This window comes from Flavobacterium poyangense, from assembly GCF_011751075.1.
Lineage (GTDB): Bacteria > Bacteroidota > Bacteroidia > Flavobacteriales > Flavobacteriaceae > Flavobacterium > Flavobacterium poyangense.
Map to the genome: position 1 here is coordinate 230,687 of NZ_JAALLN010000006.1, position 40,672 is coordinate 271,358.

The 40,672-nt window shown below is 34.7% G+C and carries 34 protein-coding genes and 1 pseudogene (1 of these 35 only partly in view); 13 read left to right on the forward strand and 22 right to left on the reverse strand.

All coding sequences use genetic code 11. The features are described from left to right. From mrdA to purH, 5 genes are all read right to left on the reverse strand, one after another. A protein-coding gene (gene mrdA / locus G3A47_RS12750; protein ID WP_166922870.1) for a penicillin-binding protein 2 crosses the window boundary here: on the reverse strand, positions 1 to 383 show its 5' end (the start). The gene continues 1,585 nt to the left of window position 1, outside the view; the window shows 383 of its 1,968 coding nt (coding positions 1–383); it begins with the start codon at positions 381 to 383; the stop codon falls past the left edge of the window. Next, positions 380 to 886, reverse strand: coding sequence for a rod shape-determining protein MreD (locus tag G3A47_RS12755; protein ID WP_166922872.1), 507 nt, complete (start codon positions 884 to 886; stop codon positions 380 to 382). Before G3A47_RS12755 ends, mrdA begins: the two co-directional genes overlap by 4 nt. Further along, positions 879 to 1,703 carry a rod shape-determining protein MreC gene (mreC, locus tag G3A47_RS12760; protein ID WP_166922874.1) on the reverse strand — a complete coding sequence of 275 codons (825 nt, stop codon included), beginning with the start codon at positions 1,701 to 1,703 and terminating at the stop codon, positions 879 to 881. The genes G3A47_RS12755 and mreC overlap by 8 nt, the downstream gene beginning before the upstream one ends. A gap of 108 nt (positions 1,704 to 1,811) precedes the next feature. After that, entirely contained in the window at positions 1,812 to 2,840 is a 1,029-nt protein-coding gene (locus G3A47_RS12765) for a rod shape-determining protein (RefSeq protein ID WP_047772784.1), read from the reverse strand. Positions 2,841 to 2,895: 55 nt separating this feature from the next. Continuing rightward, complete coding sequence (gene purH / locus G3A47_RS12770) at positions 2,896 to 4,422, reverse strand: bifunctional phosphoribosylaminoimidazolecarboxamide formyltransferase/IMP cyclohydrolase (protein ID WP_166922876.1); 1,527 nt, start codon at positions 4,420 to 4,422, stop codon at positions 2,896 to 2,898. A gap of 165 nt (positions 4,423 to 4,587) precedes the next feature. Between purH and G3A47_RS12775 the strand changes: the two genes are divergently transcribed. Beyond that, positions 4,588 to 5,835 carry an ABC transporter permease gene (locus tag G3A47_RS12775; RefSeq protein ID WP_166922878.1) on the forward strand — a complete coding sequence of 416 codons (1,248 nt, stop codon included), beginning with the start codon at positions 4,588 to 4,590 and terminating at the stop codon, positions 5,833 to 5,835. Between the two features lie 327 nt (positions 5,836 to 6,162). Beyond that, positions 6,163 to 7,209 (forward strand): NAD(P)-dependent alcohol dehydrogenase, encoded by a 1,047-nt coding sequence (locus G3A47_RS12780; RefSeq protein ID WP_243860447.1) that lies wholly within the window; start codon positions 6,163 to 6,165, stop codon positions 7,207 to 7,209. A gap of 316 nt (positions 7,210 to 7,525) precedes the next feature. Here the strand turns inward: G3A47_RS12780 and G3A47_RS12785 are convergent, their stop codons facing one another. The 4 genes from G3A47_RS12785 to tamL all read right to left on the reverse strand — a co-directional run bounded on the left by G3A47_RS12785 (position 7,526) and on the right by tamL (position 12,836). Beyond that, positions 7,526 to 8,131: a hypothetical protein gene (locus tag G3A47_RS12785; protein WP_166922880.1), complete on the reverse strand. Its 606-nt coding sequence runs from the start codon at positions 8,129 to 8,131 to the stop codon at positions 7,526 to 7,528. A 79-nt stretch (positions 8,132 to 8,210) separates the two neighbouring features. Further along, positions 8,211 to 9,065: an acetyl-CoA carboxylase, carboxyltransferase subunit beta gene (gene accD, locus G3A47_RS12790; RefSeq protein WP_166922882.1), complete on the reverse strand. Its 855-nt coding sequence runs from the start codon at positions 9,063 to 9,065 to the stop codon at positions 8,211 to 8,213. An 85-nt stretch (positions 9,066 to 9,150) separates the two neighbouring features. Continuing rightward, a complete protein-coding gene (gene fbaA, locus G3A47_RS12795; RefSeq protein ID WP_166922884.1) occupies positions 9,151 to 10,218 on the reverse strand; it encodes a class II fructose-bisphosphate aldolase in 1,068 nt (355 codons plus the stop codon). Positions 10,219 to 10,280: 62 nt separating this feature from the next. Beyond that, positions 10,281 to 12,836, reverse strand: coding sequence for a translocation and assembly module lipoprotein TamL (gene tamL, locus G3A47_RS12800; RefSeq protein ID WP_208328364.1), 2,556 nt, complete (start codon positions 12,834 to 12,836; stop codon positions 10,281 to 10,283). Between the two features lie 37 nt (positions 12,837 to 12,873). On the opposite strand from tamL, the gene G3A47_RS12805 reads away from it, so the two are divergent. Then, entirely contained in the window at positions 12,874 to 13,602 is a 729-nt protein-coding gene (locus tag G3A47_RS12805) for a TrmH family RNA methyltransferase (RefSeq protein ID WP_166922886.1), read from the forward strand. Between the two features lie 9 nt (positions 13,603 to 13,611). Here G3A47_RS12805 and porT read toward each other — a convergent pair whose 3' ends face one another. The 4 genes from porT to G3A47_RS12825 form a co-directional block, all read right to left on the reverse strand. Continuing rightward, positions 13,612 to 14,319, reverse strand: a complete 708-nt coding sequence (gene porT, locus G3A47_RS12810) for a type IX secretion/gliding motility protein PorT/SprT (protein ID WP_166922888.1) — start codon at positions 14,317 to 14,319, stop codon at positions 13,612 to 13,614. Between the two features lies 1 nt (position 14,320). Next, the gene (gene ubiE / locus G3A47_RS12815; RefSeq protein WP_047772802.1) at positions 14,321 to 15,052 is read right to left on the reverse strand and encodes a bifunctional demethylmenaquinone methyltransferase/2-methoxy-6-polyprenyl-1,4-benzoquinol methylase UbiE; all 732 of its coding nucleotides are present in this window, start codon (positions 15,050 to 15,052) and stop codon (positions 14,321 to 14,323) included. A gap of 572 nt (positions 15,053 to 15,624) precedes the next feature. Continuing rightward, positions 15,625 to 16,107, reverse strand: a complete 483-nt coding sequence (locus G3A47_RS12820) for a dihydrofolate reductase (protein ID WP_166922890.1) — start codon at positions 16,105 to 16,107, stop codon at positions 15,625 to 15,627. Between the two features lie 11 nt (positions 16,108 to 16,118). After that, positions 16,119 to 16,466 carry a 2TM domain-containing protein gene (locus G3A47_RS12825; protein WP_166922892.1) on the reverse strand — a complete coding sequence of 116 codons (348 nt, stop codon included), beginning with the start codon at positions 16,464 to 16,466 and terminating at the stop codon, positions 16,119 to 16,121. Between the two features lie 245 nt (positions 16,467 to 16,711). Here G3A47_RS12825 and G3A47_RS12830 point away from each other — a divergent pair, with 245 nt between their 5' ends. Continuing rightward, complete coding sequence (locus G3A47_RS12830) at positions 16,712 to 17,008, forward strand: isoamylase early set domain-containing protein (protein WP_166922894.1); 297 nt, start codon at positions 16,712 to 16,714, stop codon at positions 17,006 to 17,008. Positions 17,009 to 17,039: 31 nt separating this feature from the next. Here the strand turns inward: G3A47_RS12830 and G3A47_RS12835 are convergent, their stop codons facing one another. The 4 genes from G3A47_RS12835 to G3A47_RS12850 all read right to left on the reverse strand — a co-directional run bounded on the left by G3A47_RS12835 (position 17,040) and on the right by G3A47_RS12850 (position 20,630). Then, positions 17,040 to 17,891 carry a thymidylate synthase gene (locus G3A47_RS12835; protein ID WP_166922896.1) on the reverse strand — a complete coding sequence of 284 codons (852 nt, stop codon included), beginning with the start codon at positions 17,889 to 17,891 and terminating at the stop codon, positions 17,040 to 17,042. A gap of 78 nt (positions 17,892 to 17,969) precedes the next feature. Then, entirely contained in the window at positions 17,970 to 18,593 is a 624-nt protein-coding gene (locus tag G3A47_RS12840; RefSeq protein ID WP_166922898.1) for a bifunctional nuclease family protein, read from the reverse strand. A gap of 166 nt (positions 18,594 to 18,759) precedes the next feature. Further along, on the reverse strand, positions 18,760 to 19,728 hold the full coding sequence (locus tag G3A47_RS12845) for an electron transfer flavoprotein subunit alpha/FixB family protein (protein ID WP_166922899.1): 969 nt from the start codon (positions 19,726 to 19,728) through the stop codon (positions 18,760 to 18,762). Between the two features lie 155 nt (positions 19,729 to 19,883). Continuing rightward, on the reverse strand, positions 19,884 to 20,630 hold the full coding sequence (locus G3A47_RS12850) for an electron transfer flavoprotein subunit beta/FixA family protein (RefSeq protein ID WP_166922900.1): 747 nt from the start codon (positions 20,628 to 20,630) through the stop codon (positions 19,884 to 19,886). A gap of 896 nt (positions 20,631 to 21,526) precedes the next feature. Between G3A47_RS12850 and G3A47_RS12855 the strand changes: the two genes are divergently transcribed. The 6 genes from G3A47_RS12855 to G3A47_RS12880 all read left to right on the forward strand — a co-directional run bounded on the left by G3A47_RS12855 (position 21,527) and on the right by G3A47_RS12880 (position 30,467). Continuing rightward, entirely contained in the window at positions 21,527 to 22,504 is a 978-nt protein-coding gene (locus G3A47_RS12855; RefSeq protein WP_166922901.1) for a pyruvate dehydrogenase complex E1 component subunit beta, read from the forward strand. Between the two features lie 67 nt (positions 22,505 to 22,571). After that, positions 22,572 to 25,073 carry a DUF5686 and carboxypeptidase-like regulatory domain-containing protein gene (locus tag G3A47_RS12860; RefSeq protein WP_166922939.1) on the forward strand — a complete coding sequence of 834 codons (2,502 nt, stop codon included), beginning with the start codon at positions 22,572 to 22,574 and terminating at the stop codon, positions 25,071 to 25,073. Positions 25,074 to 25,108: 35 nt separating this feature from the next. After that, complete coding sequence (locus tag G3A47_RS12865; RefSeq protein ID WP_166922902.1) at positions 25,109 to 26,161, forward strand: acyltransferase; 1,053 nt, start codon at positions 25,109 to 25,111, stop codon at positions 26,159 to 26,161. Between the two features lie 398 nt (positions 26,162 to 26,559). After that, complete coding sequence (locus tag G3A47_RS12870) at positions 26,560 to 27,159, forward strand: DNA-3-methyladenine glycosylase family protein (RefSeq protein ID WP_166922903.1); 600 nt, start codon at positions 26,560 to 26,562, stop codon at positions 27,157 to 27,159. 111 nt (positions 27,160 to 27,270) lie between these two features. Then, positions 27,271 to 27,801, forward strand: a complete 531-nt coding sequence (locus G3A47_RS12875) for an inorganic diphosphatase (protein WP_047772828.1) — start codon at positions 27,271 to 27,273, stop codon at positions 27,799 to 27,801. A 113-nt stretch (positions 27,802 to 27,914) separates the two neighbouring features. After that, a complete protein-coding gene (locus G3A47_RS12880) occupies positions 27,915 to 30,467 on the forward strand; it encodes a sodium-translocating pyrophosphatase (RefSeq protein WP_166922904.1) in 2,553 nt (850 codons plus the stop codon). Positions 30,468 to 30,522: 55 nt separating this feature from the next. Here G3A47_RS12880 and G3A47_RS12885 read toward each other — a convergent pair whose 3' ends face one another. The 3 genes from G3A47_RS12885 to G3A47_RS12895 all read right to left on the reverse strand — a co-directional run bounded on the left by G3A47_RS12885 (position 30,523) and on the right by G3A47_RS12895 (position 32,646). Beyond that, positions 30,523 to 30,891 (reverse strand): helix-turn-helix domain-containing protein, encoded by a 369-nt coding sequence (locus G3A47_RS12885; protein ID WP_166922905.1) that lies wholly within the window; start codon positions 30,889 to 30,891, stop codon positions 30,523 to 30,525. Between the two features lie 325 nt (positions 30,892 to 31,216). Continuing rightward, positions 31,217 to 31,831, reverse strand: coding sequence for a deoxynucleoside kinase (locus G3A47_RS12890; protein WP_166922907.1), 615 nt, complete (start codon positions 31,829 to 31,831; stop codon positions 31,217 to 31,219). Further along, entirely contained in the window at positions 31,831 to 32,646 is an 816-nt protein-coding gene (locus G3A47_RS12895; RefSeq protein ID WP_166922909.1) for a hypothetical protein, read from the reverse strand. Before G3A47_RS12895 ends, G3A47_RS12890 begins: the two co-directional genes overlap by 1 nt. Before the next feature lie 223 nt (positions 32,647 to 32,869). On the opposite strand from G3A47_RS12895, the gene G3A47_RS12900 reads away from it, so the two are divergent. The 3 genes from G3A47_RS12900 (at position 32,870) to G3A47_RS12910 (ending at position 38,935) form a co-directional block, all read left to right on the forward strand. Next, positions 32,870 to 33,778 carry a GLPGLI family protein gene (locus G3A47_RS12900; protein WP_166922911.1) on the forward strand — a complete coding sequence of 303 codons (909 nt, stop codon included), beginning with the start codon at positions 32,870 to 32,872 and terminating at the stop codon, positions 33,776 to 33,778. Positions 33,779 to 33,934: 156 nt separating this feature from the next. Then, positions 33,935 to 36,622, forward strand: a complete 2,688-nt coding sequence (locus G3A47_RS12905) for a carboxypeptidase-like regulatory domain-containing protein (protein ID WP_166922913.1) — start codon at positions 33,935 to 33,937, stop codon at positions 36,620 to 36,622. A gap of 96 nt (positions 36,623 to 36,718) precedes the next feature. Then, positions 36,719 to 38,935 carry a hypothetical protein gene (locus G3A47_RS12910; protein WP_166922915.1) on the forward strand — a complete coding sequence of 739 codons (2,217 nt, stop codon included), beginning with the start codon at positions 36,719 to 36,721 and terminating at the stop codon, positions 38,933 to 38,935. A 219-nt stretch (positions 38,936 to 39,154) separates the two neighbouring features. Here the strand turns inward: G3A47_RS12910 and G3A47_RS12915 are convergent, their stop codons facing one another. After that, positions 39,155 to 39,553, reverse strand: a complete 399-nt coding sequence (locus G3A47_RS12915) for a hypothetical protein (protein WP_166922917.1) — start codon at positions 39,551 to 39,553, stop codon at positions 39,155 to 39,157. Between the two features lie 15 nt (positions 39,554 to 39,568). Continuing rightward, positions 39,569 to 40,672: pseudogene (locus G3A47_RS12920) on the reverse strand (hypothetical protein); the annotation flags it as partial.

Here is a 40,672-nt window from a genome sequence, read left to right on the forward strand (position 1 = left end):
TCCTGAAAAGCAGCAAATTCGGATTTGTTTAATTGTGGTAAGAATACAGAAGGCAATCGCGGACTGTACACTTTGGCCTTTGCGATTTTTTTTTCGTAGTCTTCTTTGGTGATATTCAGTAGCGTACAAAGTTCATTAACATTAATGTTTTCTTTGATTTCGCGTGGAATAACCATGATGTCATAAGAGGCCTGGTTGGCTACTAATAATTTGCCATATCGATCGTATATGTATCCTCTTTCGGGATAGTCGTATACTTTTTTTATCGCATTATTTTCTGATTTTAGTTTGAAAGAATCATCTATAATTTGCAAATAAAATATCCTGATCACTAGCAAAGATGCTGCAATAATAATTAAAGAGGGCAGCAGAACTTTTCTCATCGTTTATTGGGCTTAATAAGATATATTATGATGACTGAAATGATAATGGTGAATATGGAGCTAAACAAAGTTCGGAGTAAAATGTCCCAGATAAATTTAAATTGAAAAGCTTCAAGGGTAAAAAGTATAATATGATGTAAAATAACCGATAACAGTATAAAGGAGAACCTTTCAGGAGTCAGGGACTCGTTTAGTTTTATGGTTTGATATTCATAACTCAATCCAAATGAAAATTTGAAAATATAAGGCCTGTAATACGCTAGTATAACAGAGGCAGTCGCATGAATTCCACCCGAATTACAAAACATGTCCATGATCAGACCAAGTAAAAAACTTGAAATGATCAAACCTGATTTGTTGCTGTTTACTGGATAAAGGATTATAAATAAAATATACGGAAAAGGACTTATGTATCCCAGGAAATTCATGTTGTTGAAAATAACAACCTGAATGGCCAGTAATATAATAAATCGAAAAATATTGAGTAACAACGCGCTATTCATCTTTCTCTTTTTTTTCTAAATTAATAAGTTCTTCTCTGTCTTTACTTTTAATAATATAAACATGTCCAAGATTGGTCATATCATTAAACAGTTTTACGTTTATGACATAAAAACTGGTTTTGTTTTTGACGTAAATTTTGTCAACTGTACCAATATTGATTCCTTCCGGAAAAATCACAGATTGTCCGCCGGTAACAATAGTGTCTCCTTTTCTGATCGAAGCTAATCTCGGAACATCTTCCAGCTGAACAAAACCGGTGCTTTTACCATCCCATGTTAAAGAGCCAAAGTGATTTGATTTTTTGATTTTCGCATTAATTTGTGATTTCATATTCAAAATACTAACCACGGTCGAGTATCTGTTGGAGGTATTGTCTACCACACCAATAATTCCAAGACTATTAATGACTCCCATATCTTGTTTAACGCCGTCGCTTGCTCCGGAGTTTAAGGTGATATAGTTTTCGTGTGTACTATAGGAATTGTGAATTACTTTTGAAACAATGATGTCAGCAGGTTTTACCCCTTTGATGGTATCTTTTAAAGGTATTTTGGTGGTGTCTTCTTTGTTGAATAAAAGACTTTTTAATCTTGCATTTTCAAGTACCAGTTCGTCGTTTTCGGTTTTCAAATTCAAATATTCGTTGATGCGATTTATTCTTTCATAAACGCCTCCGCTTAAAAAATTAGCTGAACTGATTACTCTGCTTCGGTGATAGGAATGAGATTGAATTGTGAGGGCCAACGAAATGCCTAAAAGCAGCAAAAACAGCAATCGATTACTGTTTCTTAAAATGAAATTAAAAATTTGCTGCATTTCTTGTTTGGTTATTTTGTTTCAGGATATGCTTTTTGGTTCGAGTTTTACTAGAGTCAGAAGTTGTATCTGACTCTAATAAAAAGATAATGATTGTTATTTCGGATCTTATTTTATTAAGATGCTTTTGAACTTTGTAATGTTTTTAAGTGCCATTCCTGTTCCGCGAACAACAGCTCTTAACGGATCTTCAGCGATATAAACCGGTAAATCTGTTTTTTGAGAAATACGTTTGTCAAGACCTCTTAACATAGATCCACCACCCGCTAAATAAATACCGGTATTGTAGATATCTGCTGCTAATTCAGGAGGAGTTTGCGATAAAGTTTCCATTACAGCATCTTCAATACGTTGAATCGATTTGTCTAATGCTTTAGCAATTTCACGGTAAGAAACGTCTACTTGTTTTGGTTTACCGGTAAGCAAATCTCTACCTTGAACAGACATATCCTCAGGAGGACTTTCAAGATCTTCGATAGCAGCTCCGATTTGTATTTTTATTTTCTCAGCAGTACTTTCTCCAACAAAAAGGTTGTGTTGTGTACGCATATAATAAACGATATCATTTGTAAAAACGTCACCTGCAATTTTTACAGATTTGTCACATACAATTCCGCCTAATGCGATAACAGCAATTTCAGTTGTTCCACCACCGATATCAACAATCATGTTTCCTTTTGGTTGCATGATATCGATACCAATACCAATTGCCGCAGCCATTGGTTCGTGAATCAAATATACTTCTTTACCATTTACTCTTTCACAAGATTCTTTTACAGCACGCATTTCAACCTCTGTAATTCCTGACGGAATACAAACCACCATTCTTAAAGCCGGAGTAAACATTCTCTTTTTTAATGCCGGAATACTTTTAATGAACATATTGATCATTTTTTCTGAGGCATCAAAATCTGCAATTACACCATCTTTCAAGGGCCTTATGGTCTTGATGTTTTCATGTGTTTTACCTTGCATCATGTTGGCTTCCTTACCAACAGCAATGATTTTGCCTGATATTCTATCACGTGCAACGATTGATGGACTATCAATAACAACTTTATCATTATGTATGATTAAAGTGTTTGCGGTACCAAGGTCTATCGCAATATCCTCGGTCATGAAATCAAAAAATCCCATAAGTTTTTTAGGGGTTTAAAAAGTTATAATTAATTATCGCACAAAGTTAAACAAATTAATGTTTAAAATGACGTGTTCCTGTAAATACCATTGCAAGATTGTTTTCGTTGCAATAATTTATGCTTAATTCGTCTTTTATTGATCCTCCTGGCTGAATTACAGCAGTTATTCCTGCTTTTTTGGCTAATTCTACACAATCCGGAAATGGGAAAAATGCATCGCTCGCCATTGAAGCTCCTGTTAGATCAAATCCGAAAGCTTTAGCCTTATCAACAGCCTGCATTAAAGCATCAACTCTTGAAGTCTGACCTGTTCCGGACGAAATTAATGTTCCGTTTTTAGCAAAAACAATCGTGTTTGATTTCGTGTTTTTGCAAATTTTTGAAGCAAATATCAAATCTTCTACTTCCTGAGCGGTTGGCTCTGTAGTAGTAACGGTTTTTAAATGCTCTTTAGTATCTGTAATATTGTTTCTGTCCTGAATTAACAAACCATTAAGACATGTTCTTACTTGTCTTGAAGGTAATTCAACTTCATTTTGAACCAATATAATTCTGTTTTTCTTTTCTTGTAAAACTACAACAGCTTCAGCATCATATTCAGGAGCAATCACCACTTCACAGAATAATTTGTTGATTTCTTCGGCTGTAGCCAAATCAATTTTGGTGTTTGCAATCAGTACGCCTCCAAATGCAGAAGTCGGATCACAAGCCAAAGCTGCTAAATAAGCTTCGCTAATTGTTTTTCTTGAAGCTAAACCGCAAGCATTATTATGTTTTAAGATGGCGAATGTTGGTCCGTCAGTTTTAAACTCATTGATTAAGTTTACGGCAGCATCTACGTCAAGTAAGTTGTTGTAAGATAACTCTTTTCCGTGAACTTTTTTAAACATTGCATCGAAATCTCCAAAAAAGAATCCTTTTTGGTGTGGATTTTCTCCATATCTTAAAACTTGTCCGTCTGCAATACTTTCTTTATAGATTGTTTCGTCTGTGTTGAAATAATTAAAGATAGCACCATCGTAGTGAGAAGAAACATGGAAAGCTTTAGTAGCAAGCAATCTTCTGTTCTCAAGAGTTGTTGCTCCGTTTTGTTCTGTGATCAATTCCAAAAGCAAACTATATTCATTTACCGAAGCTACAATAACAGTGTCTTTGAAGTTTTTGGCACCGGCACGGATTAATGAAATTCCGCCAATATCAATTTTTTCAATAATATCCTGTTCACTTGCGCCTGAAGCAACTGTTTTTTCAAAAGGGTATAAATCAACAATAACTAAATCAATCTGAGGAATATCAAATTCTTTCATTTGTTGAACATCACTTTCGTTATCCTGACGATTCAGGATTCCGCCAAAAATTTTCGGATGTAATGTTTTTACTCTGCCACCAAGAATTTCAGGGAAAGAAGTAATATCTTCAACAGGAACCACAGGAATACCTAAATTTTTAATAAAATCTTCAGTTCCTCCGGTTGAATAAAGAGTTACATTTTGCTCGTGTAATTTTCTAACGATTGGTTCCAGTCCGTCTTTAGAAAAAACAGAAATTAATGCTGATTGTATTGTTTTAGTTGTGCTCATTGTGTAGTTATGATTTTCAGACTGCAAAAGTAGTTTTTTTATATATTATTTTAAAGAAAATTAATGTAACATTATGCTAAATAAATCTACTGATGAGTAAGTTAACTTTTATTAGGTTTTTGATTTTAATTTTTTGAATTTTACTTTAAAGAAAAATACACATATATGCTGGTTTATCTACGGTTGTTAAAAGAAAGTTTGGGCTTTGCCACAAATGCTTTGCGGAATAATAAATTGCGTACGTTGTTGTCATTGCTTGGGGTTACCATTGGTATCTTTTCTATTATTGCCGTACTTGCCGCTGTTGATTCGCTGGACAGGAAAATTTCTAAGGATTTGAGTAGTTTAGATAAAAACACCATTTACCTGATGAAATATTGCTTCGGACCCTCTGAAATTCCACAATGGAAAAGAGAGCAATTTCCAAACGTGAAGTACGATGAGTATATTGCTTTGAAAAATTCTCTTACCAATACCGATCAGGTGGGCTACCAACTTTTTGTAAATCATGAAAGTCTGAAGTACGATTCTAAAACCGTTGCCGATGTAAATATTATCCCGTCCTCATTTGAAATGGTAAATGTTGACGGATTAAGTTTTGATAGAGGAAGATTTTATAACGAATCGGAATCGAATTCAGGTACTCCGGTTATTGTTTTGGGATATGAGATTGCGGATGGTCTTTTTGGAACCAGTGATCCGATCGGAAAAAGTATTCGCCTGTACGGACAGCGTTTTACCGTTATTGGAGTTATACAGAAGCAGGGAGCCGGTTTTTTTGGAGACAGTAATGATACCTCTGTTTATTTACCGGCAAATTTTTTACGTCGCAGGTACGGCGACAGCGACTCCATGACGCCGGTAATTGTTTTAAAACCTGTAAAAGGAGTAGACATGGACGCTTACAAAGCCGAAGTAGCTCAGAAAATAAGAGCGATCCGCGGAATGAAAGCAGGAGAAATAGACAATTTTTTTGTTAACGTACTTTCCGGTTTTACCGATCTTATCGATGGTATTTTGGGGACTTTACGAGTAGGAGGAATTTGTATAAGTTTCTTTTCTTTTTTAGTTGGGGGATTTGGCGTGGCAAATATTATGTTTGTTTCTGTAAAAGAGCGAACTAATTTAATCGGGATTCAAAAATCGCTGGGGGCAAAGAACAGGTTTATTTTGTTTCAGTTTTTGTTTGAAGCTATTATTCTTTGTCTGATAGGTGGAATTATCGGAATTGCGATTGTCTGGCTTTTATCTCTTCTGTTAACTAGCTTGCTGAATTTTGAATTTGTCTTAAGTTTTGCCAATATTATAATTGGATCCGGGTTGTCGATCATCGTCGGGTTAATTGCGGGAATCCTACCTGCGATTTCAGCATCAAAACTAGATCCTGTAGAGGCTATCAGAACGGGGATGTAATTAAAGTCAGTTGTGAGATGTGAGTTGTGAGTTGTAACATGTAACATGTAACATGTAAAATGTAAGTCTGAAAAGTGTTACGGTTTGTTTAATTTATTTATTTATTTCTACTTGTGATATCGTGTTTATTCATAAACATTGTCTATTATGAACAAAATTGATCAAGCTCACTACTCACGTCTCACATCTCACATCTCACAACCCATATCTCACATCTAGCAACTTGAATTAGCTTAGAAACTAAAATTTCATCTTTTGCGGCTTCAAAATTTATTTTGGTGTGCTATTTTATTGTAATTTTAATAGCTTAATTAAAAATAGGATAAAATGATACCAGTAAAAGCTTATGCAGCGTACGATGCTGTAAATCCGTTAAAACCCTATACGTTTGAAAGAAAAGAAGTTGGTGCTCATCAGGTTCAGATTGAAATTTTGTATAGTGGTGTTTGCCATTCTGATATTCACACCGTAAAAGGAGATTGGGGGCCTATAAATTATCCATTGGTTCCGGGGCACGAAATAGTCGGCAGAATTGTTGCTGTTGGAAGTGGAGTTTCTAAATTTAAAATAGGAGAACTAGCCGGAATCGGTTGTTTTGTAGATTCCTGCAGAACCTGTCCGAGTTGTCAGTCAGGTGAGGAGCAGTTTTGCGATGAAGGAATGACAGGAACCTATAACAGCGTAGAAAGAGGTACAGACATCCCGACAAGAGGCGGTTACTCGAGCAGTATTATTGTTGATGAAAATTATACACTTCATGTTTCAGAAAAATTAGATTTAAAAGGAGTAGCGCCTTTATTATGTGCCGGAATTACGACTTATTCTCCGTTGCGTTATTTGAAAGTAGGTAAAGGGCATAAAGTAGGAGTTCTTGGTCTGGGTGGTTTAGGGCATATGGCAGTAAAATTTGCCGTTTCTTTTGGTGCAGAAGTTACCATGTTAAGCCATTCTCCTTCTAAAGAAGCTGATGCCAAAAAATTGGGAGCACATCATTTCGCTCTAACTTCAAATCCTGAAACAATGGATTCATTAGCAAACAGTTTCGATTTTATTCTGAACACCGTTTCGGCCAAACACGATCATAATGCTTATCTGAATCTGTTAAAAACAAACGGAACCATGATTGTTGTGGGAGCTCCACCGGCACCTGCAGAAATCCCTGTTTTTACTTTAATCATGAAAAGAAGAAGTATCATCGGAAGTTTAATCGGAGGGATAAGAGAAACTCAGGAAATGCTCGACTATTGCGCCGAACACAACATTACTTCGGATGTGGAAATAATAGACATGGACTATATAAATGAAGCTTACGATCGTATGAATAAAAGTGATGTCAAATATCGTTTTGTGATTGATATGGCTTCTTTGAAGTAGGTTTTTAGAGGTTCAGAGGTGCAAAGGTTCAGAGGTACAAAGGTACAAAGGTACAAAGGTTTCTGATCTTTGCGCTCTTTGCGTAAACCTTTGCGAACTTTGCGGTTAAAAAACTTAACCGCAAAGTTCGCAAAGGTTTTTTTGTTTTTAGCGCAAAGTTCGCAAGGTTTTGTGTAAAAATTGATTTTTTCAATAGCCTCCAGCTTTAGCTGGAGGTATAGATAAATGGAGAGAAAAAGGCTTTAGCCGAATAATTTAGGCGCTGTATTTTTCCAGCTAATCATCAATTGAAAAAAGAAAATCCTGCTTATTAGCTCTAGTTCGAATGATTCAGTTTTGGTTTTATAAATGGGAATGTGATTCTATTTTGATCCCATTTGATGTCTTCGGGATCATAGTGATTATTGTTCTTCTTATATTTTAGGACGGTATCTTCTTCTTGTGTTGTTCTTCTAATGGCAATAAAGTCGCGATTCCTTTTAAAAAAGTTTAATGATTTGTATAAATCGAAAAACATTTTAGAATTTAAAGTGTCAGATTGTGATGCAATAAAAGTTCCGTTTCGAAAATCATTGCTATAATTTAGTTTTATGAAGTCATAGATGTTTTTGTTTGAGACAGTTATTAGGTCTCTTGGATGTAAATCGCTGAAATGTGGAATTGTATCTGCGTTTGGTGTCCCGCATATAAATCCTATTTCATTATTTTGAAAATAATATGCAGTAGAATCAGAGTTGATGATAAATGTGTCTGATCCATAAACGAGCCATCCGGGAATTGGTGGAGGGGACAATACGGTGTCACCATTAATAATATGTGTTTTTTGAGAGATTATATAAGGCGTGTTTCCATTTTTATTTCCTGCTTTATTGCAGTTTGATAATAGAAAGCAGATTAAAAAAACAACAAAAAATTTATTCATTATGAGGTAGATTTAAAATAAAGATATAAAAAAATCCCAAGAAGCAAATCTTGGGATTTTGGTTTTAGAAGTTTTAAAACTATCTAATTTCGTTATTTTGAATCAAATCGATATACAAATTGATTTTGTCTTTTAAATCTTTTCTAGGCGAGATAAAGTCAAGGAAACCGTGCTCTAAAAGAAATTCAGCAGTTTGAAAACCTTCCGGTAAATCTTTTCCTGTAGTATCACGTACCACACGAGGACCTGCGAAACCAATCAAAGCACCCGGCTCAGAAATATTGATATCTCCTAACATGGCGTAAGAAGCGGTAGTTCCTCCAGTGGTTGGATCTGTACATAAAGAGATGTAAGGTAATCCGGCTTCTGCAAGCTGCGCTAATTTTACAGATGTTTTTGCTAATTGCATTAACGAATAAGCTGCTTCCATCATACGAGCTCCTCCTGATTTTGAAATCATCACGAAAGGCATTTTGTTTTTGATCGCGTGATCAATTCCTCTTGCGATTTTTTCACCTACAACAGCTCCCATAGATCCACCAATAAAGGCGAAATCCATACAGCAGATTACAAGGTCTTTTCCTTTAGATTTTCCCACTCCGGTACGCACAGCGTCTTTAAGGTGAGTTTTTTCCATTACATCTTTTAATCTTTCTGCATATTTTTTTGTGTCCACAAAATGCAAAGGATCTTTAGAGGTCATGTTTTTGTCTAATTCAACAAATTCATTGTTGTCGAATAAAATCTCAAAATAGGTTGCGCTTCCAATTCTAACGTGGAAATCATCTTCTGGGCTAACAAATAAGTTTCTTGCTAATTCGTCAGCATCAATAATTTTTCCGGTAGGAGATTTGTACCACAATCCTTTCGGAACGTCCATCTTATCTTCTGTAGCAGTCGTAATCCCTTTTTCCTGTCTTTTAAACCAAGCCATTTTTTTTCTGATTTTAGATCTTAGACTTTAGACTTTAGATTTTAGATTCCGAGAAATCTGAAATCTAAAGTCAGCCATCTAAAATTTATAGTGTATTTACGTTATTCAAGTCTGCAAAAGCTTGTTCAAGTCTTGTATTGAATGTCACTTCGCTTTCACGTACCCATTTTCTTGGGTCGTAGTGTTTTTTGTTTGGAACATCAGCACCGTCAGGGTTACCGATTTGTGTTTTTAAATAGTCAATGTTTTTAACCATATAATCACGGATTCCTTCTGTATAAGCAAATTGTAAGTCCGTGTCAATGTTCATTTTGATCACTCCGTATCCAATTGCTTCTCTAATCTCTTCAAGTGTAGAACCTGAACCTCCGTGGAAAACGAAATCTACCGGGTTATGACCAGTGTTGAATTTGTTTTGAACGAAATCCTGAGAGTTTTTTAAGATTTTTGGAGTCAATTTTACGTTTCCTGGTTTGTATACACCGTGAACGTTACCAAAAGCAGCCGCAATTGTAAATTTAGGACTTACTTTAGATAATTCTTCGTAAGCATAAGCTACTTCTTCCGGTTGTGTATATAATTTTGAGCTGTCTACATCAGAGTTGTCAACACCATCTTCTTCACCACCTGTAATACCAAGCTCGATTTCTAATGTCATACCCATTTTACTCATTCTGGCAAGGTATTCTTTGCAGATTTCAATGTTTTCTTCGATTGGCTCTTCAGACAAATCGATCATATGAGAACTGTATAATGGTTTTCCTGTTGCTGCAAAATGTTCTTCAGAAGCATCTAGTAAACCGTCAATCCAAGGCAATAATTTTTTAGCACAGTGGTCAGTGTGCAGAATTACAGTAGCACCGTAAGCTTCTGCTAAAGTGTGAATATGTTTTGCACCTGCAATTGCACCTGCAATAGCTGATTTTTCGTTAGCATTAGATAATCCTTTACCGGCATTAAATTGTGCTCCACCGTTTGAAAATTGAATAATAACTGGCGCATTTAGTTTTGCTGCAGTTTCAAGAACTCCATTAATAGTACTTGACCCCGTAACGTTTACCGCCGGAAGTGCAAATCCTTTTTCTTTTGCATAGTTAAAAATCTCCTGTACCTGATCTCCTGTAGCTACTCCTGGTTTAATGTTGTGTGCCATTGTTAATTTTTTTTTATAGTTGTTTTTAGTTTTTAGGTTGCAAAAATAAGAATTAATTAGCATTAGAACGGATAATTTATTCCAAAATTTAAAACCGAGTGACCAAAATTGTATTCTTTAAACCAGCGATCTCCCTTCTCATGCGACGGATTATAGGTCTTGAAGCCTAAATCTAAACGAACAACAAAAAAGCTTAAATCGTAACGTAAACCAAATCCTGTTCCCACAGCAATATCAGCTAAATCGTTTAAGTTGTTAAATTTTGCTTTCTCGTCGATGACATTATCGAGCACATTCCAGATGTTTCCGGCGTCTGCAAAGATGGCTCCTTTTACATCTCCGAAAACTTTAAATCTAAATTCACCGCTGAAAGCAATTTTCATATTGGCCTCATTAAAGTCATTGGAAGCATTCGTACTTCCAGGACCCAAAGAGTAGGGCTGCCAGGCTCGGTTATCATTCGAACCTCCTGAATAGTAACTTCGGGAGAAAGGAATATAATTTGAATTGCCAAACGGAATGGCGATTCCAAAGAAACTTCTTACGGCCAAAACTTTTTCTTTTCCAAAATCCCAATGTTTGATATAATCGAATTCGGTTTTGATGTATTCAGAATATTCTAAGTTGAATATTTCATAATTGCCGCTTGCATTTTTAGGTAGGCTCGCAATATTTGAAATAGCAGACAATAAAGTCCCCGCAGATTCTATTTTTGTTTTGAACTGATAAAAAGTGTTGTCGGCTAAATCTTTTTTAGTGGTTTTGGTAAAAGTGTAACTTGTCGCCAGGATAAAATCATTTTCGGTCAGACGAACCCTTCTTTCTTCAATGCTTTCTACCTCCTTGTAATTAGGATCTGAAGGCGTTAAAGAGGTTTTTCCATTTAAAACCTGACTCGTAAAATTGCTTGTTCCTTCTGTTATGATCAGATCGCCATTTTCATCCAAATTTAAGGGGTCTGTGTTGTAGGTACTGGCAATGTCATTTAATTCATTATAAGAAGAAGTATAAACATTAAAGTAATTGCCGGGATTTAAATTTCGGACAAATTGAGCATTAAGCAATTCAAATTTTGCGGTATTATTTCGTTTAGGAGACCAATTGTAGGCAAGTCCACCGGTGAAGTTTTCCTTGTCCAGACCGATATTTCGTTGTTTCGAAAAACCACTCGAGATACTTGTGGACGGGATCATTCTTTTAGGGATAATCTTTTCTGTTCCGAATGGTAATAAGATTCTAGGGAAATTCAATTTCATATCAAGACCATATTCCGAAACGTTAAAGAAATTATTGTTCGGGTTGGCCATGTCTCTTGAAGAGCCTATGTTTACACGAGCAGAAATTTCTAAAGTTTCCGCTCTGTTAAATACATTTCGAATGGTTTGAGAGATACTGGCTCCAATTCCAAAATTCTGAATATTTGAATGGGTAAGATCGAGCGTAGCACCGAAACTGTATTTTTTTCTTGGAGTTAGAAAAATATTAGCGATGAGTGATTGAGCCGTTGAGTCGCGTTTGTCTACTTCGTATTGTATAGAAGGATAATTAAAAATCTTCAGATTATTTAAATATCGGGACGAAAGCGTTGTTCTGGTATCTGAAAAGACACTTCCTTTTGTAATAAAAACAGCGTCTGTAATAGCGCGTGGTTTGTATTTTAATTTTTTGTAGCTGTATAAATTAAAGTTGTTGTACGTAGTGCTGTCTTTGATTTGACCTTTTGAATTCGCTGCAGAATAATCAGTGTAGATGTTTACATCGCTTATTTTGTATAATTTAAAAGGTTCTGTACGGCTCGAATCTTTTTCCTGAATCGTGTTGTTGTTAATAATTAAATTAACATCAGCTTTGTTTTTTTTGCCAATGGTGTCAATATCATACGTTACATAAGTAGGCTGAAAATAATAAGCACCATGATTTCTGAAATAGGTTGTAATACGGTTTTTCTCTTCTTCAAAATCAGAGGTTTTAAATTGGTTGCCTGATTTTACCAAGGAGAGTTCCTTATTTGTTTTGTATAAAGAATCTAACGCAGGAGTTAAAATAGTGGTTCTGATCGAATCTAAAAGGTAAGCCGGACCGGTAGTAATGTGGTAATTGATTCGGGCTTTTTTGCGTGCTATACTGTCAATGGTATAGGCTGTTTTGACATTAAAATAGCCGTTGTTAAAATAGTAGAATTTCAGACGTAATAACGTTTTTTTTGTTTTAGCTGTATCGATAATTACCGGAGGCTCTCCTGTGTTTTTTAAAAATTCATGAATCCCTTTGTATAAAAATGACTGTCCAAGTCGGTCTACTTGTTTTGCTGACAGTATTTTAGACTGACGTTCGTATAAACCCGGATTGTTTTTAAATTTTGCCTGATAGGTAGAATCCGGATTTAAGTTGGCCAAATTGTATAAATTCAAACGCAATTTGTATCCTAATAAAGTTCCGTTTGGTTTTTGATACATCTGATTGGATGCAGTTTCATCATTTGTAGACTTTCCATTAACAAGAATATTGTTTTTAGTAAGAAGACTTTTCCCGTCGGGAACTCTTTTTACAGCATTACAAGCGCAAATAAGTATTGCTATTAGAATAAATGCTAGTATTTTTGTGGAATTCTTTTTCAAGTGTTATTTAATATTTAATTCAAAAGTACATTATTTTATGGTTAGTAAAAACCAAATAAAGCTTATATCAAGTTTACATCAAAAAAAGCAACGTTTTGCAAATCAATTATTTTTCGCCGAAGGGGTAAAAGTAATTCAGGAACTCTTGCAGTCTAACTTTGAATTAGAACATTTGTATACCACACAAAATGATTTTGAAATTGTTCATTCCTCAAAACGCACGCTTATTTATGAGCAAGAACTTAAAAAAATAAGTGCTTTAGCAACTCCAAACTCTTGTCTGGCCGTTTTCAAGATGCCGGCAGAAAACAAAATTAACGATACCGGTCTGATTCTGGCATTAGACGACATTCGCGATCCCGGAAATTTGGGGACAATTCTGCGTTTGTGCGATTGGTTCGGAATTAAGCAGATTATTTGCTCAAAAGAAACCGTTGATATTTACAATCCAAAAGTTGTACAAGCTACAATGGGGTCTATTACCAGAGTAAATGTAAATTATGTCGATTTAAACACTTTTCTTTCACAAACAAAATTACCTGTTTTTGGAACTTTCATGAACGGAGAAAACATTTATCAATCTAATTTGCCTCAGGACGGAATCATTATTATGGGTAATGAAGCGAACGGTATTTCAGAAGAGATTGAAAAAAAGGTTACAAGCCGACTTACAATTCCGAGATTTGGAGAGCTGCAAAAAACCGAAAGTTTAAATGTAGCTACCGCAACAGCAATTATTCTCAGTGAGTTTAAACGAAATAGTTAAGATTTTGTTTTAATGAAAAGTAAAATTTACTAAAATAGCTCTCGATTTCATAGAATCAATATTATCTGTCCATGGACTTGGTGTGCCCGGTTTATCACGAATTAATTCATCTGTGATACCAAACATACCTCTAATAGAAGGAGAGAAAATAAAATATTCTGTAAAAAGATCGATTCCAAAACCAACTTCATAAGCAGCAGTCCATTGTTTTACTCTGAATTTTTGCTCGTGATTGTCATCTTGCGATTTGGCATTACTGGAAAGATTTAAGGTTGTTGACATTCCTCCAACTAAATACGGACGGATATTTCCTGTTCGCAAAGCAGAGAATTTTAACAATAATGGAAAATGGATATAGGTGCTGTTTACCTCTCTCAAATAATCTTTCTTCTCCGGAAGAGGGTAGTACAGGTCACGTTTGGTATAATACAAACCTGGTTCAAAACGCAGGTTAATGTATTCCTGTAATCTTAAATCGGCAACAACACCAACATTAAAACCGGTTGTTTTTTTTACCTGAATATCCTGTTGTACGGGATCTTTGTAATCAAATTTAAAGTCGAAACTGTTAAAACCTAAGTAATAACCAAAATACACTCGCTGTTTTTGCCAGTTTTCGAGATTAATAATAGGATCTTTACTAAACATATTTTTAGCAAATTGTGAGTATCCCTTTGTTGTTAAGGCTAATAAAATTATGATTACTGTTTTTTTCATACTATTTCTTAGAAGCAGAGTAAATGGTTGCAACTCCAAAAGTTTGTGGCATAGCTACAACATCTATAAACCCAATTTTTCGTAAAATATTGTTCAGAGCCTCGCCATAAGGGAAAGCAGCAGCAGATTCAGACAAATAACCATAAGCGGAATTGTCTTTGGAAAATAATTTTCCTATTAGTGGAAGTATGTTTTTCGTGTAAAAACGATACCCTTGTTTGCAAGGTGTTTTATCAGGAACTGAGGTCTCTAAAATTACAAAAACGCCATTTGGTTTTAAAACTCTTAGAATTTCAGCAAAACCTTTTTCCAGATTTTCAAAGTTTCGAACACCAAAACCAACGGTGATTGCGTCAAAATGATTGTCTTCAAAAGGGATATTCTCAGAATCGCCTAAAACCAACTCGATAACATTTGATAACTTTTTTTCTTCTACTTTTCTTTTTCCAACTTCTAGCATTCCTGCTGAAATATCCAAACCAATGATTTTTTCTGCATTTGTTTGTGCCATTAGAATAGCCAAATCACCGGTTCCGGTAGCGATATCAAGGATAATTTTTGGTTTAGTGTCGGAAACTATTTTTAATACCTTCTTTCTCCACTTAATATCAATTCCAAATGAAATTACGCGGTTTAAATTATCATAGTTTCCAGAGATCGTATCAAACATTTGAGCAACTTGTTCTTTTTTGCCTAATGTAGAGTTTTTATACGGAGTTATTTTTTCAGACATTTTTTTAATTTACGCAAATATAATACAAATCTTCTTTAACTGTAATTCAGTTTTTTAATTTGTAAATCAAATGTTTCAGAAAAGCAGAATTTTAGCAAAACATAGGTTTTTTCACCATCACCAAAAGGGGGTATTTTGCAAAAATCACGGTAAGTGGGTATTGTGCGGGTAAGAATTTATGGCCAATTTTGTAATGTTGTTAATCTGAATTAGTATGATGATTACCGATAAGTTAGTGACTTAAAATCAAATGAATTTCCCCGTGCTTGTTATTCGTTTGTTCTTGTAGTAGTTTTAGTGTGTTGTTTTTATGACAATACTTTTTTAAAAGCGCAATACGTTCTTAGGATTAAATTTGTTTTTGGAAATTTTAATTTTCTTTGCCTTTAGTGCCTTCGTGGTATTTGGTACTAAAGGCTCTTTTTTTGAGACTTGTCTCAGGAAAAAATCCAATTTGTAAGAATCATTTATGTCAGGTGATTTTTATCTAGATCAAACTCTACTCTTGAATAAGTCCTAAGTTGGAAATCAGTTTTTCATTAAAAACACCTTCATTTGAGGGTGTTTTTTATTTATGCTTTAACGAAAGTCTCATAAGTGTAATCGTAAAGGTGTTTTTCGTCTTTTTCGTTAGCTTCAGATTCGACAAGTTGCCATTCCTCTTTTTTAATATCAGGGAAAAAAGTATCCGCTTCAAAGCTGTGATGTACTCTTGTTATTTCTAAAACATCAGCAAAAGGCATGGCTAAAGTATAGATTTCTCCTCCTCCAATAACAAAAGAGTCTTCATTTGTCGGGCATTTTGCAATGGCTTCTTCTATGCTTTTTACTACGATGCAACCTTCAGGTTGGTAATTTTCCTGACGGGTTATTACCACGTGAGTCCTGTTTGGTAAAGGTTTTGGAAGGCTCTCAAAAGTCTTTCTCCCCATTATAATATGGTGGTTCGTTGTAAGAGCTTTAAATCTTTTGAAATCATTTGGCAGATGCCAAATCAATTCGTTGTTTTTTCCAAGAGCATTGTTTTCGGCAACAGCCGCTATCATTATAATCATGGTATGCTGAACTAAATTTTATTTTCGGTATCCTCGTTTATTTTTGATTCTAATTGACTGATTCTTTTTTGTTGTAAAGCAACAAGTCTGTCAATTTGTTCCCTTTCCCAGTTTTTATTCATGAATCGATCTGTGATATAAACTTTTATAAAATGCAGTATAAATATAAAAAGCCATATTGTGATCGCCCAAATACACCAATTTTGATTACTGGTACTAACACCAAATCCAAAAAATCGATTTGCAATAAATAAAAACAAACTGCCTATAAGAAAAAGGACGAAATGAAAATATAATACTTTTTTCTGTCTGATTCTTCTTCTGGCATACTCGTATTGTTCGTGGACTTCTTTTTCCATAAGATTAAAAAAAATAATGAGATTATAAAGTTAGAATTTATTTTGAAATCTCAATATTCTGAGCGTGGAATATTTATTTTTTAAAGAGTTAATTATCTGAAATCCAAAATTTAAGATGGAATTAATTATGAATAGAGAAAAAAAAATATTTACTTTTTGATATTATCATAAATCGGTTTTCCTGATGTTGAATGTTCAGATGAATTTATGTAAATTAGACGTACTAATCTAAAAATTAAATAGTTATGGCTTTGAAGAAACAGTTTGTAAAGACGAAACCAGTTTGTAAAGTTACATTTTCAATTGATGCTAAGGAGGCTAATGCCGTAGCTGTAGTTGGAGATTTTAACAATTGGAATGCTCAGGAAGGAACTTTAAGTAAGTTGAAAAACGGAACTTTTAAAGCAACTTACGACCTGGTAAAAGATGCAATTTACGAGTTTAAATACATAATTGACGGAAGTTATGTTAATGACCCCGAAGCAGATTCGTATCAATGGAATGATTTCGCAGGAAGCGAAAACAGTGTGTTAGTCGTATAAAAAAATCCGCTAAAAAGCGGATTTTGTATTTTTATACAGCAACACTGCCTTTTATACCGGCGTGTGGTTCGTAATCTAACAATGTGAAATCTTTATAATCAAAATCAAAAATGTTTTTAATCTCCGGATTTAAAATCATTTTTGGTAGTGGTTTTGGCTCACGTGTCAATTGCAACTCCAGTTGCTCAAAATGATTGTTGTAGATGTGTGCATCTCCAAAGGTGTGGATAAATTCTCCCTGCTCCAAATCGCAAACTTGTGCAATCATCATCGTTAAAAGAGCATAAGAAGCAATATTAAAAGGTACTCCTAAAAAGATATCAGCACTTCGCTGGTAAAGTTGACAGGAAAGTTTTCCTTTTGTTTCTCCTTTAGTTTCATCAGGACTTGTTACATAAAACTGAAAAAAGGCATGACAAGGAGGTAGGGCTGCTTTATTGTTGGCAACATTCTCTTCAAATGATTTTTTTGTATCCGGCAAAACCGAAGGATTCCATGCAGAAACCAACATTCTACGGCTATTCGGATTTGTTTTTAGTTCGGTAATTAATTCAGAAATCTGATCAATTTCTTCGCTGTTCCAATTGCGCCATTGATGTCCGTAAACAGGACCTAAATCGCCATTAGAATCGGCCCATGCGTCCCAAATTTTAACTCCGTTTTCCTGAAGATAAGCAATGTTGGTGTCGCCTTTTAAAAACCACAGCAATTCGTAAATAATAGACTTTAAGTGTAATTTTTTGGTGGTAACCATTGGGAAACCTTCACTTAAATCAAAGCGCATCTGGTAGCCAAAAACACTTTTTGTTCCGGTTCCTGTACGGTCGCCTTTTTGATTGCCGTTTTCTAAAACGTGTTTTACTAAATCTAAGTATTGTTTCATTAGGATGTTTATTCGTTTAATTGTTTAATCGTTTAATCGGTTAAACAATTAAACGAATAAACGATTAAACATTGAAGTCTATCTTTTCGAGATTTCGTCTCTGATTTTAGCTGCTTTTTCGTAATCTTCCTGAGAAACGGCCTGATCTAAAAGATCGTTTAACTCTTGTAAGCTATGTTTTGCATAGACATCACCGGATTGATTGCTTTCTTCTTCATGTCCAAAAGTCTCCGGATTTGACAGCACGTCATCTATTTCCTGAGCCCCCTGATCGGTATCTGCAGAATTTGATTTTAAGTAAATTCCCGCTTTGTCCAGAATGTTTTTGTAAGTGAAAATAGGCGCGTTAAAACGCAATGCTAAAGCGATTGCATCTGATGTTCTGGCATCAATAATTTCCTCGATTTTGTCTCTCTCGCAAATTAAGCTCGAATAAAAAACACCGTCAACAAGTTTGTGAATAATGACTTGTTTCACTACTATGTCAAATCTTTCTGCGAAGTTTTTGAATAAATCGTGCGTTAGTGGGCGAGGAGGTTTTATTTCCTTTTCTAAAGCAATTGCAATCGATTGGGCTTCAAAAGCACCAATAACAATTGGAAGTTTTCTTTCGCCATCAACTTCATTCAAAATAAGGGCATAAGCGCCATTTTGAGTTTGACTGTATGATATTCCTTTTATGGATAGTTTTACTAGACTCATATATGTGGGTAAAAAAGGGCAATTAATGCCTCATTTTAATACTTTTTTTGATTGAAAAATAAAGGTGCAATTTTAATCAAAAAATATGGAACAAAAAAGCTACCTAAAACAAAGATACGATTATCTTGTTTTTAGGCAGCTATATTTTTATAGAGAATTTTGAGATCTAAGAATGTTGTGCTTTAAAAGCTTTTAGTTTCTCAATTAATTGAGGTACAATTTCAAAAGCATCTCCAACAATACCGTAATCTGCTACTTTAAAGAAAGGAGCTTCAGGATCGTTGTTGATCACTACTTTTACTTTAGAAGAGTTGATTCCCGCAATATGTTGAATTGCTCCGGAGATTCCGATTGCAATATAAAGGTTTGTTGCAACTGGTTTCCCTGTTTGTCCAACGTGCTCGCTGTGAGGTCTCCATCCTAAGTCAGAAACAGGTTTAGAACAAGCGGTTGCTGCGCCAAGAACAGCAGCTAAATCTTCTACTAATCCCCAGTTTTCAGGACCTTTTAGTCCGCGTCCGCCAGAAACTACGATGTCAGCATCAGCGATAGAAACTTTTCCGGTTACTTTTTCTACAGATTCTACTTTTACTCCGAAATCATTGTCACCAATAGATGGATTAAAGTCTTCTTCAGTTGCAGATCCTGCATTTTCAAAAATTCCGTAAGAGTTTTTAGCCAAACCAAGAATTTTTACATCTGTATCGATTTGTGTAATGTTGAAAGCTTTGTTAGAAAAAGCATTTCTTTTTACCTGAAAAGGAGAAGTGCTAACCGGTAAGCCAACTACATTGGAAGCAAATCCTGCTTCTAAAGATACTGCTACAAGGGAAGAAAGATAAATACTGTCTGTTGTAGAAGAAAGTAAAACCAATTTGGTTCCTTCTTTCTGAGCAGCTTGTTTGATTACATCAGCATAAGCTTTTGCAGTAAAACCGGCTAATTTATCGTTGCTTACTTTTAAAACTTTGTCTACTCCGTATTTTGATAATTCGCTTACATCGCTAATGTTAACAGTTAAAGCGGTTACTGTTGTTCCTAAAGTTTCAGCTACTTTTTTAGCATATGAAGCTAATTCAAAAGCAACTTTTTTAAATTTTCCTTCTGCAGATTCTGCATATATTAATATTGACATGATAATTTTAGATTTTAGATTTTAGATTTCAGATTTTTGAAACTGAATTCTAAAACGGGATTCTTAAATAACGATTTTTGATTTTGAAGAGGATCATCTATTGCGGTTTAGATTTTGTTTTGCGGTTTGCAATCTAAAATCTAAAATCAGCACTCTTAGATTACCTTAGCTTCGTTGTGTAATAAACTGATTAACTCGTCTAAATTATCAGGAGAAACTAATTTTACTGCTGATTTAGGAGCTGGTTTTTCAAATTTAACCGCTTTTGTATTTACTGGAGCGTCAACTGGCTCAAGAATAGTAAGTGCTTTTGTTCTTGCAGTCATGATTCCTCTCATGTTCGGAATACGCAAATCTTTTTCTTCAACAAGACCTTTTTGACCTCCAATAATTAAAGGTAAAGTAGTACTTACTGTTTCTTTTCCTCCGTCAATTTCACGAACTGCTTTTACGTTGTTTCCTTCAATAGTAATGCTGGTGCAAGAGTTTAAAAAGTTTGAACCTGTAATTGCTGCGATCATTCCCGGAACCATTCCTCCGTTGTAATCTAAAGATTCTTTTCCGGCAATTACCAAATCGTAACCACCATTTTTGATTACTTCAGCCAATTGTTTTGCAACAAAAAAACCGTCAGTTGGATTAGCGTTTACACGAATTGCTTCGTTTGCGCCAATTGCTAAAGCTTTACGTAAAGTTGGTTCAGTATCAGGACCTCCAACATTTACTACAGTTACTGTAGCTCCTTGTTGCTCCTGGAACCAGATAGCACGTGTTAAACCAAACTCATCGTTAGGATTAATTACGTATTGTACACCATTGGTATCGAATTCTGAGTCACCATTTGAGAAGTTAATTTTTGAAGTAGTATCAGGCACATGGCTGATGCAAACTAATATTTTCATAAGTATGATAGTTTATAGTTATAATATTCATTTACAAATTTAGAAATTAAAATCGGAATAATATACTATGCATGCATAATATTTTTTGAAAACTATTACGATTTCGAGGATTCCGCATTTTTGATGGCCTTTCGTCGGAATACGAAAACAAATATACATTCTTTTTTGTTGATTCTTAGGGATTTTGCAATTTTGTATAGTTTGATAATCGCGGATTTTGAAGTAATTTGTGTTGTTTTTTTAAATATTTTAGAATCAAGTCCAAAAGTTGTGGCTTTTTTATAAAAACTTCTTCGTTTAGAAAAATGTGTTGTTTGTTTTAACTGCTAGGTGCGCAAAGAGTTTTGTTGATGCTGAACGCAAAGAGTTTGCAAAGTGATATTTAAAAATCTTAGTGAGCTTTGCGTAAACCTTTGCTGTTGAATTTTCTCGCAAAGACGCAGAATCGCAAAGTTTCTTTTTTATACACGCAGATTTGGCAGATTAAGCCGATATTTTTGCTTTGTGATTTCGATAAAAACAATCTGAATAAATCTGCTACCCGAGCGATAGCGAACTGGCGAAGCAAATCTGCGTGAAAAAATTTCTCAGTAAACAATAGAAGTCTACAAAGCTTGATGTGAAAAGTTTCTTTTTTTTTAATCTTTGCGAATCTTTGCGTAAACCTTCGCGGACTTTTGTGGTTAAATTAAGGTATAAAGTTGATTTTGGGAGTAAAATACTATTTAAAGAATAAAAACGTTATTATATCGATTTCGTAAATAGTTCGATGTTTTTTTTAAAGTAAAAACCTGAAGCGGTATTGAAGTTCCTGCGATTTTAAATTTAATTTATGCTTTTAAGTTATTTAAAATATTTATTTTTGCTCTTCAGAAAATTCAACATACAATATAAATATGAGAACAATACAATTTAGAGAGGCCATTTGTGAAGCGATGAGCGAAGAAATGCGTCACGATGAATCCATATATTTAATGGGCGAGGAAGTTGCAGAATACAACGGGGCATATAAAGCTTCAAAAGGAATGCTTGCTGAGTTTGGCGAAAAAAGAGTAATCGATACTCCAATTGCTGAGCTTGGTTTTACAGGAATTGCAGTAGGATCAGCTATGAATGGTTGTCGTCCTATTGTAGAGTATATGACTTTTAACTTCTGTTTAGTTGGTATTGATCAAATTATTAATAATGCTGCTAAAATGCGTCAGATGACAGGTGGACAATTTAATGTGCCTATCGTTTTCCGTGGACCAACTGCTTCTGCAGGTCAGTTAGGAGCAACTCACTCACAAGCTTTAGAAAACTGGTTTGCGAATACTCCGGGGCTTAAAGTTGTTATTCCTTCTACTCCTTATGATGCAAAAGGGCTTTTAAAATCAGCTATTCGTGATAATGATCCTGTAATTTTTATGGAATCTGAGCAAATGTATGGTGATAAAGGTGAAGTGCCGGACGGAGAATACACAATTCCGTTAGGAGTTGCTGATGTGAAACGTGAAGGAAAAGACGTTACTATTGTTTCTTTCGGAAAAATTATCAAAGAAGCTTTTATTGCTGCTGATGAATTAGCCAAAGAAGGAATCTCTTGTGAGATTATCGATTTAAGAACCGTTCGTCCTATGGATAATGAGGCTATTCTTACTTCTGTTAGAAAAACAAACCGTTTAGTAATCTTAGAAGAAGCTTGGCCATTTGCAAGTATTTCTTCTGAAATAACGTATATTGTTCAGGAACAGGCTTTCGATTTTCTTGATGCGCCAATTCAACGTATTACAACAGCAGATGCTCCTGCGCCTTACTCTCCTGTTTTACTAAAAGATTGGTTGCCAAACGCAGCTGATGTTGTAAAAGCAGTAAAGAAAGTAATGTACAAATAGTTCATAAACAACATTTATAAAACTTCATCAGTCATATTTAATTGATGAAGTTTTTTTTTACCAGATGATGAAAAAAGTAATTCTATTTAGCCTGTTTTTTGTATTTGCACTTGTAAATATTGCTACTGCACAAACCAAAGTGAGTGGAATTGTTTTAGACAAATCTAATCAGCCAATTCCGTTTGCCAATGTCGTTTTTAAAGGCTCAAGCACAGGGATTGTTTCTAATGAAGATGGTCGATTTTATCTGGAATCACCCAATACTTATACTGTTTTACTGGTAAGCTCTGCAGGATTTTCGGATAAAGAAATTACTTTGGAGAAAGCGGTAAATTATGATTTTAAGATTGTTCTAAACGAAGCGGAAGCACTTAATGAAGTTGTTATTTTCACCGGAAAAACTTCTAAAAAGAACAATCCCGCATTAGATATTTTGAGAAAAATCTGGGAACGAAAACGTAAAAACGGATTGTACCAGTTCAATCAATATCAGATGCAGAAGTACGAAAAAGTCGAATTTGATATGAATACGATTGATAGTGCTTTTATGAAAAACAAACTCTTTAAAGGAATGGAGTTTGTATTCAAACATGTTGATACCTCTGAAGTTACCGGAAAAACGTATTTGCCTATTTTTATCAGCGAATCGGTATACGATGTGTACGGTGACAATAAAATTAAAAAAGTAAAAGAGAATATTACCGGAAACAAAACATCCGGATTTAATGGCAATCAGCAAATTCAGGCTTTTGTAAAAGATCTTTATTCTGATTATAATATTTACGACAATCATCTTAAATTTTTTGATAAGAGCTTTACCAGCCCGCTTTCAAGAACCGGAATTGACGTTTATAATTATGTGCTGAAAGACAGTGCTTATATTGATAAAAAATGGTGTTACAACATTGTTTTTTACCCAAGACGTAAAAACGAATTGACTTTTAAAGGAGATTTTTGGGTAAATGATACCACTTTTGCTATCAAAAGAATCAATATGGGCGTTACCAAAAGCGCCAATATTAACTGGGTAAAAGACATTTATATCGAGCAGGAATTTGAAGTACAAAATGATTCCGTTTTTCTGTTAACCCGTGACTATATGATGTCTGATTTTGCTTTAAACAAAAAAGAAAAATCAAAAGGAGTTTACGGTAAACGAACCACGCTGTTTAGGAATCATAAATTTAATATTCCGAAGCCCGATAAATTTTATAAAGAAGAAGTCAATTTTATAGACAATGAAGTCTATGAACGGCCTGATGAATTCTGGGCAGAAAATCGTTTTGAAAAGCTAAATAAAGACGAGGCAGGTATTTATAAAATGCTTGACACGCTGCAAACGGTCAAAAGATTCAAGCAACTTTACAGTTTAGTTTCGATATTAGGAAGTGGTTATGTGGAGTTTAAAAACTTCGATTACGGACCTATTTTCTCTACTTTTGGCTACAATGAAGTCGAAGGGATACGTCTGCGTGTAGGAGGCCGAACGTATTTTGGGCCGAATGATCCATGGCGTTTACAGGCATATACCGCATATGGTTTTGACGATAATAAATTTAAATACGGTGTTTCCGGAAAATGGATGTTGGAAAAGAAAAACCGAATCATTATTTCGGGAGGAAACAGGCGGGATATCGAGCAAATCGGTGCCAGCCTAACCACAACCAACGATATTTTAGGGAGAAGTTTTGCCTCATCGGCTTTGTTTACAACAGGCAGTAATGGTAAACTAACAAATATTAATTTGAGCAATGTTTCCTTTGAGATGGAACCATTGAAAAATTTTGTTTTTCAGACCGGCGTTTCGTATCGAACATTAGAGTCCGCTTCACCAACGTTTAGTTTAGATTATTATACTACTTTGCCAACAGTTGCAAATCCTTCGGGAGTTGTTGCCAGCGTAGTTAAACAATTCGAAGCTAATATTCAGTTCGAATTTATGCCAAATCGCAAAACGATTGGTTTTGGTGTAGAACGAAAGATTGTAGACAGCCCTTTCAGCCATTTCTTTATTAATTTCAGTTATGGACTTAAAGGTGTTTTAGACAGTGATTTTGCCTACGAAAAAATTCAGTTATTCTACAAACAACCCATTATTATTGGGCCTTTAGGAAGATCTAATATTATTTTGGAAACCGGAAAGACTTTCGGAACAATTCCCTTGGGATTAATGAGTGTAATACCGGGTAACCAAACTTATTTTACGATCGAAAATACGTTCAGTAACTTAAACTTCTACGAATTTGTTACGGATCAATATACTACGTTGCAATGGAATCATGACTTTGGCGGAAGATTGTTTGCCCGAATTCCTTTTATGAGAAAATTAAACTGGAGAGAGTTTGTGGGTGTCAGAGCGGTACACGGAACAATTTCCGATGCCAATCGTGCCATAAATGCCTCAGGATTGCCTTATAATGCTCCTGAAAATGTATACTGGGAGTACAATGCCGGAATAGGAAATATCTTCAAAGTTTTCCGTCTGGATTTCTCCTGGAGAGGAAGTTACTTAAACACTCCCGATGCCAATAAATTTGCAGTAAAAGGATCTTTCGGCTTTTATTTCTAGCAAAAGGTAAATATTTTTTTGTTAATTTAGTTTCTATGAGTACAACCGTAGAAACCAGTAATTTAAATTGGACAATTAACCTTAGGGTCTTGGCCACTATTAGCGTAATTTTTGTTCATGTAGCGTGTGATATCCTTTATAAATATGGGAATGTTTCCAGTTTTGTTTGGTGGACAGGTAATGTATATGATGGTTTAGTTCGTTTTTGCGTACCCATTTTCCTAATGCTTACTGGAGCATTAATGCTAAATAAAAAATATGAACTGAATGATTTTCTTAAAAAGAAGTTCTCAAGAATTATTCTGCCCTTTTTGTTCTGGAGTTTCTTTTATGTGCTTGTAGCTTTAGGAAATGAATTTTTCGTACGATCTGAAATGCCCCTGCTCGAAAGTGGTAAATTGGCTTTTGATCTCATTAGAAAAGGAAGCTCTTTTCATTTATGGTATATCTATATGATTATTGGGATTTATCTTTTTATCCCAATTCTCAACAAATGGATTCAGCATGCCAGTGAAAAGGAAATACAATATTTTATTGCGGTTTGGTTTTTTGTTTTGTTTATAGATCAGCCTGTTTTTTCAGAGTTTCGCCTTTTTGTTGATTTAACCTATTTTACAGGATTTTTGGGCTATCTGGTTTTGGGGTATTATTTATCTGTTAAGGCATTTAAGTATGATGTAAAGAGGTTAAAGTTGATTTCTGTTATGCTGTTTCTTTTGGGGGTATCAATCACTATTTTTGGAACTTATTATTTGTCAGAAGTTGAAAATTGCTTTAATGAATATTTCTACGGATACTTAACTCTAAATGTTTTAATTGTTTCTGTTGGGATATTTGCTTTTTTTAAAAATTTGAAAATTTCAAATCCGATACTAAATCAGGTAATCAATTTTATTAATAAATACAGTTATGGTATTTATTTGGTTCATATTTTGGTGCTACGATTTTTAGTGTATTTAGGGATTGATTACGACTTTATAAATCCTGTTTTGGCAATCCCCCTCACTACTTTTTTGTGTTTGTTTATATCGGCTTTGGTTATCTATGGTGTCAATAAACTTCCCTATGGAACGTATATTTCGGGATAGCTGTCAACGTGAGGAGAGTTAAAAAAAAGCTTGCCACTAATTGCACGAATTTTCACGAATTGAATTTTATTAACTAAGAAATAATCGCTTTAATCCATGGCAAAAAAAGAATAGCCACAGATTACACAGATTAAAATGATTTTTTTTGGTTTGATATTACTATTCGATAATTGATCTCAAAGAAATTCGTGGCAAAAAAAGTTAGCCACTAATTGCACAAATTTTCACGAATTGAATTAAAAAAAAACGTATAAATAATCCTTTTAATCTGTGTAATCTGTGGCAAAATAAAGAAAGTAGCCACAGATTAAAATGTTTTTTTCTCATTTGATATTACTATTCAATAATCAATTTCAAAAATATTCGTGGAAATTCGCGAAATTCGTGACAAAAAAATCATGCAAGAAGCTATTGATTTCCTATCAGCTAAAAATCCGATATTTCAGGAAATAATTGATAAGTACGGATTACCTCCAATTCCAAAACGTCCGCAGGGTTTTGAAACATTGGTATTGCTGATACTCGAGCAGCAGGTGTCTATAGATTCGGCTAAGGCCACATTCTTAAAAATAAAAGCCTATACCGTTTGTGATCCCGCAACCATGTCGGTCTTGTCTGATGAGGAATTTAGGAGCCTTGGGGTGAGTCGTCAAAAGACATTATACATCAAAATTTTGGCTGAAGCCGTTTTAAGCAAGGAATTAGATATCGAAAGCTTAGCAGTTAAGTCGGCACAACAAGTCCGTGAGGAGTTGATAAGGCTAAAAGGAATCGGAAACTGGACTATTGACATCTATCTGATGTTTTGTTTGCAGGAGCCCGATTTAATTCCGCTTGGTGATATTGCGGTGGTCAATACGATTAAAGAATTGTTGGATATTCACGACAAACAGGAAATGGAAATTCATGCCCGACAATGGAGTCCATACCGCTCTTATGCGACCTATTTGCTCTGGCATTATTACTTAAATAAGCGAAATAGAAAAATTACCTATTAAATGCTTGTTTTTTAAAAGATAATGCGGATAATTTAAGCTGTTTTTTCATTGTAAACCTAGATTGTTTAGTTACTTTTGCAACCGAAATTATAGAATTAATAAAAAGTAAAAATGACCGCAGACAAACTAACAACTTTCGATGTGTTAATCGAAATACCAAGAGGAAGCAGAAATAAATACGAGTATGATTTTGAAATTAAAAGAATGCGTTTCGACAGAATGTTATTCTCTTCAATGATGTACCCGGCTGATTACGGATTTATTCCGGAAACTTTAGCTCTTGATGGCGACCCTCTTGATGTATTGGTTTTGGTAACTGAACCAACTTTCCCTGGATGTGTTATGGAAGTAAAACCAATCGGTGTTTTCCATATGGCAGACGATAAAGGACCGGACGAAAAAATTATTTGTGTACCAGTTTCAGATCCAATCTGGAATTCATTAACTGACTTGTCAGACATAAACCCGCACTTAGTAAAAGAAATCGAGCACTTCTTCCAGGTTTACAAAGATCTTGAAAACAAAAAAGTAGATGTTGAAGGTTGGGGAGATGTTAACGAAGCATTCGCTATTATTGCAGAATGTACAAAACGTTTTGACGATATCGAAAATAAACCAGAGGGATTGTTTAGTATTAAATAATATTAACCTTTGTATTTTATAAAAAAAGCAATACTCCGTCAGGAGTATTGCTTTTTTGTTTAAATTCGTTTTGCTAGTTTGTTGACTATTAACCAAAAAACCATTACAATATTATGAATGCATTTATGATTTACCTGCCAATTGTCATGGCAGTTTTAGGATTACTTTTCATGGGAATAAAAAGGAGTTGGGTTTTAAAACAAGATGCCGGCGACGGCAAAATGAAAGAGATTTCAGATCACATTTATGAGGGAGCGCTTGCTTTCTTAAAAGCGGAATACCGATTGTTGACGATCTTTGTGATTATTGCAAGTATTGCATTAGCAGGGATTACATTTATTCCGGGCGTTAAAACGCATTTGTTAATCGTAGTTGCCTTTATTTTTGGAGCGCTTTTTTCTGCTTACGCCGGTAATATCGGAATGAAGATCGCAACTAAAACTAACGTTAGAACCACCCAGGCAGCACGTACAAGTTTGCCACAAGCTTTAAAAGTTTCTTTTGGTGGAGGAACAGTAATGGGACTGGGGGTTGCCGGTTTGGCAGTTTTAGGTTTAACTGCTTTTTTTATAATTTTCTTTACGCTTTTTTCCGGTGGAGCCTGGAAGGATACAGAAACAATGACTGTTGTTCTTGAAACTTTGGCCGGATTTTCATTAGGAGCCGAATCAATTGCATTGTTTGCCAGAGTTGGAGGAGGAATTTACACAAAAGCGGCCGATGTTGGTGCCGATTTAGTAGGTAAAGTAGAGGCCGGAATTCCGGAAGACGATCCGCGTAATCCGGCAACAATTGCAGATAACGTAGGAGATAATGTAGGAGATGTAGCCGGTATGGGAGCTGATTTATTCGGTTCTTATGTCGCAACAGTATTGGCTGCAATGGTTTTAGGAAACTATGTGATTAAAGATATGGGCGGAAATATTCAGGATGCTTTTGGCGGAATAGGCCCAATTTTACTACCAATGACCATTGCCGGTTTCGGAATTTTATTTTCGATTATCGGAACGACGTTGGTAAAGATTTCAGATGATAATGCTAAAGAAGCGCAGGTGCAAAAAGCGTTAAATATAGGAAACTGGGTTTCGATTGTTTTAACGGCAATTGCCTGTTTCTTTTTGGTAAAACATATGTTGCCGGAAGTAATGACTATGGAATTCTTTGGAGAAGGAGCACAAGAGATATCTTCAATGAGAGTTTTTTATGCCACTTTGGTCGGATTAGTAGTTGGTGGGGCAATCTCATCGGTTACGGAATATTATACAGGATTGGGTACAAAACCGGTTTTGGCAATTGTGCAAAAATCATCAACAGGAGCAGGAACCAATGTTATCGCTGGTTTGGCGACAGGAATGATTTCTACTTTTCCAACAGTATTATTATTCGGAGCCGCAATCTGGATTTCATACGCATTGGCTGGATTTTACGGAGTAGCTTTGGCTGCTTCAGCTATGATGGCCACTACGGCCATGCAGTTAGCAATTGACGCTTTCGGACCAATCTCTGACAACGCCGGAGGAATCGCTGAAATGAGCGAATTGCCAAAAGAAGTTCGTACCAGAACAGATATTTTAGATTCAGTAGGAAATACAACCGCAGCAACCGGAAAAGGATTTGCGATTGCTTCTGCGGCTTTGACTTCATTGGCTTTGTTTGCGGCCTATGTGACTTTCACAGGAATTGACGGAATTAATATCTTTAAAGCACCTGTTTTAGCGATGCTGTTTGTAGGAGGGATGATTCCTGTAGTATTCTCGGCTTTAGCAATGAATTCAGTAGGAAAAGCAGCGATGGATATGGTATATGAAGTACGTCGCCAGTTTAAGGAGATTTCCGGAATTATGGAAGGAACCGGAAAACCGGAATACGGAAAATGTGTTGAAATTTCAACAAAAGCGGCTTTACGTGAAATGATGTTACCGGGAATTTTAACGATTGGTTTCCCGATTGCTATAGTGTTGTTAGGAAAACTGGTTTATGCAGACAACAATCAGTTAATTGCTGAAATGCTTGGAGGATACATGGCAGGGGTTACAGTTTCTGGTGTGCTTTGGGCTGTTTTTCAAAACAATGCAGGAGGTGCCTGGGACAATGCTAAAAAATCTTTTGAAGCCGGAGTTCTGATCAATGGCGAAATGACCTATAAAGGATCTGATGCGCACAAGGCAGCGGTAACGGGAGATACAGTTGGTGATCCGTTTAAAGATACTTCTGGGCCTTCGATGAATATTTTAATTAAACTAACATGTTTGATTGGTTTGGTAATTGCACCAATTTTAGGCGAAGGGCACGATGCTGCTACCGGAGGAATGTCGTGTTGTAAAAAGACGGAAATGCATGCAGGACATTCGAAATGTGGTGATATGTCTAAATTAGCAGGAATGACCAAAGAAGAATGCGCTAAAATGTGCAAAGAGAAAGGTTGTACAGCTGAAGAGACTGCAAAATGTCTGGCCAATTTTGATGCAAACGGGAAATATGTTGGGCCAAAAGCAGCTTCTTATGATGCAGTTCAATATGATAAAAAGAGTATAGAAGTTAATTTGTCTACTGTGAATGGTGTTACGAAAGGGACAGTAACAAAAACCGAAAACGGAAAAACAACAACTGAAGTTTTTGAAGGAACGGAAGAAGAAGTTAAAGCAAAAATTGAAGCAGCGAAATAAAAATCACTGTTTACTATCAATAAAAAATGCCTCTAAAAATTTTTAGAGGCATTTTTTATTGATTTAAAGCATATTCTTTAATTAAAGTTGAGGCGGGAATGTGCAGAACTTCATTTAAAATTCTAATTTGTTTTATTGTCAAGGCTCGTTTGCGATTAAAGATTTCAGATACTCTTGAACGGCTATTTAAGATGACTCCTAAATCGGCATCTGTAAGGCCATTTTGCTCCATGATAAATTTTATTGCTTCAATTGGGTCAGGTTCCGGGATTTGATAATGCAATTGGTCATATTTTTCTATAAGCGTTACCAGAATGTCTAATTCATCGCCTTCATTGGTATTGGGTTTGGCATCAAAAAGAGTATTTACTCTTTCAAGTGCTAAGTCATAATCTTGTTCTGTTTTTATAGGTTTTATTTCCATATCGCTATAAGTTTTTGATGTCTTTTTAGAGTATCATATTTAGTATGTAAAAGTAAGAAAATGGTTATAAGTAAAAAATCCTCCTTACATTTTCGAGTAAGAAGGATTTATATTCGTTTAACCAATTAGGTCTAAATTATTTTTTAACACATAGAGACATAGTTTTGAAAACGAAAAAAGGCGTTTCACTAGTTTAAAACTACATAGTCTGACTATGTAAACGTGTTTCTTTTTTTGAGTTTTTCTTTATAAGTAAAACCTATGTTTCTATGTGTTAAACATAATTTTTACGCAATGTATCTAATGGGTTTTATGTGATTTTCTGCTAAAACAATCCGTTTAATTCGGCGTCAATTCGGTTGATGATACTCCCTAAGTCTTCAGGATTGTCAACAAAATTGATATTGTCTACATCAATAATCAATAATTTTCCTTTGGTATAAGTTTGAATCCAGGCTTCGTATCTTTCGTTCAAACGGCTTAGATACTCTATTGAAATGGAGTTTTCGTACTCACGTCCGCGTTTGTGGATTTGTCCAACCAAATTAGGAATCGAGCTTCTTAGGTAAATCAATAAATCGGGAGCTTTTACCAGCGATTCCATTAATTCGAATAAGGAAGTGTAGTTTTCAAAATCACGACTTGTCATTAATCCCATCGAATATAGATTGGGAGCAAAAATATGGGCGTCTTCGTAAATCGTTCTGTCCTGAACGATTTTTTTTCCACTTTCGCGAATTTGCAATACCTGACGAAAACGACTGTTGAGGAAATAAATCTGTAAATTAAAGGACCAACGTTCCATTTGATGGTAGAAATCATCTAAATACGGGTTGTCTACGACATCTTCATAATGAGGTTCCCATTTAAAATGTTTGGCCAGTAATTTGGTTAATGTTGTTTTACCAGCGCCTATATTTCCTGCTATTGCTATGTGCATTACGGTGTTACGATTTTATAATTTGTGATTTCTTTAAATGTAAAAATAGATAAAATTTGGTCTTTGTAACAGAATTTATCAAAGGATTTTTCTGAAATTTCTATTTCCGAAATTGTGCTTGAATTGGCATTCGAAATGTTTTTAAAATACAACAAATTGTTTTTACTGAAAAGATAGTGCTGCTTGTCAATAATTTCGATTTTGTCAAAATCAGGGATATTTCCCAGAGCCGTTATTTTCCCAAATATATCGCAGGAGAACCAGTTGTTTTTTTTGTCTATCCAGTAAAAAGTATTAAAATCGGTTTGATAGTATTTGATGGCTTCGGTCAATGGAGTCGAAACCATTTTATACTCATTTTTCAGATAGTCAAAAAGTCCAATTTGTTGGTTTAAGGTGTTATAAACCCAAAGTTGATTCTGCGTTGACATACCTATAAACGGAACTACAATCGGGATATTGTTTTGAGAAAAATTAATCTCAGTGATTTTGTTCAATTGATTATCGAGTAATATAACACTATTAAAGTCTTCGTAAAACAAAACCATCTTAAGCGGGTTTTGCAGATCGACTTTAGTTAAATTTCCAAGAGAAACATTTTTGTACTCAAAAACCTCATTGCCTTTAATTTTGCGGAAGACATTGTCTTTGATCAGGTAATAATATCCGAATGAGTCATATCCTAAAAATTCATCCGCATCAATTTTAAAACGGGTAATAGAATCGGGCTTTATTTTCGGGCTTTGCGCAAAAAGTACTGTAGAGGAACAGGCCATAAAAAAGACTACTAAAAAATGGCGCAGGGTTTTGCTCATGATACACTGTTTTCTAAAAGCCAAATTACAAAAAACTATAGTAGAAAAAGCCGAAGCAGATTAGATTTTATCAGTAAGCGTATTTAATTTGAAATGGTCTGATTTATAACCTTATCTGTCGATAACTAAGTGGTGCTGATCTATTTAATTTTAACTTTTTTAGAATTATTAATACATTTGAATATACTTTTTATCAATCGAAATTCACTTTATAAATAAACCAATGAAAAAGATCTCTTATTGTTTGTTTTTACTTCTTGCTTCTATTCAAATACAGGCACAGAAAGATTTTCAGGGAATGGCAGTTTATGAGTCCAAAACTCAAGCGCCTAAGATGGAAGGAATGCGTACCAATCGTGAAATTTCTCCTGAAATGAAAAAGGATATGGAAGAGCGAATGAAAAAGATGCTCGAAAAAACGTTTATTCTAAACTTTGATAAATCGGCTTCGGTTTACAAAGAAGAAGAGAAGTTAGATACTCCCGGACAACAAGCAGGAGGAATGCGGATCATGTTGAATTCTTTCATGGGAGGCGGGGGAACTTTTTACAAAGATGTAAAAGCAAAATCCTATACGGTTGATAAAGAGTTTATGGGGAAAGAATTTCTGGTGGTAGATTCTTTACCGAAATTAAATTGGAAACTGGAATCCGAAACCAGACAAATCGGAGGTTATACCTGTTACAAAGCAACGGCAGTAAAAGAAGCCAGTAAAACGGATTTTAGGAATCTGAGACCTAAAAACAATGACGACAAAAAGGCGGACAACAAAAAAGAGGAGACTAAAAAAACATCCGGAGACACCAAAACCAATTTCGCAGACAATTTTGAAATGCCAAAAGAAATTACAGTGACAGCCTGGTACTCACCGGAGATTCCGGTAAATCAGGGACCTGAAAATTATTGGGGGCTGCCGGGTTTAATTTTAGAAGTCAATGATGGGACTACTACTATCTTATGTTCAAAAGTTGTTTTGAATGCAAAAGACAAAGTCGAGATAAAGCCCTCTAAAAAAGGAAAAGTCGTTTCTCAGAAAGAGTACGATGAAACAGTATTCAAAAAGATGGAAGAATTCAGACAAACGAGTCGCGGCGGACGCCCTGGTGGGTCTATGATAACGATAGGCAGATAAAAGCCCTTTCTTTCAATGTACTATTAAACTTCTGGACTGTAATTACTTCGTCAATTCGCTTCGCTCGAGTCGTAAAAAATATTTTCTAACACATAGGAGCAATAAGTTGGAAGATAATTACAGTCAGCGGGTATTATTTACTATAATCTTATATCAATGAACAAATTATTTTGTTTGATAGCCTTTTTGTGTACCTGTATGGCCTCTTCGCAAAGTATTCGTTTTGATGGTTTTATTCAGGACGAACAAAAGAATCCGTTGGAAATGGCCAATATCATGGCTATAAATGCGGCAACAAAGGCAATGGATTCCTATGGGATTACAAATGATAAAGGAAAATTTCAGCTGACACTAAAACCCAACACTTCTTATATCGTTAAGGTGAGTTATCTCGGTATGAAATCGAAGGAAATTAAAATGACAACACAAACTACAAATTTGGTGCAAAATATTGTCATGGATAGCGGTGGAATTGAACTGGAAGGAGTTGAAATTGTACGTGAGATGCCTGTTTCTATAAAAGGAGATACCATTGTGTACAATGCCGATTCTTTTAAAACAGGAACAGAAAAGAAACTCGAAGACGTTCTGAAAAAGCTTCCGGGCGTTGAGGTAAATGCCGACGGACAAATTGAAGTGGAAGGAAAAAAAGTCTCTAAGTTGATGGTTGAAGGAAAAGATTTCTTTGATGGAGATACTAAATTAGGAGTAAAAAATATTCCGGCAGACGCGATCGATAAAGTTCAGGTACTGCGAAATTACAATGAAGTAGGAGCTTTGAAAGGTTTGGAGAATGATCAGGATAACGTGGCAATGAACATTAAACTGAAAGAAGGGAAAAAAAACTTTTGGTTTGGTGAGGTGACTGCCGGAACCGGTGTTGGAGAATTGGACAGCAGATATGTTATTGATCCTAAATTGTTTTATTACAGTCCAAAGTACAGTGTCAATTTAATTACAAATTTTAATAATATTGGGGAATTACCGTTAACGGCACAAGACTATTTTAAGTTCACTGGCGGGTTTAAAAGTATGATGAAAAAAGGAGGAAGTAATTTTACGGTTTCTTCAAATGACTTGGGTATTTCGCTTTTGCGAAACAATCGCGCAAAAGAAATCGAAACCAAATTCGGAGCAACAAATTTTGCCTATTCAGTAACAAAAGAGTGGAATATTAGTGGTTTCGGAATACTTTCTTCCTCAAAAACAGATCTGGAAACCAAATCTCAGACCACAATTTTAGATTCCGGAGATCAGCAGAAAAGGAATGAAACAGCCCATCAGAAGAATAATCTGGGACTTTTCAAATGGAGTTCAAGTTATAAACCCAATACAAAACTTCAGTTGGATTATGATATTTTAACCAAATTATCTAAACAGGAGGAAAATACAGATTTGTTGCGCGAATCTATCGTAGGCGGCACTGCTGCAACAGAAACAATTCTAACGACGAAAAAACAAGATCCGACTTCCATAAACCAAAATTTGAGTTTGTATTACACCCACAGCAGTAAAAATATCTTTGCTTTTGAAATGCAGCATTTGTACCAGGATGAAAATCCTTTTTATAATGCCAATTTGCAATCGCAGCCCTTTGTATTGTCAGGTTATACTTCGGGGCAACAGCGAAACGATCTCAATCAGAATCGATTTGTGAAAACCAATAAAATAGATGCAAAGCTGGATTATTATTATGTACTGACACCAAAAAGCAACATCAATATTACGTTAGGAAATACTTATTCTTATCAGGATTTCAATTCGCATATCTTTCAAATCTTGGACAATGGAGACCAAAATGACCTGAATGATCCGGAAAATAACAATCAGGTAAAATATAATTTTAATGATGTGTTTTTAGGATTTCACTACAAGATTCTAACGGGTAAATTTACATTGACTCCCGGTTTTAGTGTTCATTCTTATGTTATGAAAAATGAACAGCTGGGAACCGATTACTCAAGGAATTTTACGAAAGTATTGCCGGATTTTTTCGCTTTGTATCAAATCAAAAAATCAGAATCATTAACGTATACCTTTGCATTAACCAATGATTTTACAGATATTAATCAATTGGCTTCCGGTTATGTTTTGTCAGATTACAGTAGTTTATTCCGCGGAAATCGATACTTAGAAAACGCAACTTCACAAGTGCATTCCTTGCGTTATTTTAAATACAATATGTTTAATTTTGAGAATATTTTTGCTAATGCGACGTATACCAAAAAGGTAGATGCCGTAAAAACTGAGGCAGATTTCACAGGAATCAATCAATCGTCAACTCCATATAATTCTAATCTTGCTGATGAGACTTTTTCCGGAATGGTAAATTATGGACGTTCGTTTTTAAAGAATTACAAAGCCTCGGTTAATGCCAGCTTTAATTGGTCAAAATTTAATAATATTCAAAATAATGTATTGGCAACCAGAGAAAGTTTTGTTCAAAGTTATACCGTAAAAGCCGCAACAAATTACAAAGATTTACCCAACATCGAATTTGGATATAATGCTTTAATTAACCAATATAGCGGTTCAACCTTTTATACCGACAAACCTTTTGCACGATTGGATTATTATTTTTTGGATAGCTTTTCCTTTGTTTCAGAATACGAATTCTATCATTATTACAATTCGGATAAAGCAGTCGATAACGAGTATGATTTTTTAAGTGCGAGCTTAATTTATCAAAAAAAGGATAGTAAGTGGGAATATAAAATAGCGGTTACCAACTTGTTAAACACCAGATACCTTAATGATGACAACTTCTCTCAGTTTTCTACAAGAGTATCACAATACACGGTTCAGCCCCGTTATATTATGTTTTCGATGAAATACAATTTATAGTATTTTAATCACTAAAAAATAGAAATTTGTGACTTCAATTTTAGTAAGAATAAAATATCTTTGCGCTCAATAGTAATAACCCAAAAAAATAAGAGCATGCGCAATTTTATATGGAGTTTTTTAGTTTTTTTCTGTTTCATGTCCGGTTCATTTTGTCAGACAAAAAGTATTGAGAAAGGAACTTATTTGTCAACAAACAGCGGGCAAAAAATCAAGTTAAATTTATTAGAGGACAACAAGTACGAATTGATATTGTATTCGGGGGACTATACAATAAAAGGAGATTCATTACTGTTCTCCCAAAATAAGTTAGCCGAAGAGGGGTTTGAACTTACTTTTGTAAAGGATAAAAAAGCAAAAAAAATAAAAATTAATTTCGTTGACCCTTCTTTTTATCCTTTTTATATAGGAACGCAAAAAGGAGATGCAGAAGTTCAATATCAGAAATTGTATGATATTAAGGCAAAAATAGATCCGGAATGGAAAGATGCCGATGTAGCATTTGATATTGACAAATGTGATTTTTTGTATTTGGTAGTAGAAGGTTATCAAACCAAAACCAAACTTTACAAATATGCCTTACCAAAAGACGTTGCAGAAATAACAGTCAAATACAGTCCGGATCTTGAGAGCGATTTAAAGATCACTGGTTTTTTAGACAGAAAAACAAATCAGTTTCGCATTTCAGATAAAGGAGGAAAAAATCCGCTGGTTTTTGTGAATGAAAAAGACAATAAGCCGGACAATGAAGTAAAAGTTACCGCAATAGAAAGCCAGAATATTTCAAATTGGACTTACCCCGGCAAAGAACCGCTGGCCGATGAAAATTTTGATACTGATGTAGCTTCTGCAGATACTATTGTGGCAGATACTACTGCCGTTGCCTATTCATATGAGGCTCCAAAAGTTGACTTTAAACTTAAAATCGAAAGCAATTTAAAGGAGGCTGTAGCAGCGACTAAAAATTCAAAAACAAAATTCCTGGTGGTTTATGCAGACAGCAAAAATCCTTCCGCCAAAGCCAATTTTGATCAATTTGTTAAAGATCAGGAAACAGAGGTTGCAAATACGATGTACGACTCTTATAATGCCGAATTGGATGTTTTTAATTATTATTTGGCAACAGCCGAGGATAAAAAATGGCTTAAAAATAATAAGCTGTCAACCAACCCTGCTGTGATTATTTTAAACGGTGATGGCGATGTTCTGGCCAGTTCGGAATCTACTTTAGAAGACCAAAAGTATAAATTCAATACGTATAGTGATTTTTATAAACAGGTGCAGGGAAAAGATGCTTTTTTTACTTTTAATAAAGTAGCTAAAAACAAAAAAGCCAAAGTAGATGATTTGATTTTGGCGTTTAATAAAGCATCCATTTTATCCGATAACGTATCAGGTTATGAGACGGAAGAAACTGAGGAAGGCTTTAAATTTGTAAAAGCGACATTGGATAAAAAAGAAGTGCTTCAATTGTGGAAAAAAGTAATAGAAGCCCGTCAAAAAGACACAAAACCCAATTTGTTTTTAGTTGAAGCAATCCTGAAGGAAATTAATAATCAAGGATTTTACAAGTTGTTTTTTAAGGAAGACAAGTTGCTTGACAGCACCGATTTTCTTTCGATCGATTATCTAATTAAACATTATGATGCCATTGAAGCAACAAAAGGGCAAGTTGGAGAAGGGTATAGCAGCCCGGTAAACATTTCTTTGATGGATCAAATTTCAGGAGCTTTGTACACAAATGGATATGGTTTGGGTGGCGAAGGTGTTGATAAAGCAAATAAGAATCAGATCATTAAGACTTTTAGAAAGTTAATCGCATTAGGTACTTACAGCTTTTATTGTTATAAAAGTTATTTTGCCATTCTTGAGGAAGACCCTGCCTATGTGAAAGAATTCAGTGGTTTCTTTAATTCGTATTTAGCGTTAGAAAAGGGGAATCCGTTTGAAAGATTAGACGAGTTATACAAAACATTTGACAATTCTAGCGAGTTTTCTTTTGAAGGATGGAATTCCTTAAAAGAATATTATTCAGGTCTGTGCAATTCGGCAGCCTGGAAAGTGGTTTTAAACCCTGAAAATACCGATTTTGTAAAGCCTGCAATTAACTGGTCAGAATACAGTTTGATTGTAACGAAAAACAACCCTTATTATTTAGATACCTTAGCACAGCTGTACTACAAAGACGGACAAAAAGAAAAAGCGATTGAAACGCAGAAAAAAGCACTGCAATATTCTGTTACGATTCAGGAAGAAGGGACCGTAAACGATATGAAGACCGTTCTGGAAAAAATGGAAAACGGGACTTATTAGAATTTAAAAAGAGGGAGTCACAAATTAGGAGGACTCCCTTTCTTTTTTATAGTAGAACAAATGTATTATTAGTTTTAACGATAAATTCCATCACCAATGTTTTCAATCAAGGTCCATTTGCCTTTACTTTTTACCAAAATTAATATGGAGGTTCTGTCGGTATCTTTATAATCAGTTGTGATTGATTTTATAATAAAAACGGTTATAAAAGGCAACACATTATTCGATTGCAAAAACAGGCCCAACTTCAGTATATATTGTCTGTTTGCTTTTTTTACTGACTAAAATTATTATGTGGTCGTCAAATAATTTAGTTACCTTAACATCGTTCAGTTTTTTCGGATTATTGATCATATAAAGATTTGCCGTTTTCGCATATCTTCTAAAACATAGAATTTCTTTTGGTTTAGCAACATTGACAATTTTAAATGTGTCAAAATAAATCGCCCCATCTTTTATATCATAATTATCCTTTATAATATATTTTTTAGAATCAAATTTAAACTGGTACAAATAATTATCCAATTTAAAAAAAAGTGTGTCCTTAATTTTTTCTTGGGCTTTTAAAACGTTCATGGAAAATATAGACAGAATAACAACTAAAGCATGTATCTTCATAACTAAAAAATAATATTAATTTGGACATGGTGCCATTTTGCTTAAAAGTGCAGCTCTATTGGCAAGTTTGTCAATTTCTTCTTTTTCATTTGCTGGTAAATCTACCCAAGTTCTAACATTGTTCTCTTTTAAACCTCCCCAGGCTAAAGCTTCATAAAAAGCATCATTCGGTTCTTCGTCGTAATAGTTTGTATACTTTTTATAATCTTCAGTAAGCACATTTTCATGAAACTCTTTAAGAGCTTCTTTCATACTTGATAAATATAACTCTGCCATAGTGCTGTGGTGATTTCCATATTTTTGATACACTTCATTAAAGGCTAACGATTCCGGAATATTTTTTCTAGTGTACAATTTACTGATTATATCAGCATGAATATATTCATGTAAAATAGTTCTAGCCAAATCAAGAGCTGATTGGTTATTTGACCTAGAAGTACTAATCACAATATTTATTAAAGATGCATTTATTTTACTATTGTACGTAGTTTCACCATTTGATTCAACTAAATTTCCATTTGCGTCTTTGAACATTACTTTATCTACAGAACTAATTTTTATATTAAACTCTGATTCACCAGCAAAATTAGATAATAATTTTTGCACGAATGAATCTCCATTTTTATTTAATAAGTCATTCAGGCATTTTGCTTTTCCAATAAGTTCATCAATAATTTGAACTTTTGCATCGGTTTGATCCTCCTCTCCACTTCCGCCGTCCGGAGGAGGGACTTCTTTATCTTTATTCGTTTCGTTTCTAATGACACATTCCCACCACTCATCTAGTATTCTTTGCCGCTCTGCTTCGGAAATATATAAAAAATCTTCACTATAAGGACAGTCCTCCATAATCGTTTCAGATTTGATACGGCGTTTTTTAATTGGCTTTTTGCCATTCTCAGAAATTAATGTATTTGTTTGATTGTAGGTGTGATACCATTTTACGGTCGCTTCATTTGCTTTTGGAGAAAAGGTAACTTTCAACTTATAATCAAAATTACTGCTACCTTTTTTTTGGGTTACCAGTAGATAAGATCTTAGTAAATAACCAGAGTTGTTTTTTCTGGCTAGATTTTTTACAAAAATGGGCCGTTCTGTAATAAATGGGACAGTTAAGGT

Bases quoted from the DNA above. Each gene is read 5' to 3' on its own strand.
- G3A47_RS12860 (WP_166922939.1), top strand. From the start codon at position 22,572: ATGAAAAAAGTAATTCTATTTAGCCTGTTTTTTGTATTTGCACTTGTA.
- G3A47_RS12830 (WP_166922894.1), top strand. From the start codon at position 16,712: ATGGCTTTGAAGAAACAGTTTGTAAAGACGAAACCAGTTTGTAAAGTT.
- G3A47_RS12840 (WP_166922898.1), bottom strand. From the start codon at position 18,593: ATGAGTCTAGTAAAACTATCCATAAAAGGAATATCATACAGTCAAACT.
- G3A47_RS12905 (WP_166922913.1), top strand. From the start codon at position 33,935: ATGAACAAATTATTTTGTTTGATAGCCTTTTTGTGTACCTGTATGGCC.
- G3A47_RS12780 (WP_243860447.1), top strand. From the start codon at position 6,163: ATGATACCAGTAAAAGCTTATGCAGCGTACGATGCTGTAAATCCGTTA.
- G3A47_RS12845 (WP_166922899.1), bottom strand. From the start codon at position 19,728: ATGTCAATATTAATATATGCAGAATCTGCAGAAGGAAAATTTAAAAAA.
- G3A47_RS12765 (WP_047772784.1), bottom strand. From the start codon at position 2,840: ATGGGATTTTTTGATTTCATGACCGAGGATATTGCGATAGACCTTGGT.
- G3A47_RS12835 (WP_166922896.1), bottom strand. From the start codon at position 17,891: ATGAAACAATACTTAGATTTAGTAAAACACGTTTTAGAAAACGGCAAT.
- G3A47_RS12875 (WP_047772828.1), top strand. From the start codon at position 27,271: ATGACCGCAGACAAACTAACAACTTTCGATGTGTTAATCGAAATACCA.
- G3A47_RS12865 (WP_166922902.1), top strand. From the start codon at position 25,109: ATGAGTACAACCGTAGAAACCAGTAATTTAAATTGGACAATTAACCTT.
- G3A47_RS12910 (WP_166922915.1), top strand. From the start codon at position 36,719: ATGCGCAATTTTATATGGAGTTTTTTAGTTTTTTTCTGTTTCATGTCC.
- G3A47_RS12870 (WP_166922903.1), top strand. From the start codon at position 26,560: ATGCAAGAAGCTATTGATTTCCTATCAGCTAAAAATCCGATATTTCAG.
- G3A47_RS12755 (WP_166922872.1), bottom strand. From the start codon at position 886: ATGAATAGCGCGTTGTTACTCAATATTTTTCGATTTATTATATTACTG.
- G3A47_RS12805 (WP_166922886.1), top strand. From the start codon at position 12,874: ATGGTTAGTAAAAACCAAATAAAGCTTATATCAAGTTTACATCAAAAA.
- purH (WP_166922876.1), bottom strand. From the start codon at position 4,422: ATGAGCACAACTAAAACAATACAATCAGCATTAATTTCTGTTTTTTCT.
- G3A47_RS12880 (WP_166922904.1), top strand. From the start codon at position 27,915: ATGAATGCATTTATGATTTACCTGCCAATTGTCATGGCAGTTTTAGGA.
- G3A47_RS12785 (WP_166922880.1), bottom strand. From the start codon at position 8,131: ATGAATAAATTTTTTGTTGTTTTTTTAATCTGCTTTCTATTATCAAAC.
- G3A47_RS12900 (WP_166922911.1), top strand. From the start codon at position 32,870: ATGAAAAAGATCTCTTATTGTTTGTTTTTACTTCTTGCTTCTATTCAA.
- porT (WP_166922888.1), bottom strand. From the start codon at position 14,319: ATGAAAAAAACAGTAATCATAATTTTATTAGCCTTAACAACAAAGGGA.
- mreC (WP_166922874.1), bottom strand. From the start codon at position 1,703: ATGCAGCAAATTTTTAATTTCATTTTAAGAAACAGTAATCGATTGCTG.
- G3A47_RS12915 (WP_166922917.1), bottom strand. From the start codon at position 39,553: ATGAAGATACATGCTTTAGTTGTTATTCTGTCTATATTTTCCATGAAC.
- G3A47_RS12775 (WP_166922878.1), top strand. From the start codon at position 4,588: ATGCTGGTTTATCTACGGTTGTTAAAAGAAAGTTTGGGCTTTGCCACA.
- G3A47_RS12855 (WP_166922901.1), top strand. From the start codon at position 21,527: ATGAGAACAATACAATTTAGAGAGGCCATTTGTGAAGCGATGAGCGAA.
- accD (WP_166922882.1), bottom strand. From the start codon at position 9,065: ATGGCTTGGTTTAAAAGACAGGAAAAAGGGATTACGACTGCTACAGAA.
- G3A47_RS12820 (WP_166922890.1), bottom strand. From the start codon at position 16,107: ATGATTATAATGATAGCGGCTGTTGCCGAAAACAATGCTCTTGGAAAA.
- G3A47_RS12895 (WP_166922909.1), bottom strand. From the start codon at position 32,646: ATGAGCAAAACCCTGCGCCATTTTTTAGTAGTCTTTTTTATGGCCTGT.
- fbaA (WP_166922884.1), bottom strand. From the start codon at position 10,218: ATGGCACACAACATTAAACCAGGAGTAGCTACAGGAGATCAGGTACAG.
- G3A47_RS12890 (WP_166922907.1), bottom strand. From the start codon at position 31,831: ATGCACATAGCAATAGCAGGAAATATAGGCGCTGGTAAAACAACATTA.
- G3A47_RS12850 (WP_166922900.1), bottom strand. From the start codon at position 20,630: ATGAAAATATTAGTTTGCATCAGCCATGTGCCTGATACTACTTCAAAA.
- G3A47_RS12885 (WP_166922905.1), bottom strand. From the start codon at position 30,891: ATGGAAATAAAACCTATAAAAACAGAACAAGATTATGACTTAGCACTT.
- G3A47_RS12825 (WP_166922892.1), bottom strand. From the start codon at position 16,466: ATGGAAAAAGAAGTCCACGAACAATACGAGTATGCCAGAAGAAGAATC.
- ubiE (WP_047772802.1), bottom strand. From the start codon at position 15,052: ATGTCTGAAAAAATAACTCCGTATAAAAACTCTACATTAGGCAAAAAA.